This is a genomic window from uncultured Eubacterium sp. (assembly GCF_934561735.1).
Taxonomy (GTDB): domain Bacteria; phylum Bacillota; class Clostridia; order Oscillospirales; family Acutalibacteraceae; genus Eubacterium_R.
In genome coordinates this window covers 227,529-276,262 of sequence record NZ_CAKTGT010000003.1, presented here as the reverse complement: position 1 = coordinate 276,262, position 48,734 = coordinate 227,529, and the positions used below count along the sequence as shown (strand labels likewise).

The following is a 48,734-nucleotide window of genomic DNA, read 5'->3' as shown; positions in this document are numbered from 1 at the left end:
AAGCGTGGCAGAAATGCCAAGGTGGGGCATAATCCAAAATCCGCAAGCCAGGGAGAGTACCACATCGCAACAGGTGTAGAGGCACTTTTCGGATATTTGTACCTTACCGAGCAGGACGACAGAATTAAAGAACTGTTTGGAATTATAACCGAATAAAAAGTAATTTAATAAGGTTAACCGTTCTTGTATTTTCACAATACAGGGCGGTTATTTTTTATTTAATATGAAACATAGCTTGAATTTTGTGTAAAACACACATATTCGCAATAAAAAGTTTGTGAAATTTGCACAACCACATTTTTGCGTTTTTATTGTGATATATATATGTAGGCTGAAAAGCTTGATAATATAAATACAAAAAGGATGTGTTGTTTTGAAAACAAAAAACGAAAATGAAATTCCGTTTGAAAAGGAATTACTGGAAGGATTTGTAAAGCGACTTAAATTTCAAATGGAATATGAAAAACTTTGCAAATGGGAAATTAATAAACAGGAGTTCAAAAAATATGTCTTGATTTGCGAAAAATTAAGAGAAATTGCAAAAAACAATTCGGGTGAAGTTTTAATTGATTATAAAACGCAACTTGAGGGCAAAGACTTTTTCTTTGAATTCGATAAGACTGCAAGATGTGAAATTGAGATTCCGGCTCTTGCAATGAATAAAAACGAACTGAGTGATTTAATTAAAATACTGCAATCATCTATTGAAATAGATATTGATTTATCAAAAGATAATCAAATTTTAATTACATTTTATTTCCCAAATGTCTACATAAACAAGGGAATTCCGCTTAAATTTAATGATGATTCACAAAGTTAATAAACTTATAATTTTATAAAAGGAAAGGGTGTTTAAATGTAAAATTTATGAATGTATAGCAGGAGCAATACTGTGTATAAAAACATCAGAGCAAATCGAATGCAATGTTGAACTACACAAAAGTACAATATTTTGGACTTATTAATTCGAAATGCGGCTTATTCGTATCTTTTTGTTGACATAAACAATTTCGGTTGCTACTATAAAGGCGAAGACGAAAGGAGTAACAAATGAGTAAAAAGATATTTACAAAGAAAAACTGTATTTGGGCAGCAGCGGTTATTTTGGTTATTGTGGCAATAATTATAGCGGTTAATAAGTATAATGCTTACAAAGAAGAATTAAACAATTATAATTATGCAGTTTCGTGTGTTATGGGTGAAGATTATGATACAGCCTTGGAATATTTTTATAAATGTTCGTATTCGTTCAACGATACATTTGAATGGGAAGAGGTGATTAAAGGGCATGAGTGTTTAGTTAAAGGTGAATACGCCGATGCGTATGATTATGTGAAATATGTGAATTTTGAATATCTTACTCAGGAACAGAAAGCGTTTGTTGATAAAAGAATCGGTGAAATAGAAAAGGCATATGAAAAATATGAGAAGACACAAGAAACCACAACAAGGTCGATTGTAACAACAACAAGGTCTGCTGAAAGGTACTACTATACTACGAAAAATCATAAAACAACCGATTCTGACCCGTATGATGCTAAAAGTTACAGAAATGAAGAAGATTTTTATTATGACCATTATGATGATTTCTATGATTATTATGATGCGGAAAATTACTATGATGAACATCAAGATTAAATCTTCTTTGTTTGATAAAATGTGTTAAGACGGAGTTTGAAGTGCTGTTTGGTTTATATTAAACAAAATAATTCTTTACAAATTCGATTTTGTGTGATATAATCTTTTTGCTTAATGCGGATGACTCGGTTCTGGGGGCAAGTCGGATACGACATACACCGAGCCCACTACTGTGTTTTTCGCAATGCAAATATTATTATGAAAGGTGATTTTAATTATGACACAGGCAGAAAAGCAAGCTATTATGGCTGAATACGCTACTCACGAGGGTGACACAGGTTCTGCACAGGTTCAGGTTGCTGTTCTCACAAAGAGAATCAACGAACTCACAGAGCACCTCAAGGTTCACAAGAAGGACCATCACTCACGCAGAGGCCTTCTCAAGATGGTAGGTCACAGAAGAAACCTTCTTGCTTACATCTACAAGAAGGATGTTAACGAATACCGTGCACTTATCGCAAAGCTCGGCATCCGTAACACTCTTGAGCGTAACATGGCTGAAAACGAGGACTGATAATCCGTTGGCAAGTGATACCTGTTTGGCATCGCTTGCCTGTTTGTTTTTGATTCCAAAGGAGGAGCAAACAATAGTAGTAAATTGAGGGCGTAATTGCACAGATTTATGCCTTGAGTTTATTACTATTGCCCTCCTTTTGATATATAATAAAAATATTAATTTAGAGAGGTAAAAGTATGTTTTTCAAGAATTTTAAAGTATGGGAAACAGAGCTTGCCGGCAGAAAACTTACCCTTGAAACAGGTAAGATGGCAGGCCTTGCAAACGCATCAATCCTTGCTCGCTATGGCGAAACAGAGGTTTTGTGTAATGTAACAGCTTCGGCAAAGCCGAGAGAGGGCGTTGATTTCTTCCCACTCAGCGTAGACTACGAAGAGAAGATGTATTCGGTTGGCCGTATTCCGGGCTCATTCCAGAGAAGAGAGGGCAGAGCTTCCGAAAAAGCTATCCTCACATCTCGTTGCATCGACCGTCCTATCCGTCCTTTGTTCCCAAAGGATTTGAGAAACGACTGTTCCGTTGTTGCAACAGTTATGTCTGTTGACCCTGATTGCTCACCTGAAATCACAGCTATGATCGGTGTATCTGCCGCAATCGCAATTTCGGATATTCCATGGGACGGCCCTATTTCAGGCGTAAATGTAGGTCTTGTTGACGGTCAAATCGTTATCAACCCGGGTCTTGAGGACAGAGCAAAGAGCGACCTTGTTCTTACAGTTGCTTCAACAGCAGACCTTATCGCTATGATCGAAGCAGGCGGTAACGAAATCAGCGATGACCAAATGTTTGATGCTATTATGGCAGGTCACGAAGAAAATAAGAAGATTGTTAAGTTTATTCAGGAAATTGTTGATGAAATCGGCAAGCCAAAGTTCGCTTACGAATCATCGGATCCTGATCCTGAAATCCTTGCTCAAATCGAGGACTTCTGCATTGAGGATGTTAAGAAAGCACTTGACACAGACGACAAGAATGTTCGTGATGAGGCTCTTCTTCCTATTTATGATGCAGTTCACGAGAAGTTTGACGAACTCTTTGAAGGCAACGAGGGCAAGATTGACGAGATTATGTATCTTGTTCAAAAGCATGTTGTTCGTGCTTGGCTCAAGGATGAGCACAAGAGAGTTGACGGCAGAGGCATTGACGAAATTCGTCCTCTTAATGCTGAAGTTGACCTTCTTTCAAGAGTTCACGGTTCGGGTATGTTCACAAGAGGTCAAACACAGGTACTTTCAGTTGCAACACTCGGTCCTATGAATGATGCACAAATTCTTGACGGTCTTGATGAGCAAACCGAAAAGAGATATATCCACCACTACAACTTCCCATCATATTCAGTCGGTGAAACAAAGCCGTCAAGAGGCCCGGGCAGAAGAGAAATCGGTCACGGTGCTCTTGCAGAAAAGGCACTTGTTCCTGTTCTTCCGTCTGTTGATGAATTCCCGTATGCTATTCGTGTTGTATCCGAAGTTCTTTCTTCAAACGGTTCAACATCACAGGGTTCAATCTGCGGTTCAACTCTTGCTCTTATGGCAGCAGGTGTTCCGATTAAAGCTCCGGTTGCAGGTATTTCTTGCGGTCTTATTACAGGTGATGAGGGCGTTTACGGCGACTTTATGACAATGGTTGACATTCAGGGTCTTGAGGACTTCTACGGCGATATGGACTTTAAGGTTGCAGGTACAAAGAAGGGTATCACAGCAATTCAGATGGACCTTAAAGTACACGGTCTTACTCCTGAAATCATCAAGGAAGCTTTTGCAAAGACACACAAGGCAAGAAATTACATTCTTGACGAAATTATGCTCCCTGTTATCAGCGAGCCTCGTAAGGAACTTTCAAAGTACGCTCCAAAGATGTACACACTTCAAATCGACCCTGACAAGATTGGCGATGTAATCGGCAAGGGCGGCAAGGTTATTCAGGAAATCCAGGCTGAATACGAAGTTAAGATTAACATTGAAGAAGACGGCAGAGTATTCATTTCAGGCGTTGACGCAGAAAAGTGCGAGGGTGCAGTAGGCGTTGTTAAGCTTATCGCAACCGATCCTGAAGTCGGTGCTTTCTACAACGGTGTTGTAACAAGAATTATGAACTTCGGCGCATTTGTTGAAATTGCTCCGGGCAAGGAAGGTCTTGTTCACATTTCCCGTCTTGATGTTAAGAGAACAGAAAAGGTTGAGAATGTTGTTAATGTAGGCGATTCAATCATTGTTAAGTGCATTGAGATTGACGACCAGGGCAGAATTAATCTTTCAAGAAGAGATGCTTTGATTGAACTTGAGGGTATGAAACCTGAAAATGATATTGAAGAAGCTCCTCGCAAGCCAAGACGCGATAATCACCGCCGCGGCGACAGAAGATAATTAAATAAATCAAAGCAGTCATTCGTATGAGTGATTGCTTTTTTTGTATGTAATGTCGTCCCGATATTCCGTGTGCGGTATTTCGTTCAAAAATTGTTTTCTTGATTAAATAACTCATATATAGTATAATATTAATACTATTTTTAAAGGAGTATTTTTATGAGTGAAAAAATCCCAAATATGGATTTTGACGCAGATGAAGTAATTGACGACTTCAAGTCAAAATTCAAGTGGCCTTCAAGCAACGAGGTCGAAGTGGTGGTTAAGCCGCCTAAAGTAGGACTTAAAATTTTGATTTCGCTTCTTATTACCTTGGTTGCGGGTGCAGGCGTTTACTATATGATGATTCCTGCAATGAATTTCAAATCAACAGATTTTTACACATTCTGGTTTATAATCATTGCAATTTTCTGTGCTTCGTTTTATCTTCTTTGCGGTGCAAACAAAAAAGTAGAACGCCGTGAATATTGCAAAAGACGCTCGATTTTTCCGATTGTGTTGGTTGTTTTGATGCTTGTTGTTATGGCAGTCGGCTGGCTTGTGGGCTGCACACTTTTCCGTGCAAAGAGCTACAGCGAACTTGTCGATGTTAAGGAAAGCAGTTTTTCCGAGGACTTCAAGGATATCAATTACACCGATGTTCCCCGTCTTGATGCGGTAACATCAAAGGTTCTTGCCGACCAGCAACTCGGCTCACTTTCGGAATACAAGAGCCAATATGTTGTTTCCAATGTGTCAACCCAAATCAATTACAAAAATCATCCTGTCAGAGTTGCATATCTTGAATATGCCAATGTTTTCAAGTGGTTTAACAACACAAAGGACGGTTTGCCGGCATATATGCTCACCGACCTTGTCAGCCAAAATGTAACTGTTGTTAACTGTGTTGAAAAATTCGGCAGCGGTATCAAATATTCTCCTACGGAACTTTTTAACGAAAAACTTATCCGTCATTTGAGATTTCAGTATCCAACCGCACTTCTTGACACCCCTAATTTTGAGATTGATGATGACGCACACCCTTATTGGATTACTCCGGTGCTTGACAAGACAATCGGTCTTTTCGGCGGTACCGATGTAAAGGGTGCAATCATTACCGATGCTCTCACGGGCGAAAGTCAGTATTACAGTATGGGTCAAATCCGTACGGATGATTCTCTCAATTGGATTGATGTTGTTTACAACGAAAATCTTGTTGTTCAGCAATATAACTATCACGGTAAGCTTTCACACGGTTTTTGGAACTCAATCATTTTCCAAAATGATGTAAATGTTACATCGGACGGCAGCGGAGTTATTGCTATGGACGATGATGTGTGGGTTTACACAGGTGTTACATCTGCTGAGGCAGACACATCAAACTTCGGCTTCATCCTTTGCAATCAGCGTACAAAAGAACTCAGATATTACAAAAACGGCGGTGCTCAGGAAAGTTCGGCTCAGGCTTCGGCAGTCGATATGGTTCAGCAATATCGCTATCAGGCAACCTTCCCGATTCTTCTTGATATTGAGGACCAACCTACCTACTTTATGTCGCTTTACGGTGACGGCTACACGGTTAAGGGTTATGCGCTTGTAAACCTTGATGACAAAACTATCGTAGGTACAGGACTTCTTGATAACGAAAAGTCACATTCAAACGCACTTAATGCGGCGGTTGAAAACTATATTTCGGCTCTCAAAGATAAGAATAAGGTTGACCAAGACGCAAATGCCGATGATTACAAGGTTGATGACTCCTCGTCAAACACTGTGGTTGACGGTGATAATGCTTCGGCGGATTCAACAACCGAACAACCGCAGGAGGAACAAAAACTCACTGTTACAGGTGAAGTTAAGGACATCAAAACTTCTGTAAATGACGGCAACACGGTTTACTACTTGCAGGTTAAGGGCAAGTATTATTACATCACCGTAACCGATTGTATGGATGTTCTTCTCATCAACAAGGGCGACAAGGTTAAAGTTACCTACGCCAAGGACAGCGACAAGTTCGTTCTTGCAACCGATGTTGAAGTTGTAAAATAATTTAATAAATCGGAGACTGCTAAGAAAGTCTCTGAATTTCGTTTTCTTGCGAGTGGGAGCTGTACGATGGTACCGCCCCCGAGCAAAAACGGAAAACGCCAAAAATGCTGTAAGTATCAAACTTACAGCATTTTTAAAACTCCACCGTCAACGCTTCGTGTTGCCACCTCCCCTTTTGCTAAAAGAGGAGGAATAATTCGGTTGGATTATATTTGGCGTGGTTCAGGGGCTTTATCGGCAGTCTTTTCTTTTTCGCAACCGTAAGTTTACATTATGGAAGCCTTTTTTGATTGCTAAAACGGATGATTTTTGCTATCATTAGGTTAGCAAAGGAGGTAATTGATATGAAGTTTGATGAAAACTTGAGAGCGTTTAGAAAACAAAAGGAGTTTTCACAGGAATATCTTGCGGAGAAGATGAATGTGTCCCGTCAGACTGTTTCCAAATGGGAGAACGGCACGGCTATGCCCGATTTGAAAAAGTTGACCGATTTGGCAAGCCTTTTTGATGTCAGTATGGATGAACTGCTCGGAACATCTGCACCCGATTACAAAACCTCGGTGTCCGACAATTCCGAACTTGAAAATTTGAAACAGACATTTGATGAATATAAAACTAAAAATAAAAAGACGACAATCATATTCGGTGCGGTATCAACAGCACTTGTTGTTGCGTTAATTATTGCAACAGTCAATTTGTCAAATTCAATCGCAAATCTGCAAAGCAGGGTAAACAGCTTGCCGTCGGGGCAGGTGATTTATCAAAATGACAGTGATGACGACGGCAGTATTCTTTCTGATGTTGATTGCTATGTTTCAAAAGTGGACAGGGACAATCCCGATAAAGTTGAAATGACATTTACTTATGCACCTAAAACTTATGTCAAAGGTACAAGCGTAAAGTTTGTTGTGACCGATGCGTTGAAATCTACCGACCCGCAAACAACATTTGAAGCGGAGTTGAGCGGCAATTCGTTTTATGCTGTAATTCCGATTAAAATGTCGGGCTCAAACACGGTGAATGTTTCGGTTGATGACGGCACAAATGTCACCTCTGAGCAAATGGATATTGATTGGGTGGGCGAGTATTATGCCTTTACAAATCAGGTTCAAAATTACGATATTGATTCGACCGGTACAAGCGAAAGAATAATTTTTGATGAGAACACTGTTCAGTGGGAAGAAAATATCGAATGTCCAAAAATTACAAAGGCTTATCTTGAAGCCGAGGACGAAAACGGAAAAATCGTTTATTCCAAAAAATGCAAAATCCTATTGTCCGATTCTGTTTATTCGGTTGATGCCGAAAGTTTTGACAGCGCTGTAAAAATTTCAGCCGTTTATATAAAACTTACTGATGAATACGGCACAGAATGCAGAATGAAATGTGCTTATCTTTATAATAACACCGACGGCTTTGATTCAACTGCCGAAGCGGTTGAATCGACTCCTGAAGTAACAATAAGATTTCCTAATGGAATGAAGCTGACAAACTAATTAAACATAAAAAAGGCTATTTTGGTGTAAATACCAAAGTAGCCTTTTTGTTATGTTTGTCAGAATGCGATCTTTTCTTCGATGAATGCTTCGAGTTCTGAAATAGGAAGCCTAACCTGCTCCATTGTATCTCTGTCACGAACTGTTACGCAACCGTCCTCAACAGAATCAAAGTCGTATGTGATGCAGAACGGAGTACCGATTTCGTCCTGTCTGCGGTATCTCTTACCGATTGAGCCTGCGTCATCATAGTCAACCATAAATTTCTTTGAAAGGTTTTGGAACACTTCTTCAGCCTGCTCGTTGAGCTTCTTTGAAAGAGGAAGAACTGCGCACTTGTATGGTGCAAGAGCCGGATGGAAGTGCATAACGATTCTCTTGTCGTTCTTTTCCTCATCAAGTATTTCTTCGTCATATGCTTCGCAAAGAACTGCAAGGAAGAGTCTTTCAACACCGAGTGACGGTTCGATAACATACGGAATGTATCTCTCGTTTGTTGTGCCGTCAAAGTATTCAAGATTCTTGCCCGAAGTCTTGATGTGCTGTGTGAGGTCGTAGTCTGTTCTGTCTGCTACGCCCCAAAGCTCGCCCCAGCCGAACGGGAAGTTGTATTCAAAGTCGGTTGTTGCCTTTGAGTAGAAGCAAAGTTCTTCAGGGTCGTGGTCACGAAGTCTGAGGTTTTCAGGCTTGATGTTGAGTGAGTAGAGCCAATCTCTGCAGAAGCCTCTCCAGTATTCAAACCACTCAAGGTCTGTGCCCGGCTTGCAGAAGAATTCAAGTTCCATTTGCTCAAATTCACGAACACGGAAGATGAACTTGCCCGGAGTAATTTCGTTTCTGAATGACTTACCGATTTGAGCAACACCGAAAGGAACTTTTCTTCTTGTTGTTCTTTGGATGTTTGCAAAGTTAACAAAGATACCCTGTGCGGTTTCGGGACGGAGATAAATTTCGTCCTTGCTGTCCTCTGTTACACCCTGGAAAGTCTTGAACATAAGGTTAAACTGACGAATGTCGGTGAAATTGTGAGCACCGCAGTTTGGGCAAGGAATGTTCTTTTCCTTGATGTAGTTGCTGAGTTCTTCGTTTGACCAGCCTGCAACATTTGTGCCGTCAAAGTCCTCAATGATTTGGTCTGCTCTGTGGCGTGTTTTACATTCACAGCAGTCCATAAGCGGGTCGGAGAAACCGCCCAAGTGTCCTGAAGCAACCCATGTTTGCGGGTTCATCAAAATTGCGGAATCAAGACCTACATTGTATTTGTTTTCTTGGATAAACTTCTTTCTCCAAGCGTCCTTGATGTTTGTTTTGAGCTCAACACCCAACGGACCGTAATCCCAAGTGTTTGCAAGTCCGCCGTAGATTTCACTGCCCGGATATACAAAGCCTCTGCCTTTGCAAAGAGCAACGATTTGGTCAAGTGTTTTTTCAGAATTTAACATTGAAATGTCCTCCAATTTTTGATGTCTTATATTATACTATTTATATTGTTTTTAGTCAACTTATTTTGTAATGCTCGTCTTTGAGCACCGCCTCGGCACATTTGATTCCGTCAACAGCGGCGGAAACAATGCCTCCTGCATATCCTGCACCCTCTCCGCAAGGATAAACGCCTTGAATGTTGCATTCCAAAAATTCGTCACGCAAAATGCGTACACTGCTGGAACTTCTCGTTTCGGGTGCCGTGAGCACTGCATCATAAAGATTGAAGCCGTGTAGCTTGTTGTCCATTTGCACAATTGCGTCTTTCATTGTTGCCGAAACCTTTTGCGGCAAACATTCTTCAATATTTGTGAGCGTAACTCCCGTAGGGCAAGTAGGCTGAACATCGCCGAGCTGTTTGCTTTCTTTGCCTGCAAGGAAGTCGCCGACAAGCTGTGCCGGTGCTCTGTAATCTCCGCCCGCAAGTTCAAATGCCTTGTGCTCAATTTCTCTTTGATAATATATTCCTGCAAGCGGATGGTCGGACGGAAAATCTTTTGGCTCAATTCCAACCAAAAGTGCGGAGTTTGCGTTTTCTCCGTCACGGGCAAGCGAACTCATACCGTTCACGATAACGCCCTCTTTTTCGCTTGCGGCGGCAACAACCGTGCCGCCCGGGCACATACAAAATGTGTATGCACCACGCTCGTGGAGTCCGTGGCAGGCAAGTTTGTAATCGGCAGCACCCAATTTCGGATGCCCTGCAAATTTGCCGTATTGTGCCTTGTTGATGAGGCTTTGCGGATGTTCGATTCTTGCACCCACCGAAAACGGCTTTTGTATAATCTCAACTCCGAGGTTGTACAGCATTTCAACCGTATCTCTCGCACTGTGACCGATTGCCATAATTACGCTGTCGGTTTCAATATCAAAGCGTTCACCGTGGCAGATGTATGACACACCCTGAACCGCTCCGTTTGCCGTGTGGAGTTTGTCAAGTCTGCATTCGAGTTTAACTTCACCGCCGAGTTGTTCAATCCTCTTGCGGATGCTTTTTACAACTATCGCAAGCCTGTCCGTGCCGATGTGCGGTTTTGATGAATACAGAATTTCCTCGGGTGCACCTGCTTCGTAAAGTTCTTCAAGTACTTTGCGGATGAACGGACTTTTGATTCCCGTTGTCAGCTTGCCGTCCGAAAATGTGCCGGCTCCGCCCTCGCCGAACTGAACATTGCTTTCTTCATCGAGTTTGCGTTTTGTCCAAAATTCGTTTACATCACGCTGTCTTGCATCAATGTCCTTGCCTCGCTCGAGTATAATCGGCTGTGCACCTGCCTGTGCAAGTATAAGCCCTGCCAACATTCCTGCCGGACCGAAGCCTACAACAATCGGACGAAACTGTGAACTTCTGTTGTTTTCGGGCAAATCATATTTGTACGGCTTAACTGTCGTAACCTTGTTTGATTTGCACTTTGCAACTATTTGTTCCTCGTCAAGCGATATTGTCACATCAACGCTGTATGTGAAATGCACATCGTCCTTGCGTCTTGCGTCAACACTTTTCTTAAAAATCGTGAGGCTTGTTATATATTTTTCGTTTATTTTTAAAACCTTTGCCGCCTTTGATTTGAGGAGAGCCTCGTCATCGTCAAGCGACAGCTTAATTTCGTTAATTCTAATCATATTTCTTTTCGCTTCAGCTTGGTTGTTATGTTTGTTGCGGCGTTGATACCGCTGTATATTGCATATGTAAGGTTAAAACCGCCGCATTCAAACTGATTATCGGTGAGTTCACCGGTTATGTACAAGTACGGTATAATCTTTGATTCGTTGCAGTCGGTCAGTTCATCGGCAGGTACGCCGCCCTTTGTGATTTGAGCAAAGTCATATCCCTTTGTGCCGGTAATTATTATGCGTTGATTTTTTACGCATCTTGCCATTCTGTCCGCTTCGCCGTTTGTTTGTTTTTCAAGTATCGAGCACAGTTTTTGCGGAAGTATTCCGGCAAACGAGCCGAATTTTTCAAGATGTTGTTTCAAGTCGTCCTCGCTCATTTCGGGAACAAAGTCGATGATTGCAACGGTTTTATCCTGCCCCGATTGAAGTCTTTTGTCGTTGATGAGAGTTGAAAGATTCATCACAACGATGCCCGAAAGGCCGTAGTCCGTAAATAAAAGTTCGCCGTATTCCTCACTGATTATCTCGCCGTTTGTTTCTATTTTTACAAGGCATTTTGTTCTTGTGCCTTTGAGCGAACGGCAATTTTTGTTTGATGATTTAAGTTGAACAAGGGCAGGGGAAAGTTCGGTGATTGTGTGGCCGAGCGATTTTGCAATTTCATACCCGCTGCCGTCCGAGCCGAGTGCCTTTTGAGCTTTGCCGCCGGTGGCAAGGATAAGCGTTGCACTTTCAAACACACCTTTGCTTGTGTAAACAAAAAAGTTGTCGCCAAAGTGCTCAACCCGTTTTATTTCGCAGTCGGTTACGATATTTATGCCAAGGCGTTCACATTGTTCTTTGAGCACATCGACAACCGTTGCCGCCTGCAATGAATAAGGATACATTCTGCCGTACTCATCTTCACGCAATATAAGACCGAGTGTTGAAAGAAAATCATACACTTCACCGTAGTGCTCGGCGTTTTTGTTTGCAATGTTGCACCTGCCGTTGCCCGTTGCGTGAATTTTTTTGAGTATGTCATCAAGATGTTCCAATACGGTTACATCAAAATTAGGATTGTTTTGTTTTATTTTGATTGCCGCCGCAATGCCCGAAGCACCGCCGCCGATTATAACCGCCTTCATAGTTATCCCCTCATATATAACTGTAATTAATGTATATATATTATAATACATTATAAATTTTTTTCAACTAATATTTTCCCTCTGCCGCACCCTTTTGTGCGGAATATATGATTTGTACCGATTATCGGCAGAAAAGGGTTGACATTTGTTGACATCTGTGGTATAGTCTTTGTACCTCGTAGAAAAGGGCTTTTATTTTTGTGCCCTGATTTTTTAAATCCGTAAGCGTTGCGGGTTTAACGGCACGAGGGAGATTGTTATCGAAATTTAATAGGAGGTGCCGAAATGAGAGTTAAGATTACATTAGCTTGCACTGAATGCAAACAACGCAATTACAACACAATGAAAAACAAGAAAAACACACCTGACAGACTTGAAATGAACAAGTATTGTCGTTTCTGTAAGAAGCACACACTTCACAGAGAAACAAAGTAACGGAGGAATAACGATGGCTGAAGATAAAAAGGCTAAAAAGACAGACGCTAAAAAGTCAAAAAATGACAAGTCAAAGTCTAAGAAAAATCCGTTCAAGTCAATCGCAAGTTTCTTTAAGAGTGTAAACAGTGAGGGTAAAAAGGTTAACTGGCCTAACGCACAGGAAGTTTTAAAAAACACTCTTGTCGTTATCGTAGTAATCGCTATCGTAAGTGCTGTTATTTATGTTATCGACCTTGGTCTTACAAGCGGTATGAAGGGCATTAAGCAGTTGGCACAAACAACTAGCCAATCAGAAGAAACAACAGCCGAAACAACAGCTGAGGCTCTCACAGAACTTACAACAGAAGCCACCACTGCCGAATAATCAAGGAGGCACATGATGGAAGAAGCAAAATGGTATGTTGCCCATACATTTTCGGGTTATGAAAATAAGGTGGCAACCGACCTTAAAAATAAGGTCGAAAACCTTAATCTTACTGATATGATTCAGGATATTGTCATTCCTACCGAAACCGTTGTTGAAGTAAAGGACGACGGCACAAAGAAGGAAATCGAAAGAAAGATTTTTCCTTCATACATTATGGTAAAAATGATAATGACAGACGATACTTGGTACATTGTCCGCAACACAAGAGGTTGTGCCGGATTTGTAGGACCTGAGGGCAAGCCTGTAGCACTCACCGAGGAAGAAGTTAAAAATCTCGGCGTAGAAAAGGTAAGCGTAGAGGTTCAATATGAAGTCGGCGATATGGTTACCGTTATTGACGGTCCGCTTGAGGGCTTTACAGGTACGGTTGAATCCATAGACACGGCAAATAACAGCGTTCAGGCTGTTGTATCAATGTTCGGTCGTGAAACTTCAGTTGATTTTGAACTTGACCAGCTCGAAAAGGTCAAAGACTGATTTTAGTAATCGGCAGCTTTGTGCTGCATTTACCGTAGGGCGTTATTTATAGCGTCTTATGAGTGGGAGGAGATATAACTTCTCCGCCAATAACCACATTTTTTAGGAGGAAAATAATTATGGCTCAAAAGGTAGTAGGTTTAATTAAACTTCAAATTCCTGCCGGTAAAGCAACTCCGGCACCACCTGTAGGTCCGGCTCTCGGTCAGCACGGTGTAAACATTGTTGCTTTTACAAAAGACTTTAACGAAAGAACAAAGAATGACGCAGGTCTTATCATTCCTGTAGTAATTACTGTATATGAAGACCGTACATTCACATTTATCACAAAGACTCCGCCTGCAGCAGTTCTTATTAAGAAGGCATGCGGTATTGACAAGGCATCAGGCGTACCTAACAAGACAAAGGTTGCAACAATCTCTAAGGCTGATGTTCAAAAGATTGCAGAACAAAAGATGCCTGACCTTAACGCAGCATCACTTGAAGCTGCTATGTCAATGATCGCAGGTACAGCTCGCAGCATGGGTATTGTAGTAGAAGACTGATTCCCAATGTGGGAGGAAAAATCCGATTAACCACTGGAGGTAATTTTTAATGAAACACGGAAAGAAATATACAGACGGCGCAAAATTGATTGACCGCGCTAATTTATACACATCAACAGAAGCTTTGGACCTCGTTGAAAAGACAGCTAAGGCTAAGTTTGATGAAACAGTAGAAGTACATGTTCGTTTGGGCGTTGACTCTCGTCATGCTGACCAGCAGGTTCGTGGCGCAGTTGTTTTGCCAAACGGTACAGGTAAGGATGTTAAGGTAGCAGTATTCGCTAAGGGCGACCTTGCAAAGGCAGCTCAGGATGCAGGTGCCGACATCGTAGGTGATATGGACTTGATGCAAAAGATTCAAGGCGGCTGGATGGAATTCGATGTATGTATCGCATCTCCTGATATGATGGGCGTCGTTGGTCGTTTGGGTAAGGTTCTCGGTCCTCGTGGCTTGATGCCTTCACCAAAAGCAGGTACAGTTACTATGGATGTAGCAAAGGCTGTACAGGAAGCTAAGGCAGGTAAGATTGAATACCGTCTTGACAAGTCAAACATCATCCACTGCCCAATCGGCAAGGTATCATTCGGTACAGACAAGCTCCTTGAAAACTTCAATGCTCTCCTTGACGCTATCATCAAGGCAAAGCCTGAAGCAGCAAAGGGTCAGTACATTAAGTCTTGCGCAGTAGCTTCAACAATGGGCCCGGGCGTAAGAATCAACCCATCAAAGGTTGGTACTGTTTCTGTAGCAGAATAATAAAAAGTTGTTGACAAGAGTATTCTCTTGTGATACAATATACAAGCTGTTCAACCAAAGACAGTAGGTGTCCCTGTGACATAAGCTTTGTCGCCTACCGAGGAATGAGCATTATGTAGCACTTTGTGCAAAATTATGTAATGTCGTGCATCCTCGATTTGGGGATGCACTTTTATATTTGTTGGATAGCTCCAAAAGTCCGTTTTATGCGGCAAAATAATTATGGAGGTAAACTAAAAATGCCAAGTACAGTAGTTCTTGAAAAGAAAAAGCAACAAGTTGCCGATCTTGCAGAACGCATCAAGGGTTCATGCGCAGGTGTAGTTGTTGACTACAAGGGTATTAATGTTGAAGATGACACAAAGCTCAGAAAAGAGCTTCGTGAAGCAGGCGTTACTTACACAGTAGTTAAGAATTCTATCCTTAAGCGTGCAGCTGAAGAAGTTGGACTTGAGATTGCGGATTCTGTTGTAGAAGGTACAACAGCAGTTGCAACATCAGTTGACGATTATGTAGTAGCAGCTCGTATTCTCAACAAGTACGCAGAAGAAAATGAAAGCTTCAATATCAAGACAGGTTATCTCGACGGCGCAATCATCGCTAACGAAGAAGTTGTAGCACTTGCTAAGCTTCCTTCAAGAGAAACTCTCCTTGCAACTATCGCAAGTGTAGTAGTAGAACCTATCGCTTGTATCGCTCGTGCAGTTAATGCTCTTGAAGAAAAGGGCGGCGCATCGGCAGTTGAAGCAGCTCCTGAGGAAGCTCCAGCAGAGGAAGCTCCGGCAGAAGCACCGGCTGAAGAACCGGCAGAATAATTACTAAATTTAATTCTAATTATAACGGAGGAAAAAATCATGGCATCAGAAAAGATTACAGCAATTGTAGATTCAATCGCAGAACTTACAGTTCTTGAACTTAAAGAACTCAAAGAAACAATCGAGGAAACATTCGGCGTAACTGCAGCAGCAGTAGCAGTAGCAGCAGCTCCTGCAGAAGGCGGCGCAGCAGCAGCTGACGCTAAGTCAGAATTCGATGTTGTTCTTACAGAAGTAGGCGCAAACAAGATTCAGGTTATCAAGGCAGTTCGTGAAGCAACAGGTCTTGGCCTTAAGGAAGCTAAGGAAATCGTTGACGGCGCTCCTTCAACAGTTAAGGAAGCAATGCCAACAGCTGACGCTGAAGCTCTTAAGGAAGCTCTCACAGCAGCAGGCGCAACAGTTGAACTCAAGTAATTTTAGTTTAAACTTAATCCATAATTTAGGAAGCTACCTCAAAAGGGTAGCTTCTTTTTTATATGCGGTGCATTAAATTTTAACCACAATAGGTTGTATGTCAAATTTATTCGTGTTATTCCTGTAGTATCGGAGTGTGAACAGATTGTAAATCTCGTTCATATTATTTACAACATATTGAAAATATCGGCGAAATATGGTATAATGTGCACAACATATGGAAATGATGACATATGTAATTTCTTATGGAGGTGAAAAAAGTATGTCTGATTCAATGATGTACATTATTTGGGCGGCGGCTATTATCGGGTTCGGTGTGCTTGAAGCGATAACTGTTCAGCTCGTGTCGATATGGTTTGTTATCGGCTCGGTCGCAGGTCTTGTGTCGGCACTTCTCGGTGCCCCGATTTACCTTCAGGTTATTATCTGTATTGCGGTCAGCGTGCTTGCACTTTTGGTTACAAGACCGCTTGTTCGCAAAAAACTGCAAACAAAGGTTCAGCCGACTAATGCCGACCGAGTAATCGGGCAGACTGCTGTGGTTGTTGAGGAAATCAATAACATTGCACAGACCGGAACCGTGAAAATTGACGGTAAAGTTTGGACAGCCCGAAGTTGTGATGACAAAATTCTTCCGCCAAACAGTTTGGTGACGATTGAAAAAATCGAAGGCGTAAAATTAATAGTAAAACAAAATTAGCATATAATAGAATTATTTAAAGGAGAAAATTTATGAAATTATTTATAGTAATCATTGTGCTCGTTGTTGCACTTTTGGCTCTTGTTTTTGCAAACATCAGAGTTGTTCCGCAATCAAAGGCTTATGTTATTGAAAGACTCGGCACCTACTTCACAACTTGGGAAACAGGACTTCATGTAAAAGTTCCGTTTATCGACAGAATCGCAAAGATTGTATCCCTCAAAGAGCAGGTTGTTGACTTCAAGCCACAGCCTGTAATTACAAAAGATAATGTTACTATGCAGATTGACACGGTTGTGTTCTATCAAATCACCGACCCAAAACTTTACTGCTACGGTGTTGAAAGCCCGATTTCCGCTATTGAAAACCTTTCGGCAACAACACTCCGTAACATCATCGGTGAGCTTGAACTCGACTCAACCCTTACATCCCGTGACACAATCAATGCAAAAATCCGTGTAATCCTTGATGAAGCAACCGACCCTTGGGGCATCAAGGTTAACAGAGTTGAACTTAAGAATATTATCCCTCCTCGTGAAATTCAGGACGCTATGGAAAAGCAGATGAAGGCAGAGCGTGAGCGCCGTGAGGCAATCCTCCGTGCCGAGGGTGAAAAGCAATCGAGAATTCTTGTGGCAGAAGGTCATAAAGAGTCAAAAATCCTTGAAGCAGAGGCAGAAAAGCAATCCGCAATTCTTGCCGCAGAAGCTGTTAAGGAAGCAAAAATCAGAGAAGCAGAGGGTGAGGCACAGGCTATTGCAACCGTTCAGCAGGCAAGCGCAGAGGCAATCAAGCTTCTTAACGAAGCAAATGCCAACGAGGCTGTGCTTAAACTTAAAGCACTTGAAGCGTTTGCAAAAGCGGCAGACGGTCAGGCAACAAAGATTATTATCCCGTCGGAAATTCAGTCTATTGCAGGCCTTGCCGAAGGCATTGTTGAAAGTGTAAAATAATATAACGATTTCGCCCACAGCAGAAATGCCGTGGGCATTTTTTTGCTTAAGGTTGCCAAAAATATTTATATATGTTATAGTTTTTGAAGTATACAATATCGGAGAGGGAAAATGAAAATACAAATTTCGGACCATTTTAATTTTAAAAATTTGATGCAATTTACAATTCCGTCAATCGTTATGATGATGTTTTCAAGCATTTACAATGTTGTTGACGGCTACTTTGTGTCAAATTACACGGGCAAAACACAGTTTGCCGCCGTTAATCTTGTTATGCCGTTTTTAATGATGATGAGCGTAATAGGCTTTATGTTCGGCACGGGCGGTAACGCCATTGTGTCCAAATTGCTCGGCGAGGGTAAAAATAAAAAGGCAAACGAAGTTTTTTCAATGCTTGTATATATCACAATAATTGTCGGAATTGTGATTTTTGTTGCGGCTGAAATTGCTATGCCGCAAATCGCAAAGCTTCTCGGTGCAGATAAAAATATGCTTGAATATTGCGTCCTTTACGGCAGAATTATATCAATCAGCGTAACTCCGTTTATGCTCCAGGTGTTTTTTCAAAGTTTTATGCCTACGGCAGGCAAACCGCATATCGGACTTGCCGTAACAATCATTGCAGGTGTTACAAATATTATTTTGGATTTTTTGTTTGTAGGCGTGTTCAAATGGGGTATTGTCGGTGCGGCAGCCGCTACGGTAACGGGTGAAAGTATCGGCGGTATAGTTCCGCTTGTCTATTTTATAAGCAAAAATTCAAGCTCGCTCCGCCTTTGCAAAACAAAGTTTGACGGCAAAATCTTGCTCAAAACCTGCACAAACGGTTCGTCCGAACTTATGACAAATCTTTCCACAAATATCGTAAGCATAATGTACAACTACCAACTTATGAAATATTACGGCGAAAACGGCGTTGCGGCTTACGGCACAATTATGTATTTAAACTTTATGTTTACATCGCTCTTTATCGGCTATTCCATCGGTTCCGCACCTATTGTCGGTTACAATTACGGCTCAAAGAACTATAAAGAACTTCAAAATATATTCAGAAAAAGTCTTGCTGTTTTGTTCGGTGCTTCGGCAATTATTACGCTTTCATCCGTATTCCTTGCAGGACCTATTGCAAGCATTTATGTCGGCTACGACAAGGACTTATATGACCTTACGGTTATGGCTTTCAGACTGTTTGCAACTTCGTATTTGATTGTCGGATATAACATTTACGCTTCGGCATTTTTCACGGCACTCAACAACGGACTTGTCAGTGCGGCTATATCGTTTTTGAGAACGCTTCTGTTCCAAATCGTTTGCATTTTTGCTTTGCCGCTGTTGTTCGGCAAGCAGGCGATTTGGCTTTCAATCACGGTTGCAGAAGTTTGTACACTTATTATGTCGGCAGTGTTCATTTTCACTCAAAACAAAAAGTATCATTACATTAAATCGAAAAAGTAAATTCTATTCTTTGACAGTTCTTTACTTTTTCTTGTTCAATTATTAAATTCGGTATGGTTTAATATAATCACCGGAGGGGAAATATATGTATACGGTTTTAGTATGCGATGACGACATCGCAATTCAAAATTCAATTAAGATTTATCTTGAAAACGAGGGCTACAATGTTCTCACCGCTTCTGACGGCGAGGAATGTATCAGGGTTGCGGAAAATAACGAAGTGCACTGCCTCATCCTTGATATTATGATGCCCAAGATTGACGGCTTGAACGCCATGCTCAAAATCAGAGAAAACAAGAATTTTCCGATTATTCTTCTTTCTGCAAAGAGCGAGGATACGGACAAAATCACGGGACTTTCATTTGGTGCCGATGATTATGTTACAAAGCCGTTCAATCCACTTGAGCTTGTGGCGAGGGTGAAAAGCCAAATCAGACGCTACTCAACTCTCGGCTCGATGGTGAAAACCGACAGTCAGCTCATCACGGGCGGTCTTGTGCTCGACACAAAGTCAAAGCGTGTGACCGTTGACGGCGAGGAGGTTCACCTTACAGCCCGTGAATACAGAATTCTTGAATATCTTATGCAGAATATGAATGTTGTTCTTTCTTCTTCGCAGATTTATGAGGCTGTGTGGAACGAGGTATCGTTAGGCATTGAAAAAACCGTAACCGTACATATACGAAATATCCGAGAAAAAATCGAAATTAACCCCAAAGACCCTAAATATCTAAAGGTGGTGTATGGACTTGGATACAAAATTGAAAAATATTAAAACTCAAAAGGCATCAAGAGTAATCTCGTTTTTGCTTGCGTTGGTTTTTGTTGTTGTGGGTATGCTCAACGGAATCGAGGTTGTCAAATCGGCGTATCTGTTTGGCTTTGGCGATTGCCTGAACAATGACCTTACTGTTTATGACACAAACGGATTTGAAAATGATTTTAGAACAGATGTTAATTCTGTGCTTGCTTGGTCAAATCGAAACTATATGCAAAAGCAGGTTGAAAAAAAGAAAACAGAATTCGTTGACGGAATGCTTGCAAAATATCTTGAATCAAAAAGCTTTTATGATGCAAACAGTCAAGCGTTGCTAAAGTCGTATAATGATGAGTATAATGAATATTATGACGAAGATGATGACGGTGATGTTGATTATGACAATGCATCATCGCTGTATAACATTCAACATGAATATGATGAGTTTGGAAATGATGTTTTTTACTTTCAAAAGGATTACTCGGAAGAACTTTCAGCAGGAAGATATTTGTGGTTTACCTGTTCTGTTCCGTTATCATATTCAAGCGAACAGGCACTAAAACACCTTGAAAAAAAGTTTGATAAAGAAGTAACCGAACAAATAGGTCCTTATCTCAATCAAACCGAAGTTTCGGATGCTTTGCAATTTTACATTGAATCAAAAGACGGTATCGTTTACACAAATGTTGATGATGTAAACACATTCAAAAAGAATGCTACGGCAGATAAAGGCTTTTGGCTCGGCGAGAATAATTTGAGCAGAAACAGGTTTTATTCGCTTTGCAATGTTTATGATGATTTTTACACCAATAACACAAAGCAGGCTTATTTTCAAATTGATATGAGCAAGGCAAAGAATGATTACTATTCCGAAATTCAGGAAAATTTTGACAAAGTCAATCATAATCCGATGAAAAACTTTGCCGTGAGCGTTGCCTGCATCATACTTTTGCTGTTGCTCCTTGTTTGGAACTGCGTGCTTGCAGGCAGAAAAGGCAGTGAATACAAAACTTCCAAAATCGACAAAGTGCCAAACGATTTGCATTTTCTTGTAAGCGGCGGACTTGTTGCAGGCGGATTTTTCCTGTTGGTTAATTCACTTTATTATTATGCTAAAAGCCTGTTTTCCGAAGCGGGTATTTACAGCACTTTAGCGGATATGGTTGCCGGCGTTGTAAACTCAAATATGTTCATGCCTCTTGTTTGTGCCCTTGCTTTTGCAATCTTCCTTGTTATGAGCGAATGGCTCACATCGGTGGCAAGACAGGTAAAGGCTCACAGCGGATTTTTCAAAAATACACTTGTTTATATGCTGATAAAGTGCCTTGTATGGCTCTTTAAGACGGTTGTTGCAAAACCTGCAAAGAAAGGCATTGCGTTCTTAAAATACCGCCCTGATGTGTTTAAAAAGCAGTTAATGGCATATCTCATCGGCTACGGTGTTGTCAATTTGCTGTTGTTGTTCTTTGTGTCGGTTTGTGATTACGGCGGAGTGAGGTTGCTCCTTTGCCTTGCTTGGTTTGGGTTGAATGTGGCAAGTCTTGTGTTTGTTGTAAAATATGTTATGGACCTTGACGAAATCATCAAGGCGTTTAACGAAAGACGACCGCCGAGAGTTAACTACCAAAAACTTCCGCAAAGCCTAAAGATGCTTGTGGATGCACAAAAATACACAGCCGAGGAACTTAACCGTGCTGTTGACAAGGCTGTTAAAGATGAGCGAATGAGAAGCGAACTTATCACAAATGTTTCGCACGATTTGAAAACACCGCTTACATCAATCATCACTTATGTTGACCTCTTGAAGCATTGTGATATTCAAGACGAAAAAGCACAGGAATACATCGGTGTTCTTGACGAAAAGGGTGGCAGGCTGAAGCGACTTATTGACGACCTTGTGGAAGCGTCAAAGATTACCAGCGGAGTGGTAAAGCTCAATTTGGTACAGCTTGATTTGGGAGAACTTGCCACCCAGGCAGTAGTTGAACATCAGCAGGAATTTGCCGACAACGGACTTGAACTCATCTTCAAGGGCGACAAAAAGAGCCTTTCGGCAATAGCAGACGGTCAAAAGACATACAGAGTTATTGAAAACCTGTTGTCAAACGCACGCAAGTATTCGGCAAAAGGCTCAAGAGTTTATGCGGATGTTTACGAGCAGAACAACACCGCAGTGTTTGAAATCAAAAATGTTTCGGCTCAGCCGCTTGATATTTCGGCGGATGAACTGAAAGAACGCTTTGTCCGTGGGGATAAGTCACGCAACGAGGAGGGTAATGGTTTGGGACTCTCGATTGCAGACAATCTCTGTCAGGCAATGCACGGCAGAATGGAAATCCACATCGACGGCGACTTGTTCAAGGTCAAGGTTGTTTTGCCAAGGCAACATAAATAATAAAAAAAGAGACGATGAAAGTCGTCTCTTTTCCTTTATATTGATTAATTCAATTTCTTTTTTGGCTTCCATATTGCCGATGAAATTTTGCCTGTAACAAAATCAAATATAAGTGCCATTGCAACAGTGATTGCAAAAGATGCAATGAGGAAGATGTATTTATGTCTTTCCGACACTCCGTAGTGGTCAAGCAGTATCATCGGTATTCTTTGCAAAATATAGATGCTGAAAATGTGCTTGCCGAGGAACTTGAGCACCTCGTTTTGAAGCGATATTTTCATAGTAAGCATAACCATAAGCGCACAGAACAGTATTGCCCAAATTTCAAAAATCAGCAATCTGTCCCATCTGTGTATAAATGCAAGGATGTATGCAACCACAACAACTGCCAATGCGCACGAATAGATGATGTCATTTTTCATCAACAGCTTTTCAATCGTGTTCTTGAAGTAGCTGTACCAAAATCCAAGTGGGAACAGGATGATTGTGTTGTAGAAAAATCCGGGTTTTCCGGCTTTTTTGAGTGCAAACACAAGTGCAATTCCGAGAACGGTTAATATAATAAGCGACACAATTTCAACAGCTTTGCTTTCGCTGAATTTCTTTGGCAAAAATGCTATGAGCGTTGCAACATACATTGCAAGTATTGCAAAAATATACCAACTTGAGTTGCCTATTCCGTTCCAAGCGGTCAACGCAATCAGCAGATTTTTAACGGTTTGCGGCTTGCCGATGATGTAACCGAGTGCAAAGAACAGCAGCACTGCCAAATCGTAGTTGAGCAATAGGTTGGGAAAACGCTTTGTTGCAATGGATTTGACATAGGCAAATTGCTTTTTCTTCATGCTTTCCATCATGCCGTAGCCGGAGTAAAACAGAAACATTGCAACAACCATCTGATTAAGGTGGTTTTGCAGGGCAATATATGCGTCATCGTAAATTCCGCCGAGTTCAAGATACGATTTGCCGTGGCTCAACAAAATGAGTGCAACAAATATGCCTTTTACGGCAAGCGTGCCGTCAGGCGAAATGTATTCTTTGTTGAATTCGCCCGGTTTGCTTATTTCCATTTTGTTGAAAATCAACAGCAAAAGAATGAGTACAAAAAATATCATCGTTTTATCCTCTGTTTTTAATATGATATAAAAATTATATTATATCGCCTTTGCTTTGTCAATGCGGGTATTTGACAATCCAAGACGGTAATTGTATAATATTTGCAAACGGAGGGCAATTTATGACTAAAAAGAGATATAATGTTGTTTTTTACATATTGTTTTTTGTGTTTTTTTGCGTCGCTATGTATTTTTGTCCGCACAGTGTTGACGATACTTATTATGATTATCTCAACATAAGCGGGTTTAAGGACGCACTTCATTTTTCGGCAGGTTACGGCAACGGCAGAGTTTTGGGCAACTTCCTTGCTCTTGTAATGTGCAAAAGTCGGCTGTTTGCCGCTGTGTTCCGTTCTTCTGTTGTTACGGCGATTGTGTATTATATTACCAAACTTATTGACGAAAAAAATGTTTTTGTCACCCTGTGCACGGGTCTGTCGCTTGTTGGTATAGGCGGATTGATATTCGGAGAAGTTTATTCGTGGATAAGCGGATTTGCAAATTATTTGCCGCCCGTATTACTTACTTTGATTGCACTGAATTTTATTAAGCATTTTGAAAAATCAAATAAACCCCTTGCCGTAATTATGATTTCTTTGTGTGCTGCGGCAGTTCCGCTGTTTAACGAAAGTGCGGCACTTAACTGTGCTTTTCTGTCGCTTAGCGTTGTGCTTTATTGCATATTTAAGCAAAAAAACAAGTTTGTGCTTGCACTTGTGTATTTTGTTTCGGAATGTGTAGGCGTTTTGGTTATGCTTTATGCTCGCAAAAATGTGCACGATAAAAGAGGTATTTACTCAACCGTTGACTATTCGTCAAAACTTGACAGTATAAAATCAATTTTTGCAAATGCGTGGGAAGTTTATCAAAAATATGTTTTGTGGTTCCCTAAATTTCTTTTGATTTTTGCACTTATAAGCGTTGTGGGCATTTTGATTGTTTATCAAAGCGAAAAAAGCCGTACCCGATTTTCAAATTTTATCGGTACGGTGCTTGCAATTTATCCGTTATTCTTGATTTTTTGCTCGGTTTCGCAAAAAGCTGATTTTATGGCTCAAACAAAACTTTTGTATATCGTTGTTGTAACGGTGATGACATTTTTGTATCTTTTCTGCGTTTTGATGCTATTTTTGTATATCGACGAAAAGCAGAGAGCGGCGTATATCTTTTCGTTTGTGTTTGCTGTTTTTAATGTGGGATATTATCTTGTGCTTTATCCCGTTAATTCCCGTGCAACATATTACACATATGTTATGTTTACGGTGCTTCTTGCGATTTTGATAAAAAATGCAAAGCTCCGATTTGTGCCGAAAAAAGCAGTGGCATCATTTTTGCTTGCCGGCACGGTTGCGGTATTTGCTTTCCTCATTCCGCTTCAGATCAATATTTATCATATGGATAAAATACAAAGGGAATATATAGAATATCAAATAGAGCAGGGTGCAACCAATGTTTGCGTGTCTAAACTCACCTATACGGATTACTATCATCACTCGTATTATGAGGATAGGCTCGGCACTGTGTTTTATAAGAATAAACCAAAGGATGTAACATTTCAGGAAGTGCCTATAGAAAGCTGGCTGGGCTACTATTATAACAACGGAAACTACAAAAAATAGCAAAAATAAAAGGGAGGAACCAACCTCCCTTTTATTTTTGCTATGTAACAGTAACGGTAGGAGCAAAAAAGGTGTTTTCGACACGCTGTAGGCTGTTGAGAAAGGTTCTGAATTTAGTTTTCTTGCGAAGGAAGATGTACCTCGTCAAAACATATTCCGTATAGAACAAAACAAAGTTTTGTAATTATACTACATATGTTTTTCCTCTTTCCAAAAAATCAAATGATTTTTTGGAATCCTTCTTCTTTCGACTGAGCAAAAAACGAAAAACGCCAAAAGCACCGCAATCTTTATATTTGCGGTGCTTTTCTTTAGATGGTGTTGTTAAAACGATAATATTTCGGGATAGGCAAGCCTATCCCCTACTTAAGGTGTGTTAATATAATTTTGGCGTGTTTCAGTGGCTTTATCGACAGTCTTAATTATTCTTCCCACTTCATTATGGTCTTACCAAATGATTTTTGGGTATCTTTTTCAAAAGCGTTTTTGATGTCGGTTGTTGTTCTCACAACATTTACACTGCTTACAAGATTGCCGAGGTAGTCGATAATCTCGGGATGTTTAACATACATATCAACTGTTTTTTGGAAGTCGGCAACACCGCTTCTTGATGTGCCGAACATACGGATGCCTTTTTCAAGAATCATTCTTGTGTTGATAGGCACAGGATATTCGCTTACACCCAAAATTGAAAGTGTGGATTCAGGCTTAATAAGTCCGATAATCTGCTCAATAGCGATAGGACTGCCGTTTCCGCCTACACATTCAAATGCGTGGTCCATAGTAAAACCGTCGGGCACTTCGTTTACAAGATGTGTTTCATCTGCAAAGGTAAAGTCGTTTAGCTTTTCTCTGTTTGTGCCGAAAACAGCAATTTTTGATTTAGGGAACATATACTTCAAGAACAATGAAGTGATGTAGCCGAGGTTGCCGTCACCCCAAACGCCGATGACATCTCTGCGTGCGTGAGCAATTTTGTCAAATCGGGTGATTGCGTGCACGGATACAGAAATAATTTCGGTAAAAGCCGCAACATTTCTGTCAATATCCTGCGGAAGTTTTACAAGTCTGTTTGGAGAAATTTCAACAAATTCCTGCAAAAAGCCGTCCATAGAAGAACCGCAGAATTTTGAAGAACGCAAGTAGTTTTCTGCAATGTATTCGTCCTTTTCCGTAGGGCAATTAGGCACCATAACAACAAGGTCACCTGTTTGGAACTTGCCCGACGGGTCGTGAAGAACTTCGCCGATACCCTCGTGGATGAGTGCCATAGGCAGTTTTTCGGCAAGAACCTTTGCGTCACGGGTGCCGAGGTAATATCTCATATCGGCATTGCAGATAGAAAGATTGGTAGGTCTTACAATCGCATTTTCGCCAAACATATTGATGTCCTCAAATGCAATTTCAAATCGTCTCGGAGCTACCAAGCGATAGATTGTATTAATCATCGGTTTCGTCCTCCAACAAAGACTTTGCCACTCTCAAATCATAAGGGTAGGTTATTTTCATATTGTAGGTTTCACCCTGAACAAGAGCAACTTTTTCACCTTTGATAACAAAGATTTTTGCTGCGTCTGTGAGGATGTCCTTTTCTTCGTCTGTAAGACTTTCGTACATATTCTTGAGCTTGAGAGCCTTGAATGATTGAGGGGTTTGACCCTGATACATCTTGCTTCTGTCAGGAATGTTTGAAATTGTTGCGTTGTCCATAGCTTCAACAATTGTGTCTGTTGCAGGAACAACCGTGTCGCAGGCACCGAATTCCTCGGCAGCTTTGATGTTTTCTTCAATGATTCTGTGGGTAACAAACGGACGAACAGAATCGTGAGTAACAATGACGGTATCGTCATTGAGTTTGCCCTCGCTTTCAATAAGCTTGATGGCGTTCATAATAGTTTCGTTTCTTGTTGAGCCGCCCTCAATAACAGCAACTCTGTCCTTTGCAGGTGCAATGTGCTTTTCAATGAGGTTCTTTGTGTGCTCAACCCACTGCTTTGGGCAAAGAACGATAACTTTTTCAAATTCAGGCACTACCAAAAACTTCTCGATAGTGTAGATGATGATAGGCTTGTCTTTAACGGTAAGGTACTGCTTTGGCTTGTCACCGCCCATTCTTGAGCCGATACCGCCGGCAAGAATAACACCGTATGTCATAATAATATCTCCTTAAATTACTTTAACTTATTCAACAAATTTTCAAGGCTTTTTCCGTTGCAGTTTGCAAGGTACTTGTCCTTGATTTGATTATAACCCGAATAATCGTAGTTTTCAATATCCAAAATTTCTTTTATTACATCATCAATGCTGTTGTATATAGGAAGTTTGATGTCCTCTTTGACATCAACAAGGGTTTCGGCTTCAAAAAGAGCCTTGTTTGTGTTCTTGGTGTAAAGGAACAGCGGCTTGCCCGTTGCGGCAAACGAAAGTACAGGAGCGTTGATGTTGCCTATTGCAATGTCGGCAATCGATAAAATCTCATAAGGCTTAAATATATCGCTTACATCAACAATGCTGTCTGCGTAGTAAACAAGAGTTTCGGTAACATTGTTGAGGTTTGTATAGCATTTAAGAAGTACATAATCTTTGTAAAGATATTCGTACATAGCCGAGTCGTCAATGGCTTCGCCGTTTGTCGAAATGTATACGATAATCTTTCTGCCTTTAAGTTTAGGATGAGTTTCGTAAAGTTTGTCAAGAATTTTCTTCTTGTTTTCTTCGTCAAAGAAAATGTCGGTCTTTACATCGCCGATGTTAAGCACCTTTACATCCTTGCCGAATTCTTTTTTGAACAGTTCTCCTGTTGCTTCGCTTGGTGCGGTAACTGCCGAAACGCTGTTGAAAAGCGGTGCAACTTCGTATATTTCTTTGCGGAGTCCGCTTCTGTATTTCTTTGTGTCACAGCCGAATGTGGTAAGAGGAAAAGCATTTGGCGGAAGGTAGATAACCTTTGTTTCATCTCTCATTTCAAGGCTGTCAAGCAAAGTGCTCGGCTTGTCGATGATGATATATTCACTTTGTGCGATAACAGGCATCGCTTCTTCAAGATTGCCGGATTTAACAAGCTTAACGCCTTGTGCTTTTGCAAGCGTTCTCACTTCTTTTGACTTGATGTCAAGTGCAATAACACTGCCTTTTTGAAGTTCGCTGTTTTTGAGGTTGTCATAAAGTTTTGTTGCGTTTTTCTTTTGCTTTTTAACCTTTTCAACTCGCTTGAAGTACGGAGTTTTGCTGCTTTCAACCTTTGGCACGGTATAAAAATGCTCAAAATGCTTACATTCTTTTTTGTGTGCTTCGGGATTTTCAAACACCGTGTCGATGATTCTTTGGGTTGCGTGACCGTCGCACGAACGCATAAATTTGTATCTGAAATCCTGAATTGCTTTTTTGTCAAAGCGTTCGTCAATATGCTTGATGTAGTCAATCATCTCAAAGTTTGTCTTTGCGATAAGACCCGGAGCAAGTTCAAAGTAATCATAGTAAAAGCCTCTCCAGTCAAAATATTCGTCCAAATCATAGGCAAAGAAAATAAGCGGCTTTTCAAACAAGCTGTATTCAAATACAAGAGATGAGTAGTCCGAAATGCAGATGTCTGCGGTTGAGAGGAGTTCCTCAATGCTCAAAATGTTGCCTACATCCATTGCAAAATCCTTGTATGCTTCCGGTACGGCAGGTGGATTTTTTACAACCGGATGGTGTTTGATGAGAAGCACATATTCGTCACCGAGTGCCTCGTAAAACATTTTTATATTGAGCATATCCGGAGTTTCTGCCTTGGCAACTCTGCCACGGAAAGTAGGAGCATAAAGAATGATTTTTTTGTCCTTTGCCTGCGGAACAAGCTCGTAAACATGTTCTCTTGCTTCTTTGAGAAATTCATCGTTGTAGAAAATATCGGTACGGCTTGAACCTGTTGCCTGAACAATGCCTGTGCTCTCGTCGATGTTCATAGCTTCGTTGTATGCCCAAATGACCTCGGGTGAGCTGACCGTTACAAGCGAATAGTTTTTGTTAAACGGGTGTTTAAGCTGTTCTTCTCTTGAAGCACCAAACAACAAATCGGCTGTTGAAAACCCGAATTTTTTAAATGCACCGCAACCGTGCCAAAGCTGAATAATCTTTGTTTCGGGGCGGAGCGGCATTGCCGACATTGTGTTTGAAGCTTCGTTCATAAACACATATTTTGCCGTTGCAATATCTTTTACCGCATCAAGGCAACGCTTTCTGAAATCGGCTCTGATTGTGCCGTTTGTAAGCAAAAAGTGAGTGTGGATGTTGTAGTCGTAGTTGTTTGCAAGTTCGTCAAACATAACCTGCATACTGTTTGTAACCTGCGGATGTCTAACCTCAACAAAAACAACTTTCTTTTCGTCAACGGGAGCCTGTGCCGCCTCTCTGTATGCCTTTGGAATTTCTTTGTCCATCAGCTTGTTCATAAAGCGGCGATAACCCTTGTGGTGCATATTTGACTGAAAATCTTTTGTAAAGTCCTGAAAATGAGTCAAAATGTTTCGCTTAATGGAATAAACTGCCGAAGTGTTTTCTGTTTGAAGTGCCTGCAACGCAGGGTCTGTTTTTGATTTATATGCCATATATCAATTCTCCAAGTCAAGTAAAGATATTATTTTATCAGCCACTTTTTGACTTGATTGTCCGTCAATATCGTCAAAGAAGGCATGTTTAAATTTTTCAACTTTTTCACTTTCAAAGTCATTGCTTTGCACGGCTTTTATAAGCTCGTCTTGTGAAAAAACGGTTTTGCCCGGAATAAATTCCTTAAAATCATAGTAAAAATCACGATTTTCAATGTATTCGTCAAGGTCAAATGCGTAAAACAGCATAGGTATGTCAAGCAACGATGCTTCAAATACAACGCTGGAATAATCGGTTATGAGCAAATCGGTTACAAACAGCAGGTCGTTCAGTTCGTCTGCATTTGACAGGTCGATTATGCGGTCCTTGTATTTTTCGTCAACTTCGTATTTTTCCTTGCAAAACGGATGAAGTTTGATGATGATTGCGTATTCGTCACCGAGTGCCGAACAAATCTCGTTAGGGTTGAATTTGTCGGCAGGGTAGTATGCGCTCATTTGACCTTTGCCCCTGAATGTCGGAGCAAAGAGGATAATTTTTTTGCCTTTTAACTGTGGATGCTTTTCGTAAAAAGCAGTCTGCACTTTGGATTTGTATTCACCGTCGCAAAAAATGTCCGTTCTCGGTACTCCGCTCGGCAGTACGCAACTGTCGGGAATTCCAAAACCCTCTGCGTAGTGTTTTGCAATGTTCTTTGAACTTACTATTGCATAATCATACATACGGTGGTTTTTTGCCCATTGGCGGGGTCCGCCGTCTTTGCCTATGCGGGTAAAGCCAAAGGTTTTGAATGCACCGCAGGCGTGCCATAGCTGAAACAGTTTTACATCGTCCTTTTTCGGTACAATGTTGAGCATTCTGAAATAGTCGTCAACAATCACAACTCGTGAAGTGGTGTACAGTTCAAAAAATCTTTTGATGTTTTCAATATTATAATGCCCTTTGGCACTGCTGAACATCAAAAACCGAAAATCAATTCCCTTGATGTCCTTCAGCTTGTCGTACACGAATTTTTCGTTGCCCGTAAGTTCCGAGCGTCTGCCGGATATAAAGGTAACCCGATTCATTTTAACGGGCATTTTCCAATATTTTTTGTAGTAAATATTGAGAAGTTTTACAATCGGCTTTTTGAGTGTGATTGTGTATGTTGAACGCTTTGTCAAATCCTGCAAACCGAAATGTTGCTTGTGATATTTGATTTTGTTGTCAATTATTACACGGTTGCCGTCGAGTTTTAAATGCTCGTTGTCACAGTTTTTAACGGTAAAATCAACTGCCTCGTATTCGTCTGCCCCATATGCCAAATCAAAGGTGAGTGCAGCAGGCTCTGTTAATGTCTGCTCATAAAACAGATAGTAGAGATTGTAACTGTATTGTGCCTTGGCAGTGCAAACTCCGTTTTCTTTTGTGCATTCCTGCACAGGCAAAGGGAAGCGTCTTGTTTGTCCCTGACCGCAAAACAGCAGCCTGATTTTGGGCACGGTTGCAAGCGGATTTATTTCAAATTCGGCTGTAGCTTCAATATTCAGTTTTCCTTTTTCAACAAAAATGTTATCTATTTCAAGCCGATAATTTTGCATGCCAAACCTCTTTGTTTATTTTAACCTATAAATTATAACATATAACTTATAATAAATCAATATTATGAGTATTGATAAAACTCCTGAAATATGCCGAGAAAAAGAACCAATCACCGTGGAAAATTAACGGCGGATAATTTTATATGTACTTTTTACAGTATTCTTTGTATTTGTCAATCAGATGAAGCGATGCTTTTTTGCTGATTTTTGCATAAGGAACCATCATATCAAATGCGTGAAAGCAACCGTTGTATTCCGTTAATTCGCACGGGACACCGCTTTTTTTCATCCTTTCAAAATATTTCTTCGTTTCGGCATAAAACGGATCTGCCGTTCCTACTATCGAAAATGCAGGTGGCATATTCTTCAGATTATCTGCTCTTGCCGGTGCGGCATAAGGTTCAACCGAGTTGTTCATTACACGGTCGCCAAGGTAGATGTGCCATGCCGATTTATTTTCATTCGTTCCCCAAACGGGTGCCGTGTTGTGTGCCGATGTGATTGTAACTCTGTCATCAAGCATTGGGTAAAGAGGAATGTGGAAACCGATTGAAGTGTCACCCTTATCCCTTGCGTAAAGACACAGTGCCGTTGCGAGTCCGCCGCCTGCACTTTCGCCGCCCACAACTATTTTGTCGGCTGTTATTCCGAGTTCGCTTTTGTGCTCGTTTACCCATTTTAAGGCAGTATATGCGTCATTCAGTGCAGCAGGGTAGGGCTTTATTGTCGACAGCGTGTAGTCGGGTGAAACCACAACACAGTTGCAGTTTTTCACTAAATATCTCGGCAGGGTCATAATTGCCATTTCAGGTGCTCCTAACGAATATCCTCCGCCGTGGAGCCACAAAATTCCGACCGTTTTGCCACTCGTCTTTTCGCCTTTCATTATGCAGGTACGCATAAGCGTTCCATTACCTCGAGGGATTTTTACCTTTTCACAGTTTAAATGGCTAAGCGATAAAACCGACATCATTTTTGTTGACAATGGACCTACCGCTCTTTGTACTTTTTCAATTCCCAAAGGACTGATTGCTTTGTAAAAAGCCCCTTCAAGCCTTATTTCTTTGTTAATTTCTTTCAATTTCATATTCATTCCCGCACCTATATTTATAGTAAAAATATAGCACAAATTGTCTTTGGTTACAATATGAAATTTAACCGTAAGGACGAAAATACGCTTGTTTATAATGTAATCGTCGAATATATAAAAACATCGCCGCAACATTGTTACAGTTACGCCGATGTTTATTAATTATGAGTTTTTATTGTTTTTTACATTGTACAACTTGTCGGGATAGTCGGTCATTATACAGTCGGCGCCCATATCAATCAGGTACTTCATATCGTCCTCGTCGTTTACTGTCCAGTATTGCACCGCCATATTGTGCTCGTGTGCATAGTTTATCATTTGTGCGGTACCGAGATTTATACCCAAGTTTTTGTACGGGGCACAAAACGGAATTTGCAAAACATTGCAAGGCGGAACATAGTCTTTATCGTTTTTGAGTGCGGCTTTCCAAAAGTCGAGAACCTCCGGAATTGATGTGCTTCGTGCAAGGTCGGGATATTTTTCGTCAACATAGGCACTCACTTCCTTGTGGAATGTGCCGAAAACCACCTTGTCAACAATGCCTTTTTCCTTTAAGGTGTTGTACAAAATGTCAACGCCTTCTTTGCCCAAATCTTCACCGTTTTTGATTTCGATGATATACTTGTATTTTCCGCCGCCCTGCTTGATGAGGTAGTCGAGGATGTCGTTTAATTTGAGTATTTTCAAATCATCAGGAACATTGTCGTTGAGGTCGGCATACGGTGTTTCGCCGTCCTCCGTTTCAAATTTTGCACCCATATTCAAAGTGCGTAATTCGTCGTATGTTTTGTCCTCGGGTCTTACTTTCTTTTCGCCGAAAACTTCCTCGCTGTTCGATGTTCTGTCAAGCGTGTCATCGTGCAAAAGTACAAGCTGTTTGTCCTTTGTAATGTGCAAATCGAACTCAAAAACATCTATATTAAAGTCCGGATTGTCCGCACAGTTTTTGAAGGCAAGCATTGTTTCCTCAGGCTCAATTCCGCCTCCGCTTCTGTGACCGGATATGTCCGTATTGTCAAGTATGTATTTGTTGTCGGTTACATAGCTTTGTATTTGCTCGGGATTTGAACGATGCTTTCCCGATACGGTCATAACGCATGCAAGTGCAATTATTAATAGCAAAATAATCGACAAGATAATGATTTTCGCAATTTTTTTGCCTGATTTTTTATTTTTTGTTTTTTCCATTTTGGTCCCTCTCTCATAATATTATATAAATAATTCTACATAAAGTTTGTAGCAATGTCAACAAAATTGTCAAATGATAAATTTGACTTTTTATCAATAATGTATAAATTTAGAATGTGCACAACGACAAAATGTAAAGTTTAACAATGATGTTATATATTATTTATTTTTAAAGCAAAGTATTATACGCCTAAAATTGTGCGGATGTGGTTGAATTAAGTCGAATAAATTAATCTCTTTTTGTAAAATTTTTCGTTTTTCGTTAAAATGCACGAAAAAAGCAATGGAAAATTGTTGAAAAAACAGAAAGTGATGATTTTTCACGAAAAATGATGAAATTCTATTGCACAATCATTTGTGTTGTGCTAATATGTGTAGCATAGCAAGTGAGAATTTTTCACGAACTACGAAATACATATTTACAAAAATGGGTGGGTAAAAAGTAATGAACGAAACAATGAAAATCCTCATTGCCGATGACTCGGAGTTGTTCGGTAAAGAGTGCAAAAAAGAACTGAAAAAATTTGGCTTTGAATCAATCTTGACCAAAAAGGAAGGCAGAAAAGTGATAGAGCTTTTGCAAAGCGGACACTTTGATGCCGTGATTATGGATGTGTTTATGAGCGGTCTGGACGGAATAGAGGTTTTGGATTATATCCGTGAAAATGTAAGCAATCCGCCGCTTGTGATGATGCTGTCTTCTGTTGATAATGAGGGGTTTGAACAGCGGATAATGAACGCCGGAGCAGATTTCTATTTTATCAAGCCTGTTGAACCGTCATCGGTTGCAAAAAGAGTGCAAAGCCTTGCAGGTTGGAAAAAGGAAAACAGCAAGAAAGTGGGATTTGTTGAGCGTGATACCGAAGTTGTTATTTCGGATATTATGAGGCAAATCGGAGTGCCGGCACACATCAAGGGTTATCAGTATTTGCGTACGGCTATTGACTTGAGCATAAATGATGCCGAAATGCTTGAGGGTGTGACAAAACTTCTCTATCCAACTATCGCAAAAATGTATTCAACAACCTCGTCAAGGGTTGAAAGAGCAATCCGACATGCAATTGAAGTTGCATGGAACAGAGGCGATGTTGATGTGTTGTCGTCATATTTCGGCTATACCATCCAATCGGACAGAGGCAAGCCGACAAACAGCGAGTTCATCGCTATGATTGCCGACAGAATCAAGCTTTCTATGCGTAGCAATCAAATGATGTGAAATACATACTGTTTTATACATAAATATGATACAGTAACAACGGTAGGATATTGAGCTTTGACAAGCGTTTCGCGTGCTCGGGAATGTTGACTTGCGTGCCGAATAATGGTAAACTAAAACTATATTTTGCCATAGGCACGGAGCGGATACATTAAACGGGAGCGTGAAAAATATGATGCTTAAAAAGAGCTCAACAATAATTTGCTTAACAATACAATTACTGTTGAATATCATTTGCATGATATTGGTATACAGGTATGTTATAAAAACAAAAATCCCCGTTGAGATGTATGACGGATTTCTGAATGATTTGTATCTTTCGTTTGCGGGTTATTTGTTCTTTTTATTACTGATAGTTTTTAATATCATAACAATCATTTGTATAGTTTCTGAAATTATAAATTTAAAAAATAAAAATACAGATAATTCTTCTGTCAAAAGAATAATTATTATTCCTCTTGTATTTATTTTTTGTTTTCAATTTGTTGGTGCCATTCCGGCAGCCACACAAAAGGTAAAAAATTTTTCCGATGTCAATTTATCGTTTGATGATGAATATTCGGGTGTTATTTCTGATTTGGATTCATATTATATTTGTGTTGACAATCCTATTGCAAAAGCCGGATATTTAGAAAAATATTATAGAGATAATAATCAAGATATAAGGTTTTTGTGCTCATATCAACAGGGCAAATATAGCTTTTTTAATGATGATTTTGAAATAATTGACGAAAGCGAGTATTCATTTAAAAATAAGGTTGAAAAAGAAAAATATACTCTTTATTATGACCTTGACGGTGATTCTGTAAGTTACGCTCTTACTGTTATTAAAAATGATTTTAGATACATAGCGATTTTCAATGATGAGAATTTATTGAAAGATTCTTATTCAATCGAAGATTTTGTTAATGACAGTCTGAGTATATATGACGAATGGAACAGCATATAAGAATAAAAAAAGGTATAATATGATAATAAAATTAGAATTCGATATGTTTTATACAATTATCAAGACTCCGGATATTGCCGAAAAGGAACTCAGAAAAGGATTGTATAACGAATTTGAGCGATGGTTAAAAAAGCAGCAATGCTATGCGGTAAAAAAAGTACTTTATGATGACGATGCAGTTATTAAATGGTTGAAAGAAACAAAATTTCAAGATGATAAAATTGAAGTTTTAGAAAAACACAAATGGACAGATGAGAAAAGCTCATATGATATTGATGCAGTGCTGAATTTCTAAAACCGATGGTTTTTGTTGGGGGTGTTCGGCTTCTTTGTAAATATTAAGGAGAATAATAATGTATTTTGATGGAATTTGGATAAAAGCAATTTCATTAATAGTGATGTCTGTAATTGCTCTTATATGTGGTATTTATGCTTTAAAAAAGATGAAATGGAAGCCATATGAATTTATGGTGGTAATAGTAGCTTGTATTTTTTTGTTGGTTTTAGGTTGTAAAAACGTAAATTATGCAATTAACCCTGAAATTGAAACAATCAGTGTAAACTATAACTATCAGAGTAGCAACGGCGTTATTTTTGGACGGGAATATCATTTCTTTGATGAAAAAGATAACACCTATGATTTAACTATGGATCCTATTACAACAAGAAAAATTTTCCTCAATAAGGATTTCAACAAAAAAACAAAATATATTATTAAATATGAAAAGAAGTCAAATGTAATAATATATATTGAAGAAGTCCCTAATTCAAAAATCAATAAAAACTCACAATGAACCTCGGGCCGAGAAATCTCGGTCCTATTACATTTTGGTGCTTCGATATTGTATATATCATATTATGTTATAAGATTAACAACAAAATGTTAACCAACAAATGTTTTATAGATGAGAAAAAGGCACAACTTACGGAGAAAAATTCTGTAGGTTGTGCCTTAACTTTATTTAAATATATCAATCCATTTATCGTGGTCTTTCCGTTGTATGTATTCCTGAACATTATCTTCACAAAAAACATCAATTATTTTATCAAAACTTTCGGCAAGATTCAAAGTTTTTAGTGTTTCAAGTTTTGTCCAAAATACCTTTCCTTCGTTGGATGATTTTAAGGTTCCGGAATATTCGTTGGTTTTAAAAAGCAAAACCACATAGCGTTTGTTTCTTTTTACTTCCCACCACTTAATGCCGCATAATTTAGGATTTTTAATGATAAGCCCGGTTTCTTCTTTAACTTCCCTGATAACAGAATCAACAAAAGATTCTTGTTTTTCAATATGACCGCCGGGGAAAGTGATGCCACCCCAAGATTGGTTGATTTTATCTTGAACCACAACATTACCGTTGTTGTCATAAATCATACACATATTGGTTAATTCGATTTTTTCATATCTGCTCATAGTAATACCTTGAAATATTAAATTAGTGTTTTTTAATTATATCATAAGCGTCAAAAGAAGTCTACATGCTGTGATTTTATTTTAAGTAATAAATGCTTTTGTGTTTGAATTAATTGTTACAAAATAAAAATGTGTGCAAAAGGTGTGCAACGCAACAGTATTTTACATTCATCCAATGATACCTTAAAAGTCTTGAAACCTTTATAAATAGGGCGTTTTGGGGCTTTTTTGACATAAAATAAAGCAGGTTAAAAAACCTGCTGAATTGGTCGAGGTGACAGGACTCGAACCTGCGGCATCCTGCTCCCAAAGCAGGCACTCTAGCCAAACTGAGTTACACCTCGATATGATTATTAAATTTTTGAGGTCTTGCTCTTTTGTGCTTTGGTCGCCCTCTTGCTAAATCGTCGCACTGCACACTGCCGTGTCCATTGCTCTGTTTTGCTGCGCTTCCTCAAGCTCCCTTCATCTGCCGCCGGCAGCGGTCGCTTTCGTCACCCAAAGCAGGCACTCTAGCCAAACTGAGTTACACCTCGAAATATGTTAATGAGCATTGCTCATTGTTTGTTATATGTAAAACTCCCGCAGGAGTGTTACGCCTTAATTACTTAATGCTTTAAGAGTATACTATAAAAAAATGCCGTTGTCAAGGATTATTTTACAAAATTTCTTTTTTTATAAAAAATATTTTATTTGCGGATGATTTGTGGTAAAATGACAGATGAAATAATTAATTTTGAGGTGATAAGTGTGAATTGGGATTTTAATTTGCCTGTTAAGTTGGTTTTCGGCGTCGGCAGGCACAAAGAACTTCCTGCATTTATTGATGAAATAGGCGGTAAAGTCGGTGTGCTTGTATGTTCGCATTCGTTTGCAAAAAACGGACTTGCCGATGAATTTGTTTCGCTTTCAAACGGCAGAATCAAAGCTGTGTTTTCCGACATAAGACCAAACCCTACAACCGACAATGTAAACGCTTGCGTTGCGGTTATGCGAGAGGTCAACGCAGATTTTGCCGTGGCTCTCGGCGGCGGTTCGCCTATGGATTGCTGTAAGGCGGCTTGTGCCATTGTAAAGGGGAACGACAAAATCGAATCTTATCACAGCGGAGGCAAGGCTGTAACTTCTGCCGAGGCTATCCCTATGATTGCCGTAACAACCACATCGGGAACTGCAAGCGAGGTTACAAATATTTCCGTTCTTACGGATTTGACGCAAAATCTCAAGCAACCGATGAATGACCCGGCGATGTATCCTAAAATTGCGGTTATCGATCCTGTGTTGACACTCACCGTGCCGCCGCAGATTACTGCTTCAACCGGTCTTGATGTGCTGTCACACGCAATCGAAAGCTATTGGGCAACTCTCAATCAGCCGATTTGTTCTGCGTGTTCAATTTATGCGGCAAGGCTTGTTTTTAAGTATTTGGAGCGTGCATATAATCATCCTGATGAATTGGAGGCAAGAGAAAAAATGGCGGAGGCTTCTATTGTTGCGGGTGTTGCGTTCAGCCATCCGAGAACAACCGGCTCTCACGCTTGCTCGTTTCCGCTCACCAATATTTACGGCGTGCCTCACGGCGAGGCTTGTGCGTTCACACTTGATTATTTTGTGAAGTTCAATGCCGAACATGCCGATTCCGACGGCAGAATTACCGCATTTGCAAAGGATTGCGGCTTTGATACTCCGCAGGCTATGGCGGACGAAATTTCCGCTATGAAAAAGCGTATGGGTATGCGCTCAACACTTGAAGAAATCGGATGTACAACCGATGAGCAGATTAAAGAACTTACCCAAAAGAGTATGTCAATGCTTATGAAACGAAATCCTATTGAACTTACCGAAGAGGATATATATAATATGTATATAGCATTGAAGTATTAATTAGGCGAACAAAGTTCGCCCCTACGGCAGATTGATTATTTATTTGAAAGGAAAAACTATGATTAAAATAAGTGATAGTGTAAAATACATAGGTGTAAACGATTATAATATTGACCTTTTTGAAGGTCAGTATATGCTCGAAAAGGGAATGGCTTACAATTCCTATGTTATTCTTGATGACAAAATTGCTGTTATGGATACGGTTGATAAAATCGCCGTTGACAGATGGCAAGCTCATTTGAATGATGTTTTGGGTGATAAAAAGCCCGATTATCTCGTTGTTCAGCATCTTGAACCTGACCATAGCTACGGTATTCAGGAAATTGCGGATAAATATCCGGATATGCAGCTTGTTATGACCGGGGCGGCACTTCGTATGTTGCCGCAGTTTTGCGATGTTGACCCGGCGAGAGTTATCGCCGTTAAAGAGGGTGACACTCTTGAACTCGGTTCGCATACACTTACATTTGTAACTGCACCTATGGTTCATTGGCCTGAGGTTATGGTATCTTATGAAAGCAGTGAAAAGATTTTGTTCTCTGCCGATGCGTTTGGCAAATTCGGCACGGTTGATGCTGATGAAGCTTGGAATTGCGAAGCAAGAAGATATTATTTTAATATTGTAGGCAAATACGGCAAACCTGTTCAAACTCTTCTCGGCAAAGCAGCAAAGCTTGATATAGCAACAATTTGTCCGCTTCACGGTCCTGTTCTTACAGATACAATTCCCGAAGTGATTGAGCTTTACAAAAAGTGGTCTGCTTACGAGCCTGAAAACGAGGGCGTGTTCATTGCCTGTGCTTCAATCCACGGCAATACTTGGCTTGCGGCTCAAAAGCTTAAAGAAATTCTTGAGGAAAAAGGCTGTCCGAGAGTTGCAATTGCCGACCTTACCCGCGATGACCTTGCGGAAGCGGTTGAGGACGGCTTCCGCCACAGCGTGCTTGTTTGTATGGCTTCGTCATATGACGCAGGCGTGTTTACTCCTATGGAGGATTATCTCAATCGTCTTGAACATAAGGCTTTTCAAAACAGAACCGTTGCACTTGTTGAAAACGCTTCGTGGGCACCGAGTGCAATTAAGGCGATGAAAGCACATTTTGAAAAAATGGCAAACATCACTCTTGTTGACAAAACGGTTACGATAAAAACAAGACTTACCGATGCGTATGTTTCTGAACTCGAAGAACTTGCAGACGAAATTATACAAAAATTCTAACGGCTTTTTAATGAATCAGGCTCCCCTTGTCATGTAATCAAGGGGAGCTGTCGCACTTTATGTGCGACTGAGGGTTAAAAGAAATTGATGGGTTAAATTTAGCAAGTAAAACCCCTCCGTCTTTTTGCTACGCAAAAATCCACCTCCCCTTACATTTAAGGGGAGGCTCCCCTTGTTGCAAGTAAAACTGTTGTGCAAAATGCCTGAAAGTATGGATAAATCTGACAAATGAGTCTTTTATCGTCAAAATTAACAGTAATTTTCCCAAATTAAGTGCATAATTCTACAATAAAAAAATAAAATATTCATTGAAGCTAAAGGCGGTTTATGATAAAATAAGCCGTCTTTTAATTTTGGCTTTTTTATACCTTTGTCAAAAAAAGTAAATATTTATTATGGAGGAACACATTTATGACAAAAATATTTAAAAAGACTCTTGCCTTTTTTATTGCGGTAATTATGATGATTTCTTCATTTCCGTATATGGCACTTGCCGAGCAATCGGCATCTGTAAACGAGGACGGCACAACTGCCGAAATGACTAACCAAGAGCTGGAAAGCTATATTGACAGCAAAATTGATACTGCGTCACTAACTCTTCCTGAACAGCAACTTGTTGCTACGGCTGATAAAGAGTATATGAGTGGTATTTACACAACCGCCGGTTTTAGCAAATTTCCTGTTCTTACAGAACTTAAATTAAACGACAGCACTAATGAAAGATTTGGTACTGGCGAATTGCAATATGCTGTTGCAGTTTATACAGGTCAAAATGATGATATTCGTTTTCCTGTTGTTTTTGCTAAATACTTTTTGAATAAATATGATTCTACTTCTTGCTATATTAGATATGTCAGTATACCGCAAGATGTAAAAAATTTTGAATTCGTTAAAGATTGGGAAAGATGCACAAGTATATCAAATTTAACTTATGATAAAGACCCTCAATGCTTTTCGAGTAAATATGACGGCGATCACTTAACTAACAATTCATTTGCTATGAATCAAAATAAGTTTTGGCGAAATTACATAAAGTATGCCGGCAGCGGTGACGAAGAAAACTATTATGAAGCATTACCAACAAGCTTGGATATCGGATTTCAGTATTCAACTACTAAAGTAACAGGTTCTGTAAATTTAGAACATACTGCATATGTGTTGAATTTAAAGCCATATAGAGTTATTTTGGAAAATCTTAAGAAAGAATATACCGAAATCAAAGGAAAATCATCTTTGTACACAGAAGAATCGGTTAATAATTACTACAAGGCTGTTCGTGATATTCTTGATTTTGATATTAAAACTTTGCTTTCTAACATGACTTTGAGCTCTAAGTTGTTTCGTACAGAAATTGCAGATATTGCAACAAAAGTCAAAACTGTTGTAGAAAATTATAATTCTGCAAAAAATCTCAAATTAAAATCGAAGATTGATTTCACAGCCTATAATGCGGCAAAAGAAAAATGCGATACTATCATTAGTAATCAGAGTAAAAATGACGAATATGAGAGTAATTCGTATGCGGAATTTGAGAAAATATATAATGATGTGATTGCAAAGGCTGAAACTGTTGAAACCCAAGAAGCACTTGACGATTTGACCGCACAGCTTATTACTGCACAAACTATGCTTCGCAAGAAGAATTTTACAATCACAGTCAATATTTATAAAAATGACAGCTCAACACCGGTTACATCAAAACATTATGAGGCTGAATACGGAGCAAGATTTTTTATTCATTCCGATATTGATGAAACAAAAGAATGTGTCAAGCGCTGGGTTATTCATACAGATGATAATAAAACACATACAACAGTCGGTACAATTGATTCGATTTTTACCTTGTATGTAACGATGGATGCAATTGTTGACGCTTATGTTGTTCCGCTTGAGGATAATGTTGTCAGTGCGGATTATTCAAAAGTTGTGTTCTACGGTTTCAACGGCAGGGTAATTGATGTTAAGTATCTTAAAAAGGGTGACACGCTTACTTCCGACAAATATACAAAAGCACCTGATGTGCCGTTCTATAATTTTGATTCTTGGGATAACGCTTCTGTAACAGGTAACGGCGAGGAAATTGCCGTTAAAGCAAAGTATACCGCAAAGCAAGTTGAAAATGATTACTGTACAGTTTATTATGATGGCTTTGCCGACGGTAAAAAGACATACAGCTATGATAGTCTTGTATCTCTTGTAGGTGCAAAGGATGATGAGTATTTTGCACTTGCAACAACAGCAAACGGTGGCGACAGTATTCTTACATATCTTAATCGCAATGAATTTTATGCACCTAAAACAAAAGAAATCTATGTTGTGCCGGTTGAAAAAGACGCAAGAGTTGCAAAGGTTGCTATCACCGGCAGCTATGCTACAAAGGTTAATGACGCAGGCGAGATTGCTTCAGAAACCGAATACACCAAAAACCGTGCAGTATTCAACTGTAAGTTCTATCTTCCTGATGATTGCAAACTTGTAGAGTGGGGTGCACAAATTTCAGCCAACGGAAAAACAAGGGCTGTTAAGGGCGAAAAAGTGTCTAAGCACAACGAATATTCAATTTATATGAATGTTTCAAAGACTTCAAGTGTAAAGGCATTTACCGCTGTTGCTTATGTAACATATAGAGACAGCAATAATAATATCAAAACAATATATTCACAGTCTGTCACTCAGGCATTTAACTAAAGGAGGTTAAATATGAAAAAGTTTGAATCTCCGAAAGTTGAAATTATTAGGTTTGTGAACAGTGACATCATTACTACATCAGGTGGCGGTGACGGTTATGACAACGGTATGTCAGGTGGCGACAACTGGGAAGATGATGAATTTTAATAAATATAATCAACCGAATATAAAAAATGCTGTAAGTTCGATACTTACAGCATTTTTGTCTATATTATTTATTCTTCTCGTGAAACAAGGTCGGAATGGTAATCTTCCATTTTAACCTTTTCTTTTTTATTTATGGATTGGTATTTATCTTGGTAGTAGTTTTCAAGTGTGCGGTTATAGGTTCCGTCAGGGTGAATTTCCATAACGGAGCAACCACGCTGAAGTCCGTACTGAGCAATGCCGAAGTATGCAAGGTAGTCAACGGTGTAAGTGTAGCCGAGTTGAATGCCGTCATACATAAGCGAAAAGCTGTTTGTATGGTCGTGACCGAAGAACACGCCCTTTGTTGAGCCGAGTTCTTTTATTTTGTCAAACATACCCTCGTTTTTGTCGCTTGCGTAAACAACCTTGCCCGTTTCGCCGGCTTTACCGTACATATATTTAACTCTGTCGGTGTCTTTAAAGTCGTTGTCACGGTATTCGTAGTATGCCTTTTGAACCTCTTGGAGAGGAATGTGGAAGAACATTAGTGATTTTGGCACTTCGCCGTTGTTTTCCTCGGTGAAAGCCTTTACATTTTTTTCGTACCAATCAATCTGGCTCTTGTGTATGCAGTCATATTTCCACAACGCACCGAAATAGTCGCCGTCGGTATATGAATGTGAGTCAATCATAAATATTGCCTGTGTGATTTTGCCCGCTGTGTTTTTTACTTTCACGGCATAGTTGCCGTAACCGTCAACATCTTCCGGACCGGATTGGAACAGGCAGTGCGGATATTTTTCCTTGTTGCCGTAAACAGCCGAAATATCGGCTCTGTCAAAGTAGCTGTAAGCTTCCGTATCATGGTTGCCGTATGTAAGGCACCAGTAAACGCCCATTTGCTCCATAAGATTTGCAAAAATCTTTGCGGCGTTTTTGTTGTTGAGCGTACCCGATTGATAAGGTACAGGGTAGCCTATGTCACCGGTAACAACTACAAGGTCGGGCTTTTCTGCCTTAACCATAGCCTCAACCGCATTGACAGCCATCATATCCTTTTTTGAACTTAAAAATCCTGCGCCGATATGCACATCCGAAAGCTGTACAACCTTAAAATCATTGTCGGTTGTAAAGGTGTAATATCCGTCTTTTTCATCTGTTGTCGGCTTCAGCTGATTTTCGTATTCAACGGTCGAAACGGTTGAAATAAAGTTGTTGATTGATTTAACCGAGATGATATTCATTGTTGCTATAACAGCGGCAATGATTGCGATAACAATCAAAATTCCGAGTATAACCTTGCCGAATATCGCCCATTTTTGTTTAGCCGTTTTTTTCGGCTTTTTTGTTTTCGTCGTTTCTCTTTTAGCCATAATATAAACCCCTTTAATTTGTGACTAAATCAATTATTAATTAAAAATTTGCTTTGTTCGATAGTGTTTTTAACGGCAGAAACGGTAACAGCCGTGCCTATGATAATTGCAAATATTCCGTCTGCCGCAAAATTAACCTTTGTGATTAAAAACAGACCCATAAGTGCAAATATCGTCACCGCACAGTCAAGAAAACTGTCAAGAATCATTGCTTTGAGAACAGGGGAGGAGGCTTTTTTGTTGAAAGCCATATACATCAGCCCCATAAGTATTTTTGCAAATACCGTTGCAATGATAATGTAAGCATATTCCTCGCTGTATGCAATTCTCAGCGGATACATCAGCCTTTGCAAGCCGTTATATACAAAGTATGCACCTGTTGCGGCTATTATCAATGAGATAACAAATGTGCACAGACTTTGTATTTTTTGAGATTTCAGTTCAGTCACTTTTCGTGCAAGGAAAAATCCCAAAACAGCTATTAAGCAGGCAAATGTGTCACCGAGATTGTTGATTGCATCGCAGTATATCGACAGACTGTTTGTGCTTATTCCGACATAGAATTTTGCAAAAAACAATACCGTGTTGAATATTGCCCCGAGTGCCGTTGCTTTTATTCCGATTTTGTTCATTATCTGAGTTGTGTTCCGGCAGGTAGGTCAACAAAAACAACTTTTACATCGTTTTCGTTTACATCGCCTGCAAGGAGCATACCGTTGCTCATTTCGCCGCAGAGTTTTGCCGGCTTAAGGTTTGCAACAATGATAACATTTTTGCCGATGAGGTCCTCCGGTTTGTACCACGGAGAAATGCCGGATACGATTTGGCGAGGTTCTGCCGTGCCGTCGTTTACGGTAAGTTTGAGGAGCTTTTTAGCTTTTTTAATCGGCTCACATTCCGTAACGGTTGCCACACGAAGTTCAACCTTTGCAAAATCATCAAATTCGATTTGTGCAAGTCCTTCAATTTCTTTCGGCTTTGCGGCTTCTTCCGCTTTGGCTGCTGCCTCTTGCTTTTCTGCAATTTCGGTAAGCATTTTTTCAGCGTCAATTCTTGCAAAAAGTGCTTCTGCCTTGCCTACCTTTTCGCCTGCCTTGAGAGCACCGAAAGATTCAAGAGAATCGTAATCCTTGATGTCACAGTTCATCTGTGCAAAGATTTTTTCACTTGTTTTAGGCATAAACGGGCTGAGAAGTATAGCAATGTATCTGATAGCTTCAAGAAGATTGTAAAGCACGGTGCCGAGGCGAGGAAGTGATGCTTCGTCCTTTGCAAGTGCCCACGGAGTGGTTTCGTCAATGTATTTGTTAGAACGCTTTGCAAGGTTCAATACAGCTTCAACGGCGTCCGCAACACGGTAAGTTTCAAAGCACTTTTCAACTTTTTTAACGGTGTCGAGTGCAAAGTTTTTAAGCTCGTCGTCAACAGGTTCGTTAACATTGCCCGGTTGAATAACGCCGTCAAAATACTTGTTTTGCATTGCGATTGTTCTGTTAACAAGGTTGCCAAAGGTGTTGGCAAGGTCGGAATTGTAACGCTCAATGATAGTTTCGTATGTGATGGAACCGTCTGATGCGTAAGGCATTTCGGACACAAGATAGTATCTTACGGCGTCTACTCCGAGAAGTTCAACAAGGTCGTCTGCGTAAATAACATTGCCTCGTGATTTGCTCATTTTGTCCTCACCAAAGAGAAGCCAAGGATGACCGAATACCTGCTTTGGAAGCGGTTCGCCGAGAGCCATAAGCATAATAGGCCAGTAAATTGTGTGGAAGCGAACAATGTCCTTGCCTATGATGTGAACATCGGCAGGCCAGTATTTTTTGTATTCGTCGGATGAACCGTCAGGGTCGTAGCCGATAGCAGTAATATAGTTTGAAAGTGCGTCAATCCAAACATAAACAACATGGTCAGGGTCAAAGTCAACAGGGATGCCCCATTTGAAGCTTGTTCTTGAAACGCAAAGGTCCTGCAAGCCCGGCTTGATGAAGTTGTTGAGCATTTCTTTTTTTCGTGCTTCTGGATAAATGAAGTTTTCGTTTTGCTCAATGAATTCTTCAAGTCGCTTTTGATATTTTGAAAGTTTGAGGAAGTATGCCTCTTCTTTAGCCGGCTTTACTTCTCTGCCGCAATCGGGGCACTTGCCGTCAACAAGCTGGCTTTCTGTCCAAAAGCTTTCGCATGGTGTGCAGTACATGCCCTCGTAGTGACCCTTGTAAATGTCGCCCTGCTCGTATAATTTTTTAAAAATCTTTTGCACAACTTTTTCGTGCTGTTCGTCAGTTGTGCGGATAAAACGGTCATAGCTTGTGTTCAAAATATCGCAAATAGAGCGAATTTCGCCCGATACCTTGTCAACATATTCTTTTGGTGTGATGCCGGCGGTTTTTGCGTATTCTTCGATTTTTTGACCGTGTTCGTCTGTGCCTGTAAGCATAAACACATCGTATCCCTGCAAACGCTTGTATCTTGCAATGGCATCGGTCAGCACAATTTCGTAGCTGTTGCCGATGTGCGGCTTGCGGGAGGTGTATGCTATGGCTGTTGTAATGTAAAATTTGCCTTTGTTTGCCATGATTTATCTCCTAATCAGTCCATAAGTTTGAGTGTTGTTTCTTTGCCTGTTTTCAAGTCCTTTTCAACAGCGTCACCGTTTACAAGGTTAACCGTAATAACAGAAGTTATGGTGTGTCTGTCAGGTGAAGTGAATACTGCGTAATATGAATATTCGCCGTTGTTGTTAGGGTCATAATCAGGGAAGTAGTTTACCCATTTTTCAGGATAATGCATTTGGATGAAGTAAAGTGCCGATGATTCTGTGAACATATAATCATCAAAAGATTGTTCCGGAAGCATATTGTTCTTTTTTGTGGTTGTGTAGGTTGTTGTGCCCTCAATAAAAACTTCCGTTGTTTCACCTTCGGCAGGTTTGGTTGTGGTTGTTGTGAGTTGAGTTGTAACAACTTCGCCGTTTTTCTTGGTAACGGTTTGTCCTTTTTTATTTGTTACGGCAACATATGGCAAGGTTGTGGTTACTTTTTTGCCGTTGATGTTTGTAACATAATAAGGCTTTGTAGTGGTTTCTTTTTTATTCTTGTTTTTTGCTTTTTTGCCTTTTGCTGTTGTAGCAACGCTTGCAGATGTACCTTTTGCCGTTGTGCTTGCCGAATTGCCGGTAACAATCTCGCCGTTTGCGTTTGTAACGGTACTTTCCTGCGCGGTTGATGAGGACGAAACATATTCGCCGTCTGCTTTTTTATCTTTTGTTGAGCATCCCGCAACGCTTACGGCTATTGTTGCCGCAAGTGCAAGGGAAACTATTGCTGTTGTTTTCTTTTTCATAATTATCACCTTGAATAAAATTAAAATTGTGTTATGTAAATGCCGATTTTCAAGGCACGCTCAAAGTACTTTATGTCAAATTAAAGATGCGGCGCCCTTGTCGAGCATAAGGGTTACATCTTTGTGGAATTGAAGTACGGATGCCGGACATTGTGGAGTAACATTGCCGTCGATAAGCTGCTTGATTGCCTTTGCCTTGTTTTCGCCGATAGCGATTATGAGTATACGCTTTGCCTGCATAATTGAGCCGATACCCATTGTTACGGCGTGTGTCGGAACTTCCTCAATTGAATTGAAAAATCTTGAGTTATCCTTGATTGTGCTTTCTTTAAGAGCAACAACATGGCTCCATCTTTGGAATGAATCTGCAGGCTCGTTGAATGCAATATGGCCGTTTGAGCCGATGCCGAGAAGCTGAATGTCAATTCCGCCGCATTTTTTGATTTTTTCTTCGTAAGCCTTACATTCCGCATCCATATCGTCTGCGTTGCCGTTGAGGAAGTTGATGTTTTCGTCCGGAATGTTGATGTGGTCAAAAAGGTTTTCGTACATAAAGCTGTGGTAGCTGTTCTTGTCCTTTACATCAAGCTTGCAATATTCGTCGAGGTTAAATGTTGTAACCTTTGAAAAATCAACCGCACCGTCTTTGTAAAGCTTAATCATATGAGCATACGGTTTGAGCGGCGTTGAGCCTGTTGCAAGACCCAAAACGCTGTCGGGCTTTTGCAAAACCTGGCCGCACATATAATAGCCTGCGGCGATTCCTATTTGTTCTTCTGTGTCAAATGTAAGTACATTCATTTTTATATCTCCTTAAATCTTTTATCGTTTTTATGTTCAATTATCCTGCGGACAATTAAATACAGTATTAAAAATATCAGTGCACCTGTGGTAACACCCAAGGTGTCAAGCACCCAATCGGTGAATTGAC

45 protein-coding genes, 1 tRNA gene and 1 other annotated feature (1 of these 47 only partly in view) are annotated in these 48,734 nt (G+C 40.1%); of the genes, 28 read left to right on the top strand and 18 right to left on the bottom strand.

The window, feature by feature from the left end:
- From Q0E08_RS08885 to Q0E08_RS04690, 7 genes are all read left to right on the top strand, one after another.
- Positions 1 to 156 (top strand): ribonuclease III domain-containing protein (locus Q0E08_RS08885; RefSeq protein ID WP_367118523.1); only part of this gene is annotated, 156 nt, incomplete at its 5' end.
- A gap of 217 nt (positions 157 to 373) precedes the next feature.
- On the top strand, positions 374 to 820 hold the full coding sequence (locus Q0E08_RS04715; protein ID WP_294777496.1) for a hypothetical protein: 447 nt from the start codon (positions 374 to 376) through the stop codon (positions 818 to 820).
- Positions 821 to 1,050: 230 nt separating this feature from the next.
- On the top strand, positions 1,051 to 1,638 hold the full coding sequence (locus Q0E08_RS04710) for a hypothetical protein (RefSeq protein ID WP_294777493.1): 588 nt from the start codon (positions 1,051 to 1,053) through the stop codon (positions 1,636 to 1,638).
- Positions 1,639 to 1,855: 217 nt separating this feature from the next.
- Positions 1,856 to 2,152 (top strand): 30S ribosomal protein S15, encoded by a 297-nt coding sequence (gene rpsO / locus Q0E08_RS04705; RefSeq protein WP_294777491.1) that lies wholly within the window; start codon positions 1,856 to 1,858, stop codon positions 2,150 to 2,152.
- A 179-nt stretch (positions 2,153 to 2,331) separates the two neighbouring features.
- A complete protein-coding gene (locus Q0E08_RS04700) occupies positions 2,332 to 4,521 on the top strand; it encodes a polyribonucleotide nucleotidyltransferase (protein WP_294777490.1) in 2,190 nt (729 codons plus the stop codon).
- 159 nt (positions 4,522 to 4,680) lie between these two features.
- Positions 4,681 to 6,549 carry a CvpA family protein gene (locus Q0E08_RS04695; RefSeq protein ID WP_294777487.1) on the top strand — a complete coding sequence of 623 codons (1,869 nt, stop codon included), beginning with the start codon at positions 4,681 to 4,683 and terminating at the stop codon, positions 6,547 to 6,549.
- A gap of 344 nt (positions 6,550 to 6,893) precedes the next feature.
- Positions 6,894 to 8,045 (top strand): helix-turn-helix domain-containing protein, encoded by a 1,152-nt coding sequence (locus tag Q0E08_RS04690; RefSeq protein WP_294777486.1) that lies wholly within the window; start codon positions 6,894 to 6,896, stop codon positions 8,043 to 8,045.
- Positions 8,046 to 8,104: 59 nt separating this feature from the next.
- On the opposite strand, the gene Q0E08_RS04685 is transcribed toward Q0E08_RS04690, so the two are convergent.
- Genes Q0E08_RS04685 through Q0E08_RS04675 form a run of 3 tightly spaced genes read right to left on the bottom strand, consistent with a single transcriptional unit; the run spans position 8,105 to position 12,271 of the window.
- Positions 8,105 to 9,487, bottom strand: coding sequence for a glycine--tRNA ligase (locus Q0E08_RS04685; protein WP_294777484.1), 1,383 nt, complete (start codon positions 9,485 to 9,487; stop codon positions 8,105 to 8,107).
- Positions 9,488 to 9,542: 55 nt separating this feature from the next.
- The gene (locus Q0E08_RS04680; RefSeq protein WP_294777482.1) at positions 9,543 to 11,150 is read right to left on the bottom strand and encodes an NAD(P)/FAD-dependent oxidoreductase; all 1,608 of its coding nucleotides are present in this window, start codon (positions 11,148 to 11,150) and stop codon (positions 9,543 to 9,545) included.
- Entirely contained in the window at positions 11,147 to 12,271 is a 1,125-nt protein-coding gene (locus tag Q0E08_RS04675; RefSeq protein ID WP_294777480.1) for an aminoacetone oxidase family FAD-binding enzyme, read from the bottom strand. The genes Q0E08_RS04680 and Q0E08_RS04675 overlap by 4 nt, the downstream gene beginning before the upstream one ends.
- A gap of 285 nt (positions 12,272 to 12,556) precedes the next feature.
- Here Q0E08_RS04675 and rpmG point away from each other — a divergent pair, with 285 nt between their 5' ends.
- The 12 genes from rpmG to Q0E08_RS04615 all read left to right on the top strand — a co-directional run bounded on the left by rpmG (position 12,557) and on the right by Q0E08_RS04615 (position 22,407).
- Positions 12,557 to 12,706, top strand: a complete 150-nt coding sequence (gene rpmG, locus Q0E08_RS04670) for a 50S ribosomal protein L33 (RefSeq protein WP_022194415.1) — start codon at positions 12,557 to 12,559, stop codon at positions 12,704 to 12,706.
- A gap of 13 nt (positions 12,707 to 12,719) precedes the next feature.
- Positions 12,720 to 13,073, top strand: coding sequence for a preprotein translocase subunit SecE (gene secE / locus Q0E08_RS04665; RefSeq protein WP_294777476.1), 354 nt, complete (start codon positions 12,720 to 12,722; stop codon positions 13,071 to 13,073).
- Positions 13,074 to 13,085: 12 nt separating this feature from the next.
- Positions 13,086 to 13,613: a transcription termination/antitermination protein NusG gene (gene nusG / locus Q0E08_RS04660; protein ID WP_294777473.1), complete on the top strand. Its 528-nt coding sequence runs from the start codon at positions 13,086 to 13,088 to the stop codon at positions 13,611 to 13,613.
- Positions 13,614 to 13,732: 119 nt separating this feature from the next.
- Positions 13,733 to 14,158 carry a 50S ribosomal protein L11 gene (gene rplK / locus Q0E08_RS04655; RefSeq protein ID WP_078767859.1) on the top strand — a complete coding sequence of 142 codons (426 nt, stop codon included), beginning with the start codon at positions 13,733 to 13,735 and terminating at the stop codon, positions 14,156 to 14,158.
- A gap of 49 nt (positions 14,159 to 14,207) precedes the next feature.
- Complete coding sequence (gene rplA, locus Q0E08_RS04650; RefSeq protein WP_294777470.1) at positions 14,208 to 14,915, top strand: 50S ribosomal protein L1; 708 nt, start codon at positions 14,208 to 14,210, stop codon at positions 14,913 to 14,915.
- Positions 14,916 to 14,951: 36 nt separating this feature from the next.
- Positions 14,952 to 15,100, top strand: a sequence feature (ribosomal protein L10 leader region).
- A 54-nt stretch (positions 15,101 to 15,154) separates the two neighbouring features.
- On the top strand, positions 15,155 to 15,730 hold the full coding sequence (gene rplJ / locus Q0E08_RS04645; protein ID WP_294777468.1) for a 50S ribosomal protein L10: 576 nt from the start codon (positions 15,155 to 15,157) through the stop codon (positions 15,728 to 15,730).
- A 39-nt stretch (positions 15,731 to 15,769) separates the two neighbouring features.
- On the top strand, positions 15,770 to 16,147 hold the full coding sequence (rplL, locus tag Q0E08_RS04640) for a 50S ribosomal protein L7/L12 (RefSeq protein WP_273431730.1): 378 nt from the start codon (positions 15,770 to 15,772) through the stop codon (positions 16,145 to 16,147).
- A 262-nt stretch (positions 16,148 to 16,409) separates the two neighbouring features.
- Positions 16,410 to 16,847 (top strand): NfeD family protein, encoded by a 438-nt coding sequence (locus Q0E08_RS04635; protein WP_294777463.1) that lies wholly within the window; start codon positions 16,410 to 16,412, stop codon positions 16,845 to 16,847.
- A 32-nt stretch (positions 16,848 to 16,879) separates the two neighbouring features.
- Entirely contained in the window at positions 16,880 to 17,800 is a 921-nt protein-coding gene (locus Q0E08_RS04630; protein ID WP_294777461.1) for an SPFH domain-containing protein, read from the top strand.
- Positions 17,801 to 17,911: 111 nt separating this feature from the next.
- A complete protein-coding gene (locus tag Q0E08_RS04625) occupies positions 17,912 to 19,255 on the top strand; it encodes an MATE family efflux transporter (protein ID WP_294777459.1) in 1,344 nt (447 codons plus the stop codon).
- An 85-nt stretch (positions 19,256 to 19,340) separates the two neighbouring features.
- The gene (locus tag Q0E08_RS04620; protein WP_294777457.1) at positions 19,341 to 20,030 is read left to right on the top strand and encodes a response regulator transcription factor; all 690 of its coding nucleotides are present in this window, start codon (positions 19,341 to 19,343) and stop codon (positions 20,028 to 20,030) included.
- Positions 19,999 to 22,407, top strand: coding sequence for a sensor histidine kinase KdpD (locus Q0E08_RS04615; protein WP_294777454.1), 2,409 nt, complete (start codon positions 19,999 to 20,001; stop codon positions 22,405 to 22,407). The genes Q0E08_RS04620 and Q0E08_RS04615 overlap by 32 nt, the downstream gene beginning before the upstream one ends.
- A gap of 44 nt (positions 22,408 to 22,451) precedes the next feature.
- Here Q0E08_RS04615 and Q0E08_RS04610 read toward each other — a convergent pair whose 3' ends face one another.
- A complete protein-coding gene (locus Q0E08_RS04610; RefSeq protein ID WP_294777453.1) occupies positions 22,452 to 23,522 on the bottom strand; it encodes an acyltransferase in 1,071 nt (356 codons plus the stop codon).
- A gap of 122 nt (positions 23,523 to 23,644) precedes the next feature.
- On the opposite strand from Q0E08_RS04610, the gene Q0E08_RS04605 reads away from it, so the two are divergent.
- Positions 23,645 to 25,141, top strand: a complete 1,497-nt coding sequence (locus Q0E08_RS04605) for a DUF6056 family protein (protein ID WP_294777451.1) — start codon at positions 23,645 to 23,647, stop codon at positions 25,139 to 25,141.
- Between the two features lie 422 nt (positions 25,142 to 25,563).
- Here Q0E08_RS04605 and Q0E08_RS04600 read toward each other — a convergent pair whose 3' ends face one another.
- From Q0E08_RS04600 to Q0E08_RS04575, 6 genes are all read right to left on the bottom strand, one after another.
- Positions 25,564 to 26,589 carry an alcohol dehydrogenase catalytic domain-containing protein gene (locus tag Q0E08_RS04600; protein ID WP_294777449.1) on the bottom strand — a complete coding sequence of 342 codons (1,026 nt, stop codon included), beginning with the start codon at positions 26,587 to 26,589 and terminating at the stop codon, positions 25,564 to 25,566.
- On the bottom strand, positions 26,582 to 27,295 hold the full coding sequence (gene ispD, locus Q0E08_RS04595) for a 2-C-methyl-D-erythritol 4-phosphate cytidylyltransferase (RefSeq protein WP_294777447.1): 714 nt from the start codon (positions 27,293 to 27,295) through the stop codon (positions 26,582 to 26,584). The genes Q0E08_RS04600 and ispD overlap by 8 nt, the downstream gene beginning before the upstream one ends.
- Positions 27,296 to 27,312: 17 nt before the next feature.
- The gene (locus Q0E08_RS04590) at positions 27,313 to 29,730 is read right to left on the bottom strand and encodes a CDP-glycerol glycerophosphotransferase family protein (protein ID WP_294777445.1); all 2,418 of its coding nucleotides are present in this window, start codon (positions 29,728 to 29,730) and stop codon (positions 27,313 to 27,315) included.
- Between the two features lie 3 nt (positions 29,731 to 29,733).
- Positions 29,734 to 31,311 (bottom strand): CDP-glycerol glycerophosphotransferase family protein, encoded by a 1,578-nt coding sequence (locus Q0E08_RS04585; protein WP_294777443.1) that lies wholly within the window; start codon positions 31,309 to 31,311, stop codon positions 29,734 to 29,736.
- Between the two features lie 139 nt (positions 31,312 to 31,450).
- Positions 31,451 to 32,398, bottom strand: coding sequence for an alpha/beta hydrolase (locus tag Q0E08_RS04580; protein ID WP_294777441.1), 948 nt, complete (start codon positions 32,396 to 32,398; stop codon positions 31,451 to 31,453).
- A 165-nt stretch (positions 32,399 to 32,563) separates the two neighbouring features.
- A complete protein-coding gene (locus Q0E08_RS04575) occupies positions 32,564 to 33,589 on the bottom strand; it encodes a glycerophosphodiester phosphodiesterase family protein (RefSeq protein WP_294777439.1) in 1,026 nt (341 codons plus the stop codon).
- Positions 33,590 to 34,034: 445 nt separating this feature from the next.
- Between Q0E08_RS04575 and spo0A the strand changes: the two genes are divergently transcribed.
- The 4 genes from spo0A (at position 34,035) to Q0E08_RS04555 (ending at position 36,548) form a co-directional block, all read left to right on the top strand.
- A complete protein-coding gene (gene spo0A / locus Q0E08_RS04570; protein WP_294777437.1) occupies positions 34,035 to 34,805 on the top strand; it encodes a sporulation transcription factor Spo0A in 771 nt (256 codons plus the stop codon).
- Positions 34,806 to 34,977: 172 nt separating this feature from the next.
- Complete coding sequence (locus tag Q0E08_RS04565; protein ID WP_294777435.1) at positions 34,978 to 35,754, top strand: hypothetical protein; 777 nt, start codon at positions 34,978 to 34,980, stop codon at positions 35,752 to 35,754.
- Positions 35,732 to 36,049 (top strand): hypothetical protein, encoded by a 318-nt coding sequence (locus Q0E08_RS04560; RefSeq protein ID WP_294777433.1) that lies wholly within the window; start codon positions 35,732 to 35,734, stop codon positions 36,047 to 36,049. The genes Q0E08_RS04565 and Q0E08_RS04560 overlap by 23 nt, the downstream gene beginning before the upstream one ends.
- A 58-nt stretch (positions 36,050 to 36,107) precedes the next feature.
- On the top strand, positions 36,108 to 36,548 hold the full coding sequence (locus tag Q0E08_RS04555) for a hypothetical protein (protein ID WP_294777431.1): 441 nt from the start codon (positions 36,108 to 36,110) through the stop codon (positions 36,546 to 36,548).
- 164 nt (positions 36,549 to 36,712) lie between these two features.
- Here the strand turns inward: Q0E08_RS04555 and Q0E08_RS04550 are convergent, their stop codons facing one another.
- Entirely contained in the window at positions 36,713 to 37,168 is a 456-nt protein-coding gene (locus Q0E08_RS04550; protein WP_294777429.1) for an 8-oxo-dGTP diphosphatase, read from the bottom strand.
- A 266-nt stretch (positions 37,169 to 37,434) separates the two neighbouring features.
- Positions 37,435 to 37,512: transfer RNA gene (locus Q0E08_RS04545), tRNA-Pro, on the bottom strand.
- A gap of 406 nt (positions 37,513 to 37,918) precedes the next feature.
- On the opposite strand from Q0E08_RS04545, the gene Q0E08_RS04540 reads away from it, so the two are divergent.
- From Q0E08_RS04540 to Q0E08_RS04525, 4 genes are all read left to right on the top strand, one after another.
- Positions 37,919 to 39,052: an iron-containing alcohol dehydrogenase family protein gene (locus Q0E08_RS04540; protein WP_294777427.1), complete on the top strand. Its 1,134-nt coding sequence runs from the start codon at positions 37,919 to 37,921 to the stop codon at positions 39,050 to 39,052.
- Positions 39,053 to 39,110: 58 nt separating this feature from the next.
- Positions 39,111 to 40,271, top strand: coding sequence for an FprA family A-type flavoprotein (locus tag Q0E08_RS04535; RefSeq protein WP_294777425.1), 1,161 nt, complete (start codon positions 39,111 to 39,113; stop codon positions 40,269 to 40,271).
- Positions 40,272 to 40,682: 411 nt separating this feature from the next.
- Positions 40,683 to 42,959, top strand: a complete 2,277-nt coding sequence (locus Q0E08_RS04530; RefSeq protein WP_294777423.1) for a hypothetical protein — start codon at positions 40,683 to 40,685, stop codon at positions 42,957 to 42,959.
- A 12-nt stretch (positions 42,960 to 42,971) separates the two neighbouring features.
- The gene (locus Q0E08_RS04525) at positions 42,972 to 43,106 is read left to right on the top strand and encodes a hypothetical protein (RefSeq protein WP_294777421.1); all 135 of its coding nucleotides are present in this window, start codon (positions 42,972 to 42,974) and stop codon (positions 43,104 to 43,106) included.
- Between the two features lie 68 nt (positions 43,107 to 43,174).
- Here the strand turns inward: Q0E08_RS04525 and Q0E08_RS04520 are convergent, their stop codons facing one another.
- The 6 genes from Q0E08_RS04520 to Q0E08_RS04495 form a co-directional block, all read right to left on the bottom strand.
- Positions 43,175 to 44,461, bottom strand: coding sequence for a metallophosphoesterase (locus Q0E08_RS04520; RefSeq protein ID WP_294777419.1), 1,287 nt, complete (start codon positions 44,459 to 44,461; stop codon positions 43,175 to 43,177).
- Positions 44,462 to 44,490: 29 nt separating this feature from the next.
- Positions 44,491 to 45,093, bottom strand: coding sequence for a cation diffusion facilitator family transporter (locus tag Q0E08_RS04515; RefSeq protein ID WP_294777417.1), 603 nt, complete (start codon positions 45,091 to 45,093; stop codon positions 44,491 to 44,493).
- A complete protein-coding gene (gene metG / locus Q0E08_RS04510) occupies positions 45,093 to 47,036 on the bottom strand; it encodes a methionine--tRNA ligase (RefSeq protein WP_294777415.1) in 1,944 nt (647 codons plus the stop codon). Before metG ends, Q0E08_RS04515 begins: the two co-directional genes overlap by 1 nt.
- A gap of 14 nt (positions 47,037 to 47,050) precedes the next feature.
- Positions 47,051 to 47,803: a hypothetical protein gene (locus tag Q0E08_RS04505; RefSeq protein WP_294777413.1), complete on the bottom strand. Its 753-nt coding sequence runs from the start codon at positions 47,801 to 47,803 to the stop codon at positions 47,051 to 47,053.
- A 75-nt stretch (positions 47,804 to 47,878) separates the two neighbouring features.
- Positions 47,879 to 48,604 carry a glucosamine-6-phosphate deaminase gene (gene nagB, locus Q0E08_RS04500; RefSeq protein WP_294777412.1) on the bottom strand — a complete coding sequence of 242 codons (726 nt, stop codon included), beginning with the start codon at positions 48,602 to 48,604 and terminating at the stop codon, positions 47,879 to 47,881.
- Positions 48,605 to 48,606: 2 nt separating this feature from the next.
- A protein-coding gene (locus tag Q0E08_RS04495) for a VanZ family protein (RefSeq protein ID WP_294777410.1) crosses the window boundary here: on the bottom strand, positions 48,607 to 48,734 show its end. It continues 349 nt past the right edge of the window; 128 of the gene's 477 nt are visible here — the last part of the coding sequence; its start codon lies off the right edge, out of view; the stop codon is at positions 48,607 to 48,609.

Bases quoted from the DNA above. Each gene is read 5' to 3' on its own strand.
- Q0E08_RS04710 (WP_294777493.1), top strand. From the start codon at position 1,051: ATGAGTAAAAAGATATTTACAAAGAAAAACTGTATTTGGGCAGCAGCG.
- rpsO (WP_294777491.1), top strand. From the start codon at position 1,856: ATGACACAGGCAGAAAAGCAAGCTATTATGGCTGAATACGCTACTCAC.
- Q0E08_RS04700 (WP_294777490.1), top strand. From the start codon at position 2,332: ATGTTTTTCAAGAATTTTAAAGTATGGGAAACAGAGCTTGCCGGCAGA.
- Q0E08_RS04695 (WP_294777487.1), top strand. From the start codon at position 4,681: ATGAGTGAAAAAATCCCAAATATGGATTTTGACGCAGATGAAGTAATT.
- Q0E08_RS04690 (WP_294777486.1), top strand. From the start codon at position 6,894: ATGAAGTTTGATGAAAACTTGAGAGCGTTTAGAAAACAAAAGGAGTTT.
- Q0E08_RS04685 (WP_294777484.1), bottom strand. From the start codon at position 9,487: ATGTTAAATTCTGAAAAAACACTTGACCAAATCGTTGCTCTTTGCAAA.
- Q0E08_RS04680 (WP_294777482.1), bottom strand. From the start codon at position 11,150: ATGATTAGAATTAACGAAATTAAGCTGTCGCTTGACGATGACGAGGCT.
- Q0E08_RS04675 (WP_294777480.1), bottom strand. From the start codon at position 12,271: ATGAAGGCGGTTATAATCGGCGGCGGTGCTTCGGGCATTGCGGCGGCA.
- rpmG (WP_022194415.1), top strand. From the start codon at position 12,557: ATGAGAGTTAAGATTACATTAGCTTGCACTGAATGCAAACAACGCAAT.
- secE (WP_294777476.1), top strand. From the start codon at position 12,720: ATGGCTGAAGATAAAAAGGCTAAAAAGACAGACGCTAAAAAGTCAAAA.
- nusG (WP_294777473.1), top strand. From the start codon at position 13,086: ATGATGGAAGAAGCAAAATGGTATGTTGCCCATACATTTTCGGGTTAT.
- rplK (WP_078767859.1), top strand. From the start codon at position 13,733: ATGGCTCAAAAGGTAGTAGGTTTAATTAAACTTCAAATTCCTGCCGGT.
- rplA (WP_294777470.1), top strand. From the start codon at position 14,208: ATGAAACACGGAAAGAAATATACAGACGGCGCAAAATTGATTGACCGC.
- rplJ (WP_294777468.1), top strand. From the start codon at position 15,155: ATGCCAAGTACAGTAGTTCTTGAAAAGAAAAAGCAACAAGTTGCCGAT.
- rplL (WP_273431730.1), top strand. From the start codon at position 15,770: ATGGCATCAGAAAAGATTACAGCAATTGTAGATTCAATCGCAGAACTT.
- Q0E08_RS04635 (WP_294777463.1), top strand. From the start codon at position 16,410: ATGTCTGATTCAATGATGTACATTATTTGGGCGGCGGCTATTATCGGG.
- Q0E08_RS04630 (WP_294777461.1), top strand. From the start codon at position 16,880: ATGAAATTATTTATAGTAATCATTGTGCTCGTTGTTGCACTTTTGGCT.
- Q0E08_RS04625 (WP_294777459.1), top strand. From the start codon at position 17,912: ATGAAAATACAAATTTCGGACCATTTTAATTTTAAAAATTTGATGCAA.
- Q0E08_RS04620 (WP_294777457.1), top strand. From the start codon at position 19,341: ATGTATACGGTTTTAGTATGCGATGACGACATCGCAATTCAAAATTCA.
- Q0E08_RS04615 (WP_294777454.1), top strand. From the start codon at position 19,999: ATGGACTTGGATACAAAATTGAAAAATATTAAAACTCAAAAGGCATCA.
- Q0E08_RS04610 (WP_294777453.1), bottom strand. From the start codon at position 23,522: ATGATATTTTTTGTACTCATTCTTTTGCTGTTGATTTTCAACAAAATG.
- Q0E08_RS04605 (WP_294777451.1), top strand. From the start codon at position 23,645: ATGACTAAAAAGAGATATAATGTTGTTTTTTACATATTGTTTTTTGTG.
- Q0E08_RS04600 (WP_294777449.1), bottom strand. From the start codon at position 26,589: ATGATTAATACAATCTATCGCTTGGTAGCTCCGAGACGATTTGAAATT.
- ispD (WP_294777447.1), bottom strand. From the start codon at position 27,295: ATGACATACGGTGTTATTCTTGCCGGCGGTATCGGCTCAAGAATGGGC.
- Q0E08_RS04590 (WP_294777445.1), bottom strand. From the start codon at position 29,730: ATGGCATATAAATCAAAAACAGACCCTGCGTTGCAGGCACTTCAAACA.
- Q0E08_RS04585 (WP_294777443.1), bottom strand. From the start codon at position 31,311: ATGCAAAATTATCGGCTTGAAATAGATAACATTTTTGTTGAAAAAGGA.
- Q0E08_RS04580 (WP_294777441.1), bottom strand. From the start codon at position 32,398: ATGAAATTGAAAGAAATTAACAAAGAAATAAGGCTTGAAGGGGCTTTT.
- Q0E08_RS04575 (WP_294777439.1), bottom strand. From the start codon at position 33,589: ATGGAAAAAACAAAAAATAAAAAATCAGGCAAAAAAATTGCGAAAATC.
- spo0A (WP_294777437.1), top strand. From the start codon at position 34,035: ATGAACGAAACAATGAAAATCCTCATTGCCGATGACTCGGAGTTGTTC.
- Q0E08_RS04565 (WP_294777435.1), top strand. From the start codon at position 34,978: ATGATGCTTAAAAAGAGCTCAACAATAATTTGCTTAACAATACAATTA.
- Q0E08_RS04560 (WP_294777433.1), top strand. From the start codon at position 35,732: ATGACGAATGGAACAGCATATAAGAATAAAAAAAGGTATAATATGATA.
- Q0E08_RS04555 (WP_294777431.1), top strand. From the start codon at position 36,108: ATGTATTTTGATGGAATTTGGATAAAAGCAATTTCATTAATAGTGATG.
- Q0E08_RS04550 (WP_294777429.1), bottom strand. From the start codon at position 37,168: ATGAGCAGATATGAAAAAATCGAATTAACCAATATGTGTATGATTTAT.
- Q0E08_RS04535 (WP_294777425.1), top strand. From the start codon at position 39,111: ATGATTAAAATAAGTGATAGTGTAAAATACATAGGTGTAAACGATTAT.
- Q0E08_RS04530 (WP_294777423.1), top strand. From the start codon at position 40,683: ATGACAAAAATATTTAAAAAGACTCTTGCCTTTTTTATTGCGGTAATT.
- Q0E08_RS04525 (WP_294777421.1), top strand. From the start codon at position 42,972: ATGAAAAAGTTTGAATCTCCGAAAGTTGAAATTATTAGGTTTGTGAAC.
- Q0E08_RS04520 (WP_294777419.1), bottom strand. From the start codon at position 44,461: ATGGCTAAAAGAGAAACGACGAAAACAAAAAAGCCGAAAAAAACGGCT.
- Q0E08_RS04515 (WP_294777417.1), bottom strand. From the start codon at position 45,093: ATGAACAAAATCGGAATAAAAGCAACGGCACTCGGGGCAATATTCAAC.
- metG (WP_294777415.1), bottom strand. From the start codon at position 47,036: ATGGCAAACAAAGGCAAATTTTACATTACAACAGCCATAGCATACACC.
- Q0E08_RS04505 (WP_294777413.1), bottom strand. From the start codon at position 47,803: ATGAAAAAGAAAACAACAGCAATAGTTTCCCTTGCACTTGCGGCAACA.
- nagB (WP_294777412.1), bottom strand. From the start codon at position 48,604: ATGAATGTACTTACATTTGACACAGAAGAACAAATAGGAATCGCCGCA.